The sequence below is a fragment of the Arthrobacter sp. NPDC080086 genome (genome assembly GCF_040702285.1).
This window is the reverse complement of sequence record NZ_JBFBKP010000016.1, coordinates 1-44,891: the sequence shown is the minus strand read 5'-3', so window position 1 is coordinate 44,891 and position 44,891 is coordinate 1. Positions and strand designations below refer to the sequence as shown.

Annotated in this window: 41 protein-coding genes, 1 tRNA gene, 1 pseudogene and 1 riboswitch; of the genes and pseudogenes, 23 read left to right on the top strand and 20 right to left on the bottom strand. The window is 69.8% G+C overall.

Features of this window, described 5'->3' with window-relative positions:
- Nucleotides 1-582: TetR/AcrR family transcriptional regulator (locus tag AB0305_RS08170; protein ID WP_366172359.1), on the bottom strand; the 582-nt coding region annotated here is incomplete at its 3' end.
- A gap of 123 nt (nt 583-705) precedes the next feature.
- Here AB0305_RS08170 and AB0305_RS08165 point away from each other — a divergent pair.
- From AB0305_RS08165 to AB0305_RS08150, 4 genes are all read left to right on the top strand, one after another.
- The gene (locus AB0305_RS08165; RefSeq protein WP_364136500.1) at nt 706-1,386 is read left to right on the top strand and encodes an NAD(P)-binding domain-containing protein; all 681 of its coding nucleotides are present in this window, start codon (nt 706-708) and stop codon (nt 1,384-1,386) included.
- Between the two features lie 180 nt (nt 1,387-1,566).
- Nucleotides 1,567-2,421: a Rieske (2Fe-2S) protein gene (locus tag AB0305_RS08160; protein ID WP_364136502.1), complete on the top strand. Its 855-nt coding sequence runs from the start codon at nt 1,567-1,569 to the stop codon at nt 2,419-2,421.
- A 128-nt stretch (nt 2,422-2,549) separates the two neighbouring features.
- Nucleotides 2,550-5,387 (top strand): phosphoenolpyruvate carboxylase, encoded by a 2,838-nt coding sequence (gene ppc / locus AB0305_RS08155; RefSeq protein WP_290256687.1) that lies wholly within the window; start codon nt 2,550-2,552, stop codon nt 5,385-5,387.
- 299 nt (nt 5,388-5,686) lie between these two features.
- Nucleotides 5,687-5,992 carry a hypothetical protein gene (locus tag AB0305_RS08150; protein ID WP_290256686.1) on the top strand — a complete coding sequence of 102 codons (306 nt, stop codon included), beginning with the start codon at nt 5,687-5,689 and terminating at the stop codon, nt 5,990-5,992.
- Nucleotides 5,993-5,994: 2 nt separating this feature from the next.
- Here AB0305_RS08150 and AB0305_RS08145 read toward each other — a convergent pair whose 3' ends face one another.
- Nucleotides 5,995-6,678 carry a VTT domain-containing protein gene (locus tag AB0305_RS08145; protein ID WP_364136504.1) on the bottom strand — a complete coding sequence of 228 codons (684 nt, stop codon included), beginning with the start codon at nt 6,676-6,678 and terminating at the stop codon, nt 5,995-5,997.
- 9 nt (nt 6,679-6,687) lie between these two features.
- Nucleotides 6,688-7,677: an RluA family pseudouridine synthase gene (locus tag AB0305_RS08140; protein WP_364136691.1), complete on the bottom strand. Its 990-nt coding sequence runs from the start codon at nt 7,675-7,677 to the stop codon at nt 6,688-6,690.
- 192 nt (nt 7,678-7,869) lie between these two features.
- Here AB0305_RS08140 and AB0305_RS08135 point away from each other — a divergent pair, with 192 nt between their 5' ends.
- Complete coding sequence (locus AB0305_RS08135) at nt 7,870-8,499, top strand: helix-turn-helix domain-containing protein (RefSeq protein ID WP_364136506.1); 630 nt, start codon at nt 7,870-7,872, stop codon at nt 8,497-8,499.
- 4 nt (nt 8,500-8,503) lie between these two features.
- Nucleotides 8,504-9,196, top strand: coding sequence for an SRPBCC domain-containing protein (locus AB0305_RS08130; RefSeq protein WP_364136508.1), 693 nt, complete (start codon nt 8,504-8,506; stop codon nt 9,194-9,196).
- Nucleotides 9,197-9,324: 128 nt separating this feature from the next.
- Here AB0305_RS08130 and AB0305_RS08125 read toward each other — a convergent pair whose 3' ends face one another.
- Nucleotides 9,325-10,875 (bottom strand): PLP-dependent aminotransferase family protein, encoded by a 1,551-nt coding sequence (locus AB0305_RS08125; RefSeq protein WP_364136510.1) that lies wholly within the window; start codon nt 10,873-10,875, stop codon nt 9,325-9,327.
- 60 nt (nt 10,876-10,935) lie between these two features.
- Here AB0305_RS08125 and AB0305_RS08120 point away from each other — a divergent pair, with 60 nt between their 5' ends.
- A complete protein-coding gene (locus AB0305_RS08120) occupies nt 10,936-11,601 on the top strand; it encodes a hypothetical protein (protein WP_364136512.1) in 666 nt (221 codons plus the stop codon).
- A 25-nt stretch (nt 11,602-11,626) separates the two neighbouring features.
- On the opposite strand, the gene AB0305_RS08115 is transcribed toward AB0305_RS08120, so the two are convergent.
- The 6 genes from AB0305_RS08115 to AB0305_RS08090 all read right to left on the bottom strand — a co-directional run bounded on the left by AB0305_RS08115 (nt 11,627) and on the right by AB0305_RS08090 (nt 20,333).
- Entirely contained in the window at nt 11,627-12,466 is an 840-nt protein-coding gene (locus tag AB0305_RS08115; RefSeq protein WP_364136514.1) for a DNA-formamidopyrimidine glycosylase family protein, read from the bottom strand.
- Complete coding sequence (locus tag AB0305_RS08110) at nt 12,459-17,573, bottom strand: DEAD/DEAH box helicase (protein WP_364136518.1); 5,115 nt, start codon at nt 17,571-17,573, stop codon at nt 12,459-12,461. Before AB0305_RS08110 ends, AB0305_RS08115 begins: the two co-directional genes overlap by 8 nt.
- Before the next feature lie 54 nt (nt 17,574-17,627).
- A complete protein-coding gene (locus AB0305_RS08105) occupies nt 17,628-18,266 on the bottom strand; it encodes a DUF4232 domain-containing protein (protein ID WP_366172353.1) in 639 nt (212 codons plus the stop codon).
- Nucleotides 18,267-18,399: 133 nt separating this feature from the next.
- A complete protein-coding gene (locus tag AB0305_RS08100; RefSeq protein ID WP_364136522.1) occupies nt 18,400-19,170 on the bottom strand; it encodes a YcnI family protein in 771 nt (256 codons plus the stop codon).
- A 130-nt stretch (nt 19,171-19,300) separates the two neighbouring features.
- Nucleotides 19,301-19,921 (bottom strand): hypothetical protein, encoded by a 621-nt coding sequence (locus AB0305_RS08095; RefSeq protein WP_364136524.1) that lies wholly within the window; start codon nt 19,919-19,921, stop codon nt 19,301-19,303.
- Between the two features lie 91 nt (nt 19,922-20,012).
- A complete protein-coding gene (locus AB0305_RS08090; RefSeq protein WP_364136693.1) occupies nt 20,013-20,333 on the bottom strand; it encodes a DUF1905 domain-containing protein in 321 nt (106 codons plus the stop codon).
- 158 nt (nt 20,334-20,491) lie between these two features.
- Here AB0305_RS08090 and AB0305_RS08085 point away from each other — a divergent pair, with 158 nt between their 5' ends.
- Nucleotides 20,492-20,950, top strand: coding sequence for a hypothetical protein (locus tag AB0305_RS08085; RefSeq protein WP_290256674.1), 459 nt, complete (start codon nt 20,492-20,494; stop codon nt 20,948-20,950).
- 17 nt (nt 20,951-20,967) lie between these two features.
- On the opposite strand, the gene AB0305_RS08080 is transcribed toward AB0305_RS08085, so the two are convergent.
- Nucleotides 20,968-21,723, bottom strand: a complete 756-nt coding sequence (locus AB0305_RS08080) for a GAF and ANTAR domain-containing protein (RefSeq protein ID WP_364136528.1) — start codon at nt 21,721-21,723, stop codon at nt 20,968-20,970.
- 876 nt (nt 21,724-22,599) lie between these two features.
- Between AB0305_RS08080 and AB0305_RS08075 the strand changes: the two genes are divergently transcribed.
- Nucleotides 22,600-23,268 (top strand): PAS and ANTAR domain-containing protein, encoded by a 669-nt coding sequence (locus tag AB0305_RS08075; RefSeq protein WP_366172350.1) that lies wholly within the window; start codon nt 22,600-22,602, stop codon nt 23,266-23,268.
- A 17-nt stretch (nt 23,269-23,285) separates the two neighbouring features.
- On the opposite strand, the gene AB0305_RS08070 is transcribed toward AB0305_RS08075, so the two are convergent.
- Both AB0305_RS08070 and AB0305_RS08065 read right to left on the bottom strand, forming a co-directional pair.
- On the bottom strand, nt 23,286-23,711 hold the full coding sequence (locus AB0305_RS08070) for a low affinity iron permease family protein (RefSeq protein WP_290256671.1): 426 nt from the start codon (nt 23,709-23,711) through the stop codon (nt 23,286-23,288).
- 154 nt (nt 23,712-23,865) lie between these two features.
- Complete coding sequence (locus AB0305_RS08065; protein ID WP_364136532.1) at nt 23,866-25,215, bottom strand: sugar ABC transporter substrate-binding protein; 1,350 nt, start codon at nt 25,213-25,215, stop codon at nt 23,866-23,868.
- A gap of 218 nt (nt 25,216-25,433) precedes the next feature.
- On the opposite strand from AB0305_RS08065, the gene AB0305_RS08060 reads away from it, so the two are divergent.
- From AB0305_RS08060 to AB0305_RS08045, 4 genes are all read left to right on the top strand, one after another.
- A complete protein-coding gene (locus AB0305_RS08060) occupies nt 25,434-26,402 on the top strand; it encodes a sugar ABC transporter permease (RefSeq protein ID WP_364136534.1) in 969 nt (322 codons plus the stop codon).
- Nucleotides 26,402-27,361: a carbohydrate ABC transporter permease gene (locus tag AB0305_RS08055; protein WP_364136536.1), complete on the top strand. Its 960-nt coding sequence runs from the start codon at nt 26,402-26,404 to the stop codon at nt 27,359-27,361. The genes AB0305_RS08060 and AB0305_RS08055 overlap by 1 nt, the downstream gene beginning before the upstream one ends.
- A 165-nt stretch (nt 27,362-27,526) precedes the next feature.
- Nucleotides 27,527-27,727 carry a hypothetical protein gene (locus AB0305_RS08050; protein ID WP_366172346.1) on the top strand — a complete coding sequence of 67 codons (201 nt, stop codon included), beginning with the start codon at nt 27,527-27,529 and terminating at the stop codon, nt 27,725-27,727.
- A 26-nt stretch (nt 27,728-27,753) separates the two neighbouring features.
- The gene (locus AB0305_RS08045; protein WP_366172344.1) at nt 27,754-28,134 is read left to right on the top strand and encodes a rhodanese-like domain-containing protein; all 381 of its coding nucleotides are present in this window, start codon (nt 27,754-27,756) and stop codon (nt 28,132-28,134) included.
- 106 nt (nt 28,135-28,240) lie between these two features.
- On the opposite strand, the gene AB0305_RS08040 is transcribed toward AB0305_RS08045, so the two are convergent.
- Together AB0305_RS08040 and AB0305_RS08035 are read right to left on the bottom strand one after the other, a co-directional pair.
- Nucleotides 28,241-28,468 (bottom strand): DUF2188 domain-containing protein, encoded by a 228-nt coding sequence (locus tag AB0305_RS08040; RefSeq protein WP_364136538.1) that lies wholly within the window; start codon nt 28,466-28,468, stop codon nt 28,241-28,243.
- 213 nt (nt 28,469-28,681) lie between these two features.
- Nucleotides 28,682-29,623: an SRPBCC family protein gene (locus AB0305_RS08035; protein ID WP_364136540.1), complete on the bottom strand. Its 942-nt coding sequence runs from the start codon at nt 29,621-29,623 to the stop codon at nt 28,682-28,684.
- A 211-nt stretch (nt 29,624-29,834) separates the two neighbouring features.
- Between AB0305_RS08035 and AB0305_RS08030 the strand changes: the two genes are divergently transcribed.
- The 4 genes from AB0305_RS08030 (at nt 29,835) to AB0305_RS08015 (ending at nt 34,553) form a co-directional block, all read left to right on the top strand.
- Nucleotides 29,835-30,599 carry a histidine phosphatase family protein gene (locus AB0305_RS08030; protein WP_364136542.1) on the top strand — a complete coding sequence of 255 codons (765 nt, stop codon included), beginning with the start codon at nt 29,835-29,837 and terminating at the stop codon, nt 30,597-30,599.
- On the top strand, nt 30,583-31,470 hold the full coding sequence (locus tag AB0305_RS08025; RefSeq protein ID WP_364136544.1) for an NAD(P)H-hydrate dehydratase: 888 nt from the start codon (nt 30,583-30,585) through the stop codon (nt 31,468-31,470). Before AB0305_RS08030 ends, AB0305_RS08025 begins: the two co-directional genes overlap by 17 nt.
- A gap of 120 nt (nt 31,471-31,590) precedes the next feature.
- A complete protein-coding gene (locus tag AB0305_RS08020) occupies nt 31,591-34,095 on the top strand; it encodes a molybdopterin-dependent oxidoreductase (protein ID WP_364136546.1) in 2,505 nt (834 codons plus the stop codon).
- The gene (locus AB0305_RS08015; RefSeq protein WP_290256657.1) at nt 34,092-34,553 is read left to right on the top strand and encodes a hypothetical protein; all 462 of its coding nucleotides are present in this window, start codon (nt 34,092-34,094) and stop codon (nt 34,551-34,553) included. The genes AB0305_RS08020 and AB0305_RS08015 overlap by 4 nt, the downstream gene beginning before the upstream one ends.
- 175 nt (nt 34,554-34,728) lie before the next feature.
- Here AB0305_RS08015 and AB0305_RS08010 read toward each other — a convergent pair.
- Nucleotides 34,729-34,818: transfer RNA gene (locus tag AB0305_RS08010), tRNA-Ser, on the bottom strand.
- A gap of 127 nt (nt 34,819-34,945) precedes the next feature.
- Between AB0305_RS08010 and AB0305_RS08005 the strand changes: the two genes are divergently transcribed.
- The 4 genes from AB0305_RS08005 (at nt 34,946) to AB0305_RS07990 (ending at nt 38,832) form a co-directional block, all read left to right on the top strand.
- The gene (locus AB0305_RS08005; RefSeq protein WP_364136548.1) at nt 34,946-35,971 is read left to right on the top strand and encodes a dehydrogenase; all 1,026 of its coding nucleotides are present in this window, start codon (nt 34,946-34,948) and stop codon (nt 35,969-35,971) included.
- A gap of 3 nt (nt 35,972-35,974) precedes the next feature.
- Nucleotides 35,975-36,373 (top strand): 6-carboxytetrahydropterin synthase, encoded by a 399-nt coding sequence (locus AB0305_RS08000; protein WP_290256553.1) that lies wholly within the window; start codon nt 35,975-35,977, stop codon nt 36,371-36,373.
- Between the two features lie 7 nt (nt 36,374-36,380).
- Nucleotides 36,381-37,502 (top strand): glycosyltransferase, encoded by a 1,122-nt coding sequence (locus AB0305_RS07995; RefSeq protein ID WP_364136550.1) that lies wholly within the window; start codon nt 36,381-36,383, stop codon nt 37,500-37,502.
- A gap of 79 nt (nt 37,503-37,581) precedes the next feature.
- Nucleotides 37,582-38,832, top strand: a complete 1,251-nt coding sequence (locus tag AB0305_RS07990; protein WP_364136552.1) for a crosslink repair DNA glycosylase YcaQ family protein — start codon at nt 37,582-37,584, stop codon at nt 38,830-38,832.
- Between the two features lie 36 nt (nt 38,833-38,868).
- On the opposite strand, the gene AB0305_RS07985 is transcribed toward AB0305_RS07990, so the two are convergent.
- Nucleotides 38,869-39,372 (bottom strand): nucleoside deaminase, encoded by a 504-nt coding sequence (locus AB0305_RS07985; RefSeq protein WP_364136554.1) that lies wholly within the window; start codon nt 39,370-39,372, stop codon nt 38,869-38,871.
- A 95-nt stretch (nt 39,373-39,467) separates the two neighbouring features.
- Here AB0305_RS07985 and AB0305_RS07980 point away from each other — a divergent pair, with 95 nt between their 5' ends.
- Complete coding sequence (locus tag AB0305_RS07980) at nt 39,468-40,304, top strand: phosphatase PAP2 family protein (RefSeq protein ID WP_364136697.1); 837 nt, start codon at nt 39,468-39,470, stop codon at nt 40,302-40,304.
- 12 nt (nt 40,305-40,316) lie between these two features.
- On the top strand, nt 40,317-40,952 hold the full coding sequence (gene upp / locus AB0305_RS07975) for a uracil phosphoribosyltransferase (RefSeq protein ID WP_043478170.1): 636 nt from the start codon (nt 40,317-40,319) through the stop codon (nt 40,950-40,952).
- 119 nt (nt 40,953-41,071) lie between these two features.
- Here the strand turns inward: upp and AB0305_RS07970 are convergent, their stop codons facing one another.
- The 3 genes and pseudogenes from AB0305_RS07970 to AB0305_RS07960 all read right to left on the bottom strand — a co-directional run.
- A complete protein-coding gene (locus AB0305_RS07970; RefSeq protein ID WP_364136556.1) occupies nt 41,072-41,818 on the bottom strand; it encodes a hypothetical protein in 747 nt (248 codons plus the stop codon).
- Nucleotides 41,817-42,004, bottom strand: a riboswitch (cyclic di-AMP (ydaO/yuaA leader). It overlaps the preceding gene by 2 nt.
- 210 nt (nt 42,005-42,214) lie before the next feature.
- Nucleotides 42,215-44,221, bottom strand: coding sequence for a glycosyltransferase family 39 protein (locus AB0305_RS07965; RefSeq protein ID WP_364136558.1), 2,007 nt, complete (start codon nt 44,219-44,221; stop codon nt 42,215-42,217).
- A gap of 204 nt (nt 44,222-44,425) precedes the next feature.
- Nucleotides 44,426-44,891, bottom strand: a pseudogene (locus tag AB0305_RS07960) (glycosyl transferase); the annotation flags it as partial.

Below are 44,891 nucleotides of genomic sequence, written 5' to 3'. Positions count from 1 at the left end.
CGCGGTGGCCTTGGCGGCGGCCGCGGCGGCGGGGTCGGCGTCGAGCACCCCGCTGGCCAGGCCGCCGTCGAGGATCAGGGTCAGGCTGCGGGCGAGGGCCTCCGGATTCCCGGCGCCGGCCCGTTCGGCCAGCTGGGTGATCCAGGCAAGGATGGACTGCTTGTGTGCGACTGTCCGCTCGTGCACGCGGGTGCCGGAGGGGGACTCGGCGGCGGCGTTGATGAAGGCGCAGCCGCGGTAGCCATCGCGGCGGCAGGCCGTGGTGAGCGCGTCGAACAGTCCCACCAGCTCGCGGGCCGGCTCCGGTCCGGCGGCCTCGGCGGCGGCGTGCAGCTGCCCGGACCAGACCCCGTCCACGTGCTCCAGGTAGGCCAGGATCAGGTCGTCCTTGGCAGGAAAGTACTTGTAGAACGTGGCCTTGGCGACGCCGGATTCGGCGATGATCGTATCGATCCCCGCGGCCCGCAGGCCGTGGGCGTAGAACAACCGGAAGGCCGTGGCCAGGATCTTCTCCCGCGCCTGGCCGGCGGGCGTGCGGACCGCCTGCGGGGCGGCCGGTGCGGGTGCTGCTGCTGGACTCATACCTCCATGCTACAGACCGGTCTGTCTGCGCGCCCTTGTGCATAGACAGATCTGTCTGATAGCGTCCCGGAAAGAGGTAGACAAACCTGTCTGCCAAGAATTCCCGTCTCCAGTGAGGTCACCATGAATATCGCAGTCTTCGGCACCGGAACCGTCGGCCCCGCCGTCGCCGCCGCCCTCGTCGCGCTCGGCCACGACGTCGTCATCGGCACCCGCGACCCGGAAGCCACCCTGGCCCGTACCGAGGCCGGCCCCATGGGCGGCGTCCCCTTCGCCCAGTGGCACGCCGAGCACCCCGGCATCCGGCTGACCACCTTCGCCGACGCCGCCGCCGGGGCGGACCTGATCGTCAACGCCACCAACGGCTCCGGTTCCCTTCCCGCCCTCACCGCGGCCGGCGAGGAGAATCTGGCCGGCAAGGTCATCATGGACATCGCCAACCCGCTGGACTTCTCCCAGGGGTTCCCGCCGTCGCTGAACCCGGTGAACACGGACAGCCTCGGCGAGCAGCTGCAGCGCGCCTTCCCGGCGGCCCGGGTGGTCAAGACGCTGAACACCATGAACGCCTCCGTGATGGTGAACCCCGCCAGCGTGGCAGGCGGCGACCACTCCGTGTTCGTCTCAGGCAACGACGCCGAGGCCAAGGCCCAGGTGTCCGGCCTGCTCGCCGAGCTGGGCCACCGCGACATCATCGACCTCGGCGACATCACCACCGCCCGCGGCACCGAGATGCTGCTGCCGGTCTGGCTGCGGCTCTGGGGAGCGCTGGGCAACGCGGACTTCAACTTCAAGATCGCGCGCTAGGGTTCGGCCGGGGACCAGGGAGGTCCCCGCAGCGAGGCCCGGGGCCAAAGGTCCCGGGCCTTGAAGCGGCCCGGGTGGAACACTGGGTCCATCCGGCGGCCCGGCAGCGCCGGGCCGCCTCAGGCGACCGGCAGCCTCCCGTGCTGTGCGGTCGTTCCGCCCGCCACCCGAGGAGCCGTTATGAACCCGATGGATTCCGTCGTCGCCGCCATCGAACGCCTCGACGGGCTGGACGGTCCGGCGTCCGCCCTCGCCGGCCTGGTCGGCAAGGCTGTGCAGCCCCGCGCCGTCCGCAACCTGCTCAGCGGCACCGTCCTGGGCCACCCGCTGCACCCCCTGCTCACGGATATCCCGATCGGCGCGTGGACCATGGCCTCCCTCCTGGACGCCGTGGGTGGCAGGGAGATGGAACCGGCTGCGGACCTGCTGGTGACCGTGGGGATCGCCGCAGCCGTTCCGACGGCGGCGGCCGGCCTCAACGACTGGTCGGACACGGCCGGAAAACCGCGACGGGTTGGGCTGGTCCATGCCGCGGTGAACACCGTGGCCCTGGGTCTCTACGCCTGCTCCAGCGCCGCCCGCTTCCGGGGCAACCGCGGCGCGGGGACGGCCCTGGGCCTGGCGGGACTGGGCGTCCTGACCTTTGGCGGGTTCCTCGGCGGCCACCTGAGCTTCGCCAACGCGGTCAACGTCAACAGGACCGCGGACCGGAACGGCCCCTCGAAGTGGACGCCGGTGCTCGACGACGCCGAACTCCCCGAGGGCGGGTCGCGCAAGGTCGAGGCGGGCAAGGTCACCGTCCTCCTGTACCGGACCGGCATGGCGATACTCGCCGTCGACAGTGTGTGCAGCCACGCCGGCGGGCCGCTGGAGAAGGGCACGGTCGACAACGGTTGCGTGGTCTGCCCCTGGCACGGCAGCACATTCCGGCTGGCCGATGGAGAAGTGGTCCGGGGCCCGGCCACCCGGCCCCAGCCGGCCTATGACACCAGGATCACCGAGGGGCGGATCGAAATCAGGCGCCGGACGGCCTGATACCCCCGGCCCAATAGACGGAACCGATTCCCCACGCGGCGCGTGAGGCGGGTAACATCCCAGAGGTAACCCGGCTCACAGTATCCAGCGCAGTGTACGAGCCACCTCGAACCTCGAAAGATGCTTCCATGGCTGACACTGCACTGACCTCCGGCCTCGAGCTGGCCGACGACCTCGCCGCCGAACTGCGCGCCGACGTCCGCCGGGTGTCCACGCTCCTGGGCGAATCCCTGGTCCGCCAGCACGGCCCCGAGCTCCTCGACCTCGTGGAGCAGGTGCGGCTGCTGACCAAGGAATCGAAGGAAGCCGCCCGGGGCGGCGCGGACGCCACCGGCCCCTGGAGCTCGTACGACGTCGTCGCCCAGGTCCGCGAACTCCTCGGCTCCCTGCCGCTGGACCAGGCCACCGACCTGGTGCGCGCCTTCGCCTTCTATTTCCACCTGGTCAACGCCGCCGAGCAGGTCCACCGGGTCCGCGGGCTGCGCAACCGCCAGGAAAAGGACGGCTGGCTGGCCAAGACGATCGCCGAGATCGCCGAGAAGGCCGGCACCGGCGTGCTGCAGGACGTGGTCAACGCCCTCGACCTCCGGCCGATCTTCACCGCCCACCCCACCGAGGCCTCCCGCCGCTCGGTGCTGGACAAGGTCCGGCGGCTCTCGGACATCCTGGCCCAGCCCACCGCCGAGGGAACCCCCGCCCGCCGCCGCCAGGACCGGCAGCTGGCCGAGGTGATCGACCAGATGTGGCAGACCGACGAGCTCCGCCAGGTCCGGCCCACCCCGGTGGACGAGGCACGGAACGCGATCTACTACCTGACCGGGATCCTGACGGATGCGATGCCGGAACTGATGTCCGACTTCGCGGACCTGCTGGCCGAGCACGGCGTGACCCTGCCGGTGGGCACGGCGCCGGTCCGCTTCGGCTCCTGGATCGGCGGGGACCGGGACGGCAACCCCAATGTCACCGCCGCCGTCACCCGCGAGATCCTGCAGATCCAGAACCAGCACGCCGTCCGGATCTGCATCGAGCTGATCGACGGGCTGATCTCGATGCTCTCGAACTCCACCGCCCTGGCCGGCGCCGACCAGGCGCTGCTGGACTCGATCGACGTCGACCTCAAGAACCTGCCCGGCCTGGACCGCCGCGTGCTGGAGCTGAACGCCCAGGAGCCCTACCGGCTCAAGCTCACCTGCATCAAGGCCAAGCTGCTGAACACCCGCCGCCGCGTGGCCGCCGGGTCCACGCACGAACCCGGCCGCGACTACGCCGCCACCGCCGAACTGCTGGCCGAGCTCGAGCTGCTGGACACCTCGCTGCGCAACCACCAGGGCGCGCTGGCCGCCGACGGCGCCCTGGCCCGGGTCCGGCGCGCCGCGGCCTCCTTCGGCCTGCACCTGGCCACCCTCGACATCCGCGAACACGCCGACCACCACCACGACGCCGTCGGCCAGCTGATGGACCGGCTGGGTGGACCGGGCGTGCGCTACGCCGAGCTGAGCCGGGCCCAGCGGCTGGAGGTGCTCGGCGCCGAGCTGGCCTCCCGCCGGCCGCTCTCCGGCCACCCGATCAAGCTCGACGGCGCCGCGGACGGCACCTATGACGTCTTCCGCGAAATCCGCCGCGGGCTGCGCACCTTCGGCCCCGACGTCGTCGAAACCTACATCATCTCCATGACCCGCGGCGCCGACGACGTCCTCGCCGCGGCCGTCCTGGCCCGCGAGGCCGGCCTGGTGAGCCTCTTCGGCGAGGCGCCGTACGCCAAGCTGGGCTTCGCGCCGCTGTTGGAAACCGTCGAGGAACTCCGCGCCTCCGCCGAGATCGTGGACGCGCTGCTCTCCAACTCCTCCTACCGCGAGCTGGTCCGGCTCCGCGGCGACGTGCAGGAAATCATGCTCGGCTACTCGGACTCCAACAAGGAATCCGGCGTCATCACCAGCCAGTGGGAAATCCACAAGACCCAGAGCAAACTGCGCGACGTCGCCGCCAAGCACGGTGTCCGGGTGCGGCTCTTCCACGGCCGCGGCGGGTCCGTGGGCCGCGGCGGCGGTCCCACCTACGACGCGATCCTGGCGCAGCCGAACGGCGTGCTCGACGGCGAGATCAAGTTCACCGAGCAGGGTGAAGTCATCGCGGACAAGTACTCGCTGCCCGAGCTGGCCCGGGAGAACCTCGAACTCTCCCTCGCCGCCGTCCTGCAGGGGTCCGCGCTGCACCGGGCGCCGCGCACCACCAAGGACCAGCGCGAGCGCTACGGCCACGTCATGGACACCGTCTCCGACGCCGCGTTCGCCCGCTACCGCAGCCTGATCGACGACCCGGACCTGCCGGCCTACTTCGTGGCCTCCACCCCGGTGGAGCAGCTCGGCTCGCTGAACATCGGCTCGCGGCCGTCCAAGCGCCCCGATTCCGGCGCCGGGCTGGAGGGGCTTCGGGCCATCCCGTGGGTCTTCGGCTGGACCCAGTCGCGGCAGATCGTGCCCGGCTGGTTCGGCGTCGGCTCCGGTCTGAAGGCCGCCCGCGAGGCCGGCCACACCGAGCAGCTGGCCGTGATGATGGAACACTGGCATTTCTTCCGCTCCGTGCTCTCCAACGTGGAGATGACGCTGGCCAAGACGGACATGGACATCGCCGGCTACTACGTCTCCACCCTGGTCCCGGAGAAACTGCACCGGATCTTCCACGCCATCCGCGCCGAGTTCGACCTCACCGTGGCCGAGGTCCGGGCCCTCACCGGGGAGAACCTGCTGCTGGACGCCCAGCCAGGGCTCAAGCGCTCCCTGGAAATCCGGGACCAGTACCTGGACCCGATCAGCTACCTGCAGGTGGAGCTGCTGCGCCGCATCCGGGCGGCGGGCACCGGGTCCTCCGACGCCGAGATGACCGGCGGGGAGATCGACGAGCGGCTGCAGCGGGCCATGCTGATCACCGTCAACGGCGTCGCGGCGGGCCTGCGCAACACGGGATAGTCAAGGGCCTCTGCGGTGACGCTCCCTCAGGGGTGGCGGGTTTTTTGGGTGATGCTCCCTCAGGGGTGGCGGGTTTTTGGTGACGCTCCCTCAGGTGTGGCGGGTTTTTTGGTGACGCTCCCTCAGGTGTGGCGGGTTTTTTGGTGACGCTCCCTCAGGTGTGGCGGAAATTCACCGTCGGAAGTGCTGGATGTGATGGAGCGTCGTCCTGAGGGCGGCTGGATGTGAGGGAGCGTCGCCGCGGCGGCCGCTGGATGTGAGGGAGCGTCGGGGGCCGGTGGGGTGGTTAGGCTGGATCCATGCCCTCCTTCCAGACCAGACTGAAGATCACCGGACTTCGGCCGGGGAATCCGCCGGAGGCCGTCATGGACGCGGCGGTGGAGGCGTTGGGCACGCGCCACCACGTGGAGGCCCACCAGTTGGAGCTGGCCGGCGGCGTCCCGCAGCTGAACCTGCGTTTCCTGGTGGAGGCCACCGCCTACGCGGCGGAGAACAGCCAGGCGCTGGAGGCTGCCGCCATGATGCGCGACGCCGTCGAACGCGTGGCGCTCACCGGAAACCTCACGGTTTTGCGGCGCAACCGCGGCCGCTGGGCGCCGGTGTAGGCCTAGAAGTCCAGTTCGGCGTCGGGGTCCGTCTGCGCGTCCCCGTTGTTGCCCGAGCCGGCGCCGCGTTCCACCACGGGGGAGCGGCTGCCGCGGCGGCGCGTCACCACCAGCCCGACGACGGCGCCGATCACGATCCCCAGCGCCACGCCGATCAGTGAACTCGCCCAGAACGGCAGCCTGGTGGCCGAGCCGGTGGCGTAACCCAGGCCCACCGACCAGACCGCCCACAGCGTCCCGCCCAGGGCCGCGCAGAGGCTGAACCCGCGGGTAGAGACGTTCGCGATTCCCGCCGCGGCTGTGGTGGCGAGCCGGCCACCGGGGATGAAACGGAGGCCGATGATCCCGCCGTAGGTGGATGAGCGGCCAGCCTTGGCGATTGCCTGGTGGATGCCGCTGTGGAACGTCCGGCCCCAGCTCCAGCGGTCCAGGACGTGGCTGAGCCGGCGCTTGAAGAGCTGGAACACCAGCAGGTCGCCCAGCCAGGAGGCGGCCGCGGCCAGCAGGATGATCAAGAAAATGTTGGCCCGGCCGTCGGCGCAGAGGGCGCCGCCGGTGATGATCAGCATCTCGGAGGGGACCGGCGGGAAGATGGCGTCGCCGACCACCATGGGGACGATCCAGAAGTAGATCGCCGAACCCCAGGTATCAGCATTGGCCAGGTCCATGGCCACAACGTACCGCATCCGTGGCGGTTAGTTGGTGCGGGCCTCGGAGAGAGTCAGCCGGCTGCGGTATTCGACGGGTTTTCCGGAGACGGGGTCCACGAAGCGGATGCCGCGGGCCAGCAGCTGCAGCGGCTTGGAGTAGTCGTCCGGGGCCTTGTCCAGCAGGTCGGGGTAGAAGGCGTCGTTGACGATCCCGAGTCCCAGGGAGGCCATGTGCACGCGCAACTGATGGGTCTTGCCGGAGTGTGGCTCGAGCCGGTAGAGGGCACGGCGGGGGCTCGCGTCCCTCCCTGCACCAACGTCGTCGGTGCCCCCGTTGGAGTCGCCGACGTCGTGCGCCGCCGCGAAGGTGCGGATCCGCTCGATGCGGGTCTCCGTGTTCGGCTCACCCTCGATCACCTCGGCCAGCAGGTAGCTGCGCGACTTGGTCATCCGGTTGCGCACCACCACGGGGAAGTCGACGGCGGGGTGGCCGGGGGCGGGCTCCGCGGCGGAGACGCACTCGTATTCCTTCTGGACCTGGCGCTTCTCGAACAGGACCTGGTACTTCCCTCGGGTTTCCGGGTTGGTCGAGAGCAGCAGGATTCCGGCGGTCATCCGGTCCAGCCGGTGCATCGGGATCAGGTCCGGCAGCCGCAGCTGGTTCCGCAGCCGGACCAGGGCAGACTCCTGGATGTAGGTCCCGCCGGGGGTGGTGGGCAGGAAGTGCGGCTTATCCACCACCAGCAGGTGCTCGTCCTGGTGCAGGATGTTCAGCTCCACCGGCATCCGGGTCTCCGGCGGCAGGGTGCGGTAGTACCAGATGAACGTGTGGTGCCGCAGCGGGGTGGTGCGGTCCAGCGGGATCCCGCCCTCGCCGACGATCTCGCCGGCGTCGAACCGGTCCGCGATGCCCTGCGGGTCGATGTGGCCCCAGCGGTGCATCATGTAGTCCATCGCGGTTTCCCACGGACCTTCCTCCGGCAGTCGCAGGCGGGTCGCATTCACGCCGTCGCGCACGGGGAGGGGGGATTGCATCACCGGTCCATTCTACGCGGCGGGGTTTCGCGGGCCTCCGGCGTCGCCCGCCCCTCCCCGGCGTCTCGGCCACTTCGACGGTTCCCTGCCGGTTAGACGTTCTTGAGCGTCTTTTTGACAGGGAACTGTCGAGGCGGACCGACGGAAAAATATTCCTTGACAAATAAATCTGTCGGTGATGAGACTTGGAGCATGCAAGCCATTGAGGTGATCGAGGATCCGGCGGCCGCGGAAGCCACCCTGGATCCGATCCGTACCCGGATCCTGCGCGAGCTGACGGACCCGGGCTCCGCGACCCAGCTCGCCGCCCGGTTGGGGCTGCCCCGCCAGAAGGTGAACTACCACCTGCGGACCTTGGAGCAGCACGGCCTGGTGGAACTGGTGGAGGAGCGGCGGCGCGGTAACGTCACCGAGCGCATCCTGCGGGCGACGGCGTCGTCGTACCTGATCTCACCGGCCGCCCTGGCCTCCGTGGCCCCGGACCCGCGCCTGTTCTCGGACCGGTTTTCGGCCTTCTGGCTGCTGGCACTGGCCGGCCGTATGGTCCAGGAAGTGGGCCGGCTGATCGCCGGGGCAGCCGCCGCCCGGCAGGAACTGGCCACCTTCGCGATCGACGGCGAGATCACCTTTCGTTCCGCGGCGGACCGGGCAGCCTTCGCCGGGGAACTCGGCGAGGCGGTGACCCGGCTGGTCGACAAGTACCACGACGGCGGCACCGGGCACCCGGCGGGCTCCCGGCCCGCGGGGCGGAAGCACCGGCTCGTCGTCGCGCTCCACCCTGCACTGAAGAACCCATCCCCAACCCCCACAGCCAAGGACTAGGACCATGACCGACAACCGCGAATTCGAGATCGTCTACGACACCGACCTGCCGGGCACGCCCGAACGCGTCTGGGAGGCCGTCACCGCCGGCACGCCCGCCTGGATGTTCCCCACGGACCAGTGGCCGGCCGTGAAGACGGTGGAGGAGTATCCCTCGCATTTGGTGTCCCGCATGGAGGGCCCGGACGGCTGGTTCAACCAGCTGGAGCACGTGCTGGAGCCGCTCGAGGGCGGCCGCGCCCGGCTGCACTACGTCCACAGCGGGATCTTCGCGGACAACTGGGACCAGCAGTACGACGGAGCGAGCAAGCACACGGCGTTCTACCTCCACACCCTCGGCCAGTACCTGAAGCACTTCGACGGCAGGCCCGTCGTCTTCACGGACATCCAGGCGCCGGCAACCTCGCAGGCCCCGGACGGCTTCGACCGGCTCAAGGAAGCGCTCGGTGTCGCCGGCTCAACCGCGGGCGAACCGGTGGAGCGTGAGCTTGACGGCGTGGGGCGCCTCGCGGGCGAGGTGGACTTTGTGAACGAGAACTTCCTCGGGCTGCGCACCGCGGACGCGATGTACCGGTTCTTCGGCCGCAACGCCTTCGGCGCACCGGTCGGCATGACCGTGCACGACTTCAGCGGCCACGGCAATTCCGAGGAAACGGCCCGGGTCTGGGGCAGCTTCTTCGCGAAGGTCTACGCCTAGGAATCACCACGGGCCGCCACATCGAAGGTTCCCCGCCGGATAGACGTTGCTGAGCGTCGAATCCGCAGGGAACCGTCGAAACGGGCGGGGCGGACCTCGAAACGGGCGCGGACGTCGGAACGCGCGCGTCAGGCGATGGCGGCGGAGGGCCCGGGGGCCAGCGGCCGGCGCAGCTGCGGGGACCGGTCCAGCCGGTCCTGGGCTTCGCGCAGGGAGAGGACCGCGGTCTCCAGCTGCTCCGGCGGCAGGGTGAAGGGCAGGCGGAGGAACTGGTCGAAGGCCCCGCCGACGCCGAAGCGCGGCCCGGCGGCCAGGCGGAGGCCGACGTCGGGCGCCACGACGGCGAGGCCCGTGCTGACCGGGGCCGGCAACCGGCACCAGACGGACAGTCCACCGTCGGGCCGTTCCGCCCGCCAGCCGGGGAGGTGCCGGGCGATGAGGTCCAGCAGGATGTCCCGGTTGGTGCGCAACGAGGCCAGGCGCGCGGGGAGCGGCTCGTTCAGGTTGCGGACCAGGTGCGCGGCGGCGAGCTGCTCCACCACCGGGCCGCCCAGGTCCAGCGTGGTCCGGGCCGCGGCGAACCGCTGGATCAGCGGCTCCGAGGCGCGGATCCAGCCCACCCGGAGGCCCGCCCAGTGCGACTTGCTGAGCGAGCCGATAGTCACCACGGAGGGGCCGAACGCCGCCATTGGGGTTGAGGGCAGGCCGTCGAGGTTCAGTTCCCGGAGCGTCTCGTCGGCCACCAGCACCGTCCCGGCGGCTGCGGCGGCCGCGGCGAGCCGGCGCCGTTGCGCATCCGGCATCAGGCGGCCGGTCGGGTTGTGGAAATCGGGAACGACGTACGCCATCGCGGGGCGCTGCTGGAGTAACGCCGCCTCCATCGCCTCCAGGTCCCAGCCTGCGTTGCCCGGTGTGGCATCAGGTCCGCTGGCACCCCGGGAATTGCCCTGGCCGCCCGATTTTCCAGACCCGGCCGCGTCACCGACGGCGAGGGGCATCGCCACCGGAACCGCCCGGCACCCGGCGGCGCGGATGGCATCGAGGGCATTCGGGTAACTGGGGTGCTCCACCAGCACCTTCCCGGACCGGCCGGCGAGGGTGCGCAGCACAATGGTCAGCGCATGCTGCGCGCCCGACGTCACCAGTACCTGGTCCGCCGTCGTCGGCACCCCGGCCGCTGTGTAGCGGTCCGCGATAGCCTCGCGCAGCGGCGTCACGCCTAGCGCGTCGTAGCCGAAGCCGGGCAGCAGGGCCGGCAGTTCGGTGAGCGCGGCGGCGAAGGCGCGGTGCACCACCTCGCCGCTGGCCGGAAGCGAGGCGTATGCGAGGTCCAGGACACCCTCCGGCGCGGCGAGTCCGGGCGCGCCGCTGAGCCTCCGGCCGGTCTCCACCGGGTGCGCGCCCCGGGCGGGAATCCGGCTCCGGCTGCGGCTGCCCTGGCCCCCGCTGAGGTAGCCCTGCTCGCGGAGCAGCGCATACGCGGCGGTCACGGTGGTGCGGCTGATGCCGAGGTTCCCGGCCAGGGACCGCTCGCTGGGCAGTGCGACGTCCAGGCCGATGCGCCCGTCGAGGATGAGCAAACGGACGACGTCGGCCAGCTCGCGGTAGGCGGGGGAGGCCCCGGGGTTCCAGCTTCCGAGAAGCCGGCCGAGGGATGCGGGCGTCAGCGATCCTGTCATAGGGCCAGTATTTCAAACTGGATATGGAATTCAATGCCAGTTCTGAGACAGGATGGGTGCATGATGACGCGCAGACTCGCCCAGCTCCTGATTGGCCTCGTTCTCTATGGCATCTCCCTCGCCATGGTGATCCGCGCCAGCCTGGGTACTGCGCCGTGGGACGTGCTCCATCAGGGCCTGGCCGGGAAGACGGGGCTGGGCCTGGGAACGACGGTCATTATCGTCAGTTTCCTGGTGCTCCTGATCTGGATTCCCTTGCGGCAGTGGCCCGGGATCGGCACGCTGGGAAACGCCGTGCTGGTGGGTGTCTTCGCCGACATCGGCCTGGCCGTCATCCCGAAGTTCTCGCACCTGGGTGGCCAGGCGGCTCTCCTGGTCGCGGCCGTGCTGCTGAACGGGCTGGCCTCGGCCTTGTACATTGGGGCCGGGCTGGGCCCGGGCGCGCGGGACGGCCTGATGACCGGGCTCGCAAGGCGCACCGGCTGGCCCGTCCGCAGGACCCGTACCGGCATCGAGGTGGTGGTCCTCGGCGCGGGCTGGCTGCTGGGCGGTTCGGTGGGTCTGGGAACGGTGCTCTACGCGCTGGCCATCGGCCCGCTGGTGCAGCTGATGCTGCCCCGCTTCACCATCGCCGACCCTCAGAAGGGCACGGCCGAGGGCGCAGCGGACCTCGCCCGGACCGACCCGGAGGAAGCCGTCGCCGGCACCACCGCGCCGGCGTCCTAACCGGCCTAAGCTCTGTCCGCCCGGTTCAGGTGCCCTCGGGTGGCGGCTGGCAGGTCGGGCAGAAGTAGATGTCCCGCTCCTCGGTCCCGGTGGCCTTGGCCAGTACGCCCCGGCGGATCGGGGTCCGGCATTTCAGGCAGGGCTGCCGTTCGCGGCCGTAGACCCAGTAGGGTGGCCGGCCTTCGCTGCGGCCCACGGGCACGCCGCGGGCGTTCAGGATGGTGACCCGCCGGCCGGGGCCGAGGTTGGCGCCCAGCATGAGCTTCGCGTCCATGATCATGGCCGCCAGGTCCGGGACTGCGGAGACCGGGGCGGCGGGGTGCACCTTGGACAGGAAGCACGCCTCGCACCGGTAGATGTTGCCGATCCCCGCCAGGTTGCGCTGGTCCAGGAGGGCGACGCCGATCGGCACGTCGGGGGCCGCGAGAAGCCGTTTCTCGGCCTCCGCCAGGTCCCAGTCGGGGCCGAGCAGGTCCGGGCCGAGGTGCCCGACGACGCTGGCTTCCTCCGCGGTGGGCACCACCTCCAGAACGCCGAGGGAGAATCCGACCGCATCGGCGGTGGCGGTGCGGAGCACGCAGCGGGCGGTGAATCCGGGTTTCCGCCAGCGTCCGCCCGGCGGGTAGACCTGCCAGGTGCCCTCCATCTTCAGATGCGAATGGATGGTCAGCCGGTCCTGGGGGCGCGGCCCGGCCACCCGCATCAACAGGTGCTTGCCGCGCGGGACCACCTCCTCCACGGTCCAGCCGCCGAGCTTGAGGGTGGCGAAGCGGGGCACACGGAAGTCGGTGGCCAGCAGTTCCTTGCCGGCCAGGGCGGCGTGCAGCTGCGCGGCGGCACGGAAAACGGAGTCTCCCTCAGGCACGGATTCTCAGTCCCTTCGGGGTGGAATAGGCGCCGGCCTGCGCCAGGGCGGCCGCCACCGGGGTGTCCAGGATGCCGTGGCCGTTGACCTTTTCCATGATGAGTTTGTCGACGGCGCCGCGCTTCACCACTCCCACCAGGGCAGCGCCGGCGGCGGCCAGCACCGCGGGGTCGGCGCTGAAGGCCAGCAGCGTCTTGCCGCCGCGTTCGACGTAGAGCACCAGGGCGCCGTCGACCAGGACTACCAGCGCGCCGGCCTTCCGTCCGGGCCGGTGCCCGGTGCCGGCTTCGAGGTCCTGCGCCGGCCACGCCAGGGCGGCGCCGTAGGGGTTGGCCGGGTCCGTCGCGGCGAGGGCCAGGGCCACCGGCTCGGCCTTGTGCACCTCGGCGTCCTCGACGTAGGAACGCAGCCGGTCTACGGTGGCCGGGACGGCGAACTGGGCGGCGCCGAGCTGTTCGATGAAGTAGCCGCGGCGGCAGCGGCCCGCTTCCTCGAGCCGGGCCAGCACCTTGTACATCAGGCCGAAGCCGCCCAGGATGTTCTCGGCCATGACCGAGCCGCGGGTGACCACGCCGTAGCGGTCCAGCAGGAGCTCTGCGGTGGCCCGGGCATGGATCGTGGCGTCCAGTTCGGGTTCCGGCAGCGCCGACCAGCGGCCGGCGGCCAGCGGCGGCGTCGGGGTCGCCGCCGAGGCGGACCCGTACCTGCCGCCCGTCAGGCCCGGGGAGCCGAGCAGACCGGAGCCGTGCGAGCGGCCCAGCCGGTTGAGCCGCGGGGCGCGGGCCCGGGGCGCACGGCTGACCTGCCGGTGCGCGGTATGGCCGCCGGCGATCAGGGCCCGGACCGGGGCGAAGGTGTCGCCGGTGATCCTGCCCGCCCAGGCCAGGTCCCAGAGGGCGGAGACCACGTCCTTGTCGCTGAGGACGCTGTCCATCCCGCCGGCGATCTCGGTCAGCTGCCGGAAGAAGTAGCCGCCGCCGTTGGTCCGCAGATGGTCCAGCAGCCGCTGCTGGGCGTCCCCGGGTTCGAAATCGGGTGCCGGGTTGAGGGTCAGCTCGGCGGAGTCGGCCAGGTGCAGGCTGACCCAGCCGTCGTTGCCGGGCAGCGACCCGGCGCCGGACCAGAGCACCTCGCCGGCGGCCATGAGCTCGTCCAGCATGGCGGGCTGGTAGTTCGAGACCCGGCTGGCCAGGACCAGAGGCTCCCAGGCTGAGGCGGGAATCGGCACACCGGAGAGTTGGTCGATGGCGGTGATGATGCCGTCCAGGCCGCGCAGCGCCGACTGGCCGCGGCTGCCGGGGACGCGGACGTTCTGCCAGGCGGGGAGGAACCGGCCGTAGGCGGACGGGTCCACGGGTTCCACCTCGGCGCGCAGCGCGGCGAGCGACCGCCGGCGGAGTTTCCGCAGCACCTCGGCGTCGCACCATTCACTGGTTCCCGCCAGGGACACTGTCTCCGCCGTCTGGCCGGCGTCGTCGGAGGAGGCAGCGGGCGGGGCGTCGGGGGCGGTGACGTGCGGCCGGAATTCGCCCTCGACCACGCGGCCGTCGGCTCCCAGCCGTTTCAGCGCGGTGCCGACGACGGCGACGCCGAGCCCCAGCCGGGCGGCGGCCTCCGCTGCGGTGAAGGGACCGTGGGTGCGGGCGTAGCGGGAGACCAGGTCACCCAGCGGGTCCGCGACGGGTTCGATGAAGGCCAGCGGCACGCCCATGGGCAGCGGCACCCCGAGGGCGTCGCGGAGCCGGGCGGCGTCTTCGACGGCGGCGAACTTCTCCGTGCCGCCGATATTGACCTTGATGGCGCGGTTAGCCCGCTGCAGCGCGGCGAGGTGCGTCGTAGCCTCGGCGGTGGTGGCACTGGCGGCCTCCGCGGATGCCGCCGCCTCCCCGGCCTCGGCCCCGCCGTCGTCCGGAGTCCCGCTCACCCCGGACCCGGCCCCGCCGCCGTCCGCGGGAGCTGCCGCGGCCGCGGAAACGTCGGTAGAGGCTTGGCCTGCCTCGGCAGTCTCCAGCCGGGCGGCCACCTCCTGCGGAGTGAGCGGGCCCAGCAGCCGGAGCAGGTCGGCCACGCCCTCAACGCCGCGCATCCGCCGACCGGGAGCGAGGCGCTGCAGTTCGCGTTCAGTTTCGTCGATAACCTTGGCGTCGAGGAGTTCGCGCAGCTCCACCCGGCCCAGCAGCTCGTTGAGCAGTGTCGAATCGAGGGCCAGGGCGGCCGCGCGGCGCTCGGCCAGCGGCGAATCGCCCTCGTAGAGGAACTGGGCGACGTAGCCGAAGAGCAGGGACTTCGCGAACGGCGAGGGCTGCTGCGTGGTGGTTTGCAGGATCCGGAGCTCGCGCCGCTCGATCGCGGTGGCGATGTCCTTGAGGGCGGGCAGGTCGTAGACATCCTGCAGGCATTCGCGGACCGTTTCCAGCACAATCGGGAAGGTCGCGTACTTGCGGGCCACGTCCAGGAGCTGGGCCGAGCGCTGCCGCTGCTGCCAGAGCGGCTGCCTCTTTCCGGGCGTCTGCCGCGGCAACAGCAGGGCGCGGGCCGCGCACTCGCGGAACCGGGAGGCGAACAGGGCGCTCCCGCCCACCTCCGCGGTGACGATCTGTTCCAGTTCCTCCGGGTCGAAGAGGAACAGGTCCGCGCCGGGCGGCTCGTCGTCCATCATCGGCACGCGCAGCACGATGCCGTCGTCGGCGGCCATCGCGGAGCCGTCCATGCCGTAGCGCTGGTGCAGCCGCTGCCCGACGGCGAGGGCCCACGGCGCGTGTACCGGCATACCGAACGGGCTGTGCAGCACCACCCGCCAGTCGCCGAGTTCGTCGTGGAAGCGTTCCACCACCAGCGTGGTGTCGCTGGGGACCACCTCGGTGGCGGCCTTCTGCTCGGCCAGGTACTGGATCAGGTTGTTCGCGGCGAAGTCGTCCAGGCCGCTGGCCTTGCAGCGTTCAGTGGCGGGGCCGACGTCGGACGCGGAGAGCTCCCGGATGAACGCGCCCAGGGCGCGGCCCAGGTCCACCGGCCGGCCAAGGGAGTCGCCGCGCCAAAACGGCAGTTTTCCGGGCTGGCCGAACGCGGGGGAGACCAGGACCCGGTCGTGGGTGATGTCCTCGATCTTCCAGCTGGTGGCGCCGAGGGCGAAGACGTCGCCGACCCGGGATTCGTAGACCATCTCCTCATCCAGCTCACCCACCCGGCGGCCGCCCTTGGCCGTGGACTTGGCACCGGATGCGCCCTCGCCGGAACCGCCGGAGGAGCCGGTGCCTTCGACCTCGGTGCCGATGATGTAGACGCCGAACATGCCGCGGTCCGGGATGGTGCCGCCGGAGGTGACGGCCAGCCGCTGAGCCCCGGGCCGGCCCTCGATGGTGCCGTTGTTGCGGTCCCAGACGATCCTGGGCCGGAGTTCGGCGAACTCGTCCGAGGGGTAGCGCCCGGCGAGCAGGTCCAGGGTCGCCTCGTACGCGGAGCGGGGGAGGGACGCGAACGGCGCGGACCGGCGTACCGTGGCGAACCATTCCTCCACGTCAATCGCGCCCAGGGCAGTCGCCGCGACGGTCTGCTGGGCGAGGATGTCCAGCGGGTTGGCCGGCACGTACAGTCGTTCGATCTTGCCGTCCAGCATGCGTTCGACCGTGATGGCGGTGTGCACCAGGTCAGCTCGGTGCTTGGGGAAGAGGACGCCCTGGGAGATCTCGCCCACCTGGTGCCCGGCGCGGCCCACGCGCTGCAGGCCGCTGGCCACCGACGGCGGTGATTCCACCTGGACCACCAGGTCCACGGCGCCCATGTCGATGCCCAGCTCCAGCGAGGAGGTGGCCACCACGCAGCGCAGCCGGCCGGACTTCAGGTCGTCCTCGATCATGGCCCGCTGGTCCTTGGACACGGACCCGTGGTGCGCCCGGGCCAGAACCGGATCCGCCCCGGCGGTGCTGCCGGCCTGGGCCATCATCTGCGCCGGGGTGCCGCCAGGTCCGGACGGCGCCTGGGTGCCCCGGCCGCCCGCAGCGGCGCCTCCACCCGCGCCACCGCCAGCGGCGCCCGAAGAATCGGAGCCAGCTCCGCCGTCGTCCCAGCCGCCACCCTCGGCCATCAGTTGCCGCTCCGCGTAGATCTCGTTCAGCCGGGCGGTGAGGCGTTCGGCGAGCCGGCGGGAGTTGGCGAAGACGATGGTGGACTGGTTGGCCAGTACCAGGTCCACGATCTTTTCCTCCACGTGGGGCCAGATCGAGGCGTGCGGCTGCAGCCCGGACGCCGGACCGGAGTCGAACGCCCCGGCCGCGCCCTGCAGGTCCGACATGTCCTCCACCGGGACGGAGACGGTCAGGTCCCAGGTCTTCTTCGACGGCGGCGCCACGATCTCCACCGGCGCGGACCCGGCGAGGAACTGGGCCACCAGCTCCTTCGGCTCCACGGTGGCGGAGAGGCCGATCCGCTGCGCCGGCTTGGGCAGCAGGGCGTCCAGCCGCTCCAGCGAGACGGCCAGGTGTGCGCCGCGCTTGGTTCCGGCGACGGCGTGCACCTCATCCACGATGATGGTGTCCACCTCGTCCAGGGTTTCGCGCGCCTTGGACGTCAGCATGAGGAAGAGCGATTCCGGGGTGGTGATCAGGATGTCCGGCGGGGTGCTGAGCAGCGCCCGCCGGTCGGCCGCGGGGGTGTCGCCGGAGCGGACGCCAACGGTGGTCAGCGGCGCGGGCAGGCCGAGCCGCTTGGCCGTCTGGGTGATGCCGATCAGCGGTGCGCGGAGGTTCCGTTCGACGTCGACACCCAGGGCCTTGAGCGGGGAGATGTAGAGGACGCGGGTCTTGCGTTTGGGCGTCTTGCGGCGGCCCTTCTTCGCGGGTTCGACGGCGTCGGCAGGCTCTGCATCGGTAGCGCCGGCCGGTGCGGCAACGAGCAGCCGGTCCAGCGCCCAGAGGAAGGCGGCCAGGGTCTTGCCCGACCCGGTGGGGGCCACCACCAGGGCGTGCGAGCCGGAGGAAATGGCGGTCCAGGCGCCGTTCTGCGCCGGGGTGGGCGCGGAAAAGGCCCCGAGGAACCACTCCCGGGTCGGCCGGCTGAACCGGTCCATTGCGTCGGCCGCGAGTGTGGTCGCGAGCTCCTGCCCCTTCATTCCTCCATCATGCCTTACGGCACCGACAGTATTGGGCGGGCCCCTAAGCCGCGGTTACATCGCGGTGAAGGCGCCGATGGTCAGCAGGTTGATGCCGGCGTTGCTGCAGGCATCCTTGGGCGCGGCGAGGAACAGGGAGGCCGTGTCCTCGGGCGGGTAGACGCGGAAACCGGCGGCGGGGGTGCGGGTGCAGTCGGGGTAGTTGCCGGCCTGGGTGTACCGGAGGGTGGCGCTGCCGGCCTGGCCCGGGGCGAGGAGCACGTCGGCGGCCGGGGTGGAGTCGTCGCGGGTGGCCGCGGCGCCGATGGGGTCGCCGTCGGCGCCGGCGGTGAGCGAGACGCCGGCGTAGCCCTTGAGGACGCACGGTTCGGCGCCGGTGTTGGTGAGGATGAGCTTGCTGTAGACGCTGCCGGCGGCCCCGCCGCCGGTGGAGTCGAGGGTGCCCTTGAGGTTGGCGGCCTTGCAGAGGCCGGGGCCCGCGGCGGCACCCGAGGCGGCCGGGGACGAGGAGGCAGGCGCGGACGACGCCGATGCGCTGGGCGCTGCCGAGGAGGTGGCCGGTGCCGCCGTCGTGGACTGAGCGGACGACGGCGGTGCGCTGGCGCTCTGGGTCTGGGCCTGTCCGCAGCCGCTGAGCAGCAGGACCGCCGCAGCGGCCGCCGTTACGGAAGTGATTGCTGCTTTGCGATTCATCTGCTGAGGCCTCATGGGACCACTGTTATGCGGTGTGGTTCCCCTCGTCAACGGTGCCACGACGCGGAAACCCGATTGATGCCCGGATTGTGATTTCCGGGCATCAACCGGGGGTCAGATCACGGGACGGGTGCTACTTGGCGGCGGGACGCCGGCCGCGCAGTAGCGCCACCCCGCCCAGCACCAGGCCGCCGATCCCGGCGGCGAGGCCGGCCCAGCTGCGGGCCTGCGCGCCGCCGTCGTCGTTGCTGTGAGTATCCGCCGACGTCGTTTCCGCCGTCTGTGCCATGCCGTTCCCGGACGCGGCCGCGCCGTGGCCCGCGTGCCCGTCACCGGACTTCGCCGCGGTGATGGTCACGGATGGGGCGGGGGTCTTGACGGAGTCCTCGTCCTGGCCGGCCTGCGGGATCTGCGACCAATCGGTCTGGCCCGTCTCGCAGCTCTGCAGGGTGGGGAAGTACAGGGTCTTCCCGGCCATGTCCGGCAGCTTTACAGAGAGCACCAGGGTGTCGCGGAGCTCGTGGCTCAGCGGCGCCTTGGCCGTGTAGACGATCTGGCTGGTCCGCTTGGTGATGGAGGTGCCGTCCGCCAGTTTCTTGGGCTGGGGGAGTTCCTCCGTGACCTTGGAGGCGGTCCAGTTGGGGTTGACCGTGGGCTGGGCGTCGTTGAGTTCCTGGGGCAGCGTGATGGTCATTTTGGTGGTGCCGGCCTGGTCGCAGCCGTGCGGGATGGCGAACGTGAGCAGCGAGTAGGAGTTGGCTGCGGTGTTGTTTGGCGTGGCCTCGACGTGGGCGGAGGCGGCGCTTACCCCGGTCAGCAGCAGCGCGGCGGTGCCGCCGGCCACGGCGGTGGCGGTGAACGTGCGGCGCAGGGCGGAGGGGGTGGAAAGGGTGCGGGTCATCATCGTGTGGGTGCCTTTCGGGCGTGCGCGCATGAGGGCGCGCGGACGTGGGTGGCGCGGCACGGGTGCGGGGTTGGGGCCCGGATGGCCCGGGGCAGGCCGGCAAATTTGGCCGCGGCCGAAGAAGGGTGGGTTAGACGACGACGGCGAGCGGCGGCCCGCGGCGGCAGTCCCGCCGGAGGTTGCGCCACGGCAGCGGCAGCGCGGGCTCGTCCCGGAAGGGCTGGACGGGGACGGCGGCGCGGGGTGCGGGTAGGGCTTCGGGCAGCCGGATCAGCGGACGCAACCAGGCGGCCAGCGCCCAGAGCGCGGCCTCACCGCGGGCCAGCAGCAGGGCGCAGATGAGGGTGGCCAAGGCGTGGCCAGCGATCATCCAGAGCGCCAGGCCGGAGTCCAGGTCGTGGTGCTCGAGCGTGCCCGCGGGGTGCGGGAGGAGCGTCGGGACCTGGTGGTGCGAGCGAACGGGAGCGCCGCCGTAGGCCGCTGCGGCGGGGCCGCTGAGCGCGGAAAACGCCTCGTGCAGCACCACCTGACCGGTTCCCAGCAGCCCGGTCATGGCGGCGGCGTTCAGCTTGAGCCGGGTGGCGGCGGTGGCCGCGAGGCCGGTTAGGGCAAGGACGGCGCCGAAGATCCCCGGGATGGGGAGGTCCCCGCCGGCGATCACGTGTGCCGCGGCAGCGAGACCCACCATGGTGATGGACATCAGGGCCGCGCGGAGCGCGTGGAAGGGCGCCCGGGCACGGGTGTGGCGCACGGTGACCTCCCTGGCGGCATCTGGCGGGCTGCGGACGGGGCCAATTCTACCGTTCGTCGAACTTGCTGCCGTGCAGCGGCGGCAAAGTCGGTCACATGGTGGGGCCGGTGCCGTTCGCCGCCCGGCCGTTGCGCGGAGCCACGGACAGGGACACCTCGACGTCGTCGCCTACTTCGAGCCGTTCGCCGAGCCGGACGTGCTTCCGCACGGGCAGCACGTAGCCGCCGTTGCGGGGCAGGAGCGAGGTCTCCCACTCGGTCCCGCCGATGCTGACAGCCACGGGGATGGCACCCCAGCCGTAGCTTGCCTCAGCGGCCTCGGCATGGATCTCGTCGGACGCGTCCGGCGGCAGGGCGAGCCAGTAGAAGGGCGCCGGCCCGCGCCACTCGAAAAGCTCCGCCCGGAAGGTCATGTCCACGGCTCAGCACCGTAGTGGCAAGGGCGGGAGCTGGCAATGGGTTCCTTCCCGCTCTCCGCGTATGCCGAGCCGCCGGATCACCGCTGGACATTCAAATAAAGCTAGATAGACTAGTGAAAATTGCAAGCAGGCTTACTAAAGGGGTGATTCGAATGACGGCAGTAGCCAACCGGAGAATGGCGGGACCCGCGCGCGGAACGCACGCGGAGTCGTTGCGGAGCTTCGACGAACCGGTCCGTCCGGCCGTCCCCTCGAGTCAGCCTGCGGTGGCTCCCTTCGATGCGGACGGGACGCCCGTGCACTGCGGTACCAAGATGACGTCCACGCCCAGCCCGACGACGGCGCTGCCGTGGGCGCAGTTCCACACCGGCGAGGGCGAGTGGGTTTGCACCTGTGGATTCCGCCGGCCGGCAGATTCCTCATCCGACCCTTTGGCCGCGGTTCGCGCAGCGGGGGCCCGGTTGGAGAGCCTGCAGTGGGAGATCGACGCCGCGGAGGCTTCCTTGGCTGCCGCTGTCCGGAGCGCCACAGAGGCCGGCGTCGAGGCGAAGGCGCTGATGTTGGAGACCGGGCTCACGTCGATCGAACTGCTGGAGCTGCAGCTGCGCTGAGGACGGCGCGGCGGGGCTCAGGCGAAATGGGTCGTGACCTTACCTCCCCCGGCAGACTCAACAATGGAGGCGGCGACGTCCCGAAGCTTGATGTTTCGGTGGTTCGAAGCTGCTTTGATCATGGCGAAGGCCTCGTCCTGCGTGCAGCGGTTTTGAGCGATAACGATGCCCACCGCCGTATCGATGACCGTCCGGGACGTCATGGCCAGCTTTAGATTTTCGGCAGTCCGGCTATGTTCGCTGAGGAGAAGTGCGAGCCTGAGGCCCTTGGCGGCCTGGGCGACGAAAGTCTGGGCCCGCTCCACGGCTCCGCCGTCCAGAGCGTGGGCGGTTTCGGAGTAAAGGTTAAGGCCGGCACGGGCGGAGTTCTCGGGGAGATGAAAAGGTACGGCGAGAACGGAGCGGACGCCGTGGGCCATCGCAATGTAGTTGTAGTCGGGGAACGTGGTGTCACTGGCGAGGTCCGGTATGTGAACCACCAGCTGCCTCCTGCTGGCCATCAGGCAGGGGCCCTCGTCCAGCTGATATTGAAGCTCATCCAGCATCAGCGCCTTCTCACCGCTGCTGGCCACGGTCCCCGCCTCCCCGTGGCGGAGCAGAGTGATGCCACAGAAGACTTCGCTTTTCCGCGAGGAAAGGGTGGCCGCGGCATAACAGGCGAGTTCGTCCAGGAAATCGGCGACGTCCTGGGTTTCCAGCAGCAGGTCCTGAAGATCAAGCGCTTTGGGCTCGGTGCTGCCGGTGCCCGGCTCGGAATCTCGAACGGAGGTCATATCTCATCGTTGCGCCGATACCCCGCCGGCGCTAGGGGCAGCCGGCAGGGAGTCGCTTCCAGGCCGGCGTTCCAAGCGGTCCGTCCGGCGGATCTCCATCGAGCGGGCTCGAACATCTCCGGGATAGGGCCGCCCCCCAATGAAGCGGCCCTATCCGGAGGTCGCGCCGATGGCGCAGGATCGCGGCTAGGGGCCCCGTCCGTTCGGTCGGGGAGCGCGCCGGGCCAGTTCCTCGTCGATATGGTCGAGAAGGTCCAGCCACAGGGCGGGTGCTTCGCTGCCACCGCCGTTCAGTGCCGCGCGGCGTAGTGCCCTGAGATCGGAGGAAGGCACATCGGACCAGCTTGGATGCCGAAAAAACATCCGTGCCGGCGGCCCGGGGTGGCCGCTCACGCCGCCTGCGCCTGTGTTCGCCGGCCTGCCGTCCGAGAGGCGTGCCGCGGTCCGCTCATCGTCGAGGTCCTAATCCCGATGTCTTTCAGCACGGCCGGGGCTTCGTCCCATGCATAGGCGAGGAAGCTGTCGTCCAGGAACAGATCGCATTGTGGGAGGGCCCTCTGTGCCCTGTTGCATACCGCTTGAAGTGCCCGAACGTTATGCCGAGTGAGTACGCCTACGGGGCGAATCATGACCGACGAGGCGTCAAGGTCAACCGAAACCGTGACGCCGATTTTTCCGGTGGTCATAGAAATAGATCTCTCTATGGAACACGAAGGGCCGCGTCTTGACCCACAAGCAGGGTACGGTGCTCCGCTATGAACGCGGAAGTAACTTAGCTCACTTTTTCGGAAGAAGGTCCCTGCGCCTACATCAAGCCTTTCGATCCTTGCCGGAGCGGGAAGGAGCCGCTACCGTCAACCCGCGAAGGGGGTTCTCATGGATTGGTTGACACGCCCGCTATTCGCGAGCCGGCCGGGTCCCGACGATCTGATCGCGGGCTCATTCCTCACCGACGGTAAGACCCACGACATGGAGTGGTCGGATGAGATGTACGCCATCCACGGCTACGCGCGCGGGGAAATTGTTCCGACCCGTGCGCTCACGCTTGCCCACAAGCATCCCGAGGATCTGCCCCGCATTTTGGAAGTCAACGAGGACCTCGTGCGGCGTGGAGGACATGTGGCCATTTATCACCGGGTCATCGACGCCGGCGGCCGGGAACACAAGGTTCTCACCGCGGGAGAGGCCTTCCCCGACGGGGCAGGTGGGCTGCGGACCATCGCGGGCGTCATGCTGGACCTCACGACGACCGTCCACGACGAAACGGCGACGGCGGCGCGCGACGCCATCCAGGGGGCGCTCGGGACCCGGTGCGTCATCACCAAGGCCCAGGGCATCCTCATGGGCCGCGCTTCCATGACATCGTCCGAGGCGTTCACCGTGCTGCGCGCCTACAGCAACCACGCCAACGTCAAGCTGGCGGAGGTCGCAGCGACGCTGGTGGGGCTGGCCGACCGCGACGGGGACAGGATGCCCTTCGAGTGCTTTCTGGACGCGCTCCTCCGCGGCTCCCCAGACCCCGCGAAAGGGTCCCTCCTGCAATAGGAGCGGCCGGAATGACCCTAGGCCAGGCCCGCGGCCGCAGGGGGACCCGACCGTTCGTCCCGGGCCGCCTGTCCGGCGGCGCCAGCGATCCGCTTCCGCTGGGCCTCGATCTCCTTCTCGCCCTCATGCTCGGCGTCGTAGAGCTTGGCATTGCCGACCTGGAGCTCGAGCATCAGGGCGTCAAGCTTCACGTGCAGGGCGGCCGTGTCACGGTTCTGGGTGTTCTGGATGATGAAGACCATGAGGAACGTGACAATCGTGGTGCCTGTATTGATCACCAGCTGCCAGGTGTCGGAGAAACCGAGGAGCGGACCGGTGAAGGCCCAGATGATCAGAACGACCACCGCACCGACGAAAACCCAGGCATGGCCGAGGACCGCCGCCGTCCGGGTTGTAAACCGGGTAAAGATATCCGGGCGTTCCCGCCCCGCCTGCTGAACCATTCCGTCACGCTTTCCCTTGCGGAGTGCCGGCCCGGCAGGAGTTGGACGGCCGGTTTTCCGGTTACTTTCAGTGTGGCACCAACGCCGGCGGATAGACCCCCACAGCCATTCCGCGCCGCAGTCCGGGTGACCCGCAGCGCGGAATGACAGCGGCTTAGGAACCTGACTGGTCGTAGGCGCGCTTGGCAGCGGCCTGGGCGTCAGCGAGCGCCTTTCCCGGGTCCTTGGTCCCCAGCAGGGCCGAGGCGATGGCGTTGTTCAGTTCCGTTTTGATGGTCTGACCCGCAGGGGAGGCGCCCAGCGTCTTACCGGCCGGGAGGACGTCGTAGTACGTCTTGATCGTTTCGTCGAAGCCGGCGTTGCCACTTGGCTTGACGAAGGTGTCCCTGATCAGCTTGTCGGCCGACGGGGAACCGGTGAACAGCCCGGTGTTGATGCCGCCCGGCGTCGATGCGATCTTCTGTGCCCGAGCCTCCCCGGCGGCCTTCCATGCGTCGTCGGTGACCAGGGAGGTCATCCACGCGCAGGCAGCGTTGGGATTCTTGGCGTTTGCGGGAATGACAAAGGACGTCCCCCCTGCCACGGTGAACGGCTTGCCGTCTTTGTCCTTGAAAGGAACGGCGGACAAGTCCAGGGATTGCGAGTAGGGGGCCAGGACGTTGACGTACCACTGGGCGTCAACCTGGGACCCCACCTGGTTTTTGACGAACTGGTTCTGCTTACCGAACGTGTCGAAGGAATCGGAGAAGCTCTTGGCCTTGGCATAGCCGCCCTGCGCGTCATAGATCTGCTTCAGGAAACTGATCGCGGCTGCGTTGGCCGGGTCGTCCAGGACGGGGGCTCCCTTGTCGTCCACCAACCGTCCGCCCTGGCCGAGGATCCACAGTTCGGCCTGCCCGGCGGCCACCGGGTCGAATCCGAGCGTTGAGGGGTTACCGCCGTCGGCCTTCGACGCTTTTCCGACGGCGTCCAGCAGCTTCGTCTTGTCTGAGGTGTCAATGTCCGCGGCCGCCACGCCGGCGCCCTGGAGAACCTTCTGGTTCAGGATGATGGCTGCCGGCTGATAGAACTGCGGCACTGCCCAGACCTTGTCCTGATAGGTCACCTGTTGGGTGACGGCAGGGTAGAACTGCTTTGCCGGGTCCATGCCGTGGGCCTTGAAGCAGCCGTCCAGTGGCTTGATCAGCCCCTGGGCGGCGTAGGTCGCGACGAACGCGCGGTCCATCTGGACGACGTCGGGTACCTCACCGCTGGCCGCGCGGGTCGTGAATTTCTGCGCATCGAACGGCGTCTGATCCATCGTGATCTTCACGTTCGAGAGCTGGGACGATGCGTAGCCCATGCGTGCCTTGCCGACGTCGTCGGCGTTATCGAAGGCCCATGCCGTGATCGTCCCCGAGGCGTCCTTGGAAAAGTCCGCGCTCGCCGCCGGGGCACTGGTGCCCCCGCCGCCGCAGGCAGTCAAAGCGGTCACCGCCAGGGCCAGCACTGCGGTGTTCGTCATCTTTCGAAAATGCATCTTTGCATCCTCCCCAATCGTCGATGGTGGTGGTCGCTGCCGCGAGACCCTCGGCTAAAAGCGATTCGGGTGCAACACTGTAAGCAAGCTTCCTATTTCGAAAGCTAGCCCACGCCGCGGTGTGACGCAAGGGACCGGCCCCGATGCCGGTGCGCGGCGGGGCAGAGACCGCCGTGGAACCACGGGAGAAAGGGTGATGCCACATGACAGCCGAATCAGCCGCGCGAATCCGGCGCCCCGGGGGCAATCCCCGGAAGGCCCGGGCACACCGGGTGAAGTACAACCGCAGGGAGGCCCTGGCTGGCTATCTGTTCATCTCCCCGTGGATCGTGGGCTTCCTCGTTTTCATGCTCGGTGCGATGGTCTACAGCCTGGTCATCTCCTTCAGCCGCTACAACCTGGCGACTAACGTGGCCAAGCCCGCTGGCGTGACCAACTACCAGCTCCTGTTTCAGGATCCGAAGGTCGCCTCCTCACTGGCCAACACGCTCTTCTACGCGGTCATGGCCGTTCCCCTGGAGATCTGTGTCGCCCTGGGGCTGGCCCTGCTCCTGAACCGCGTGGGCCGAGGCGCCGGGATTTTTCGGACCATCTACTACCTGCCCAAGATGACGCCGTCGGTGGCGACCGCGGCGGTTTTTCTGCTGCTGCTCAACGGCAACACGGGGGCCATCAACCAGGCGTTGGCGTTCTTCGGCATCTCGGGACCGCAATGGTTGATCGACCCGGCGTGGGTCAAACCCTCGATCGTGCTGATGACGCTGTGGGGGGTCAGCGGCACCATGGTGATCTTCCTGGCCGCACTCAAGAACGTGCCGCGGGAACTCTACGAGGTCGCGGCCCTGGACGGTGCCGGGCCGGTGCGGAAATTCTTCTCCATCACCGTCCCGATGATCTCGGGGGCCATCTTCTTCAACGTGATCGTCCTGACGATCGCCGCACTGCAGGTTTTCGATCAGGCGTACCTGCTCTTCTGGCGGGACCAAACCAGCGCGTCGCCGGAGGCCTCGCTGTTCTACGGCATCTACCTGTTCCAGCAGGCCTTCCGGGAATTCAATTTCGGGTTCGCCTCTGCCATGGCCTGGGTGCTGTTCGTGCTGATCCTGTTGATCAGCCTGATCCAGGTCCGGTTGGGAAACCGGTTCGTCTACTACGAGGGGGAGAAACGCTGATGGCCACCACCAATACCGAAACCGGCGCGACGCCGGAGGCCGGCCCGCTGCTGGCGGAAGCTGGCCGTTCCGCCACTGCCACGCCTGCCCCGGCCCCGCGCCGTCGTGTCCGGCGTCCCCGCACCACGGCCGGCAAGGTGGTGCTTGGCGTCGTCCTGACGGTGATCAGTGCCGTGTTCCTGTATCCCCTCGTGTGGCTCATTGCCGCCAGCCTCAAGCCCCGCGGGGAGGTTTTCGACAACGCACTGATCCCCGCGACGTTTTCCCCGCAGAACTACGTCGAAGTCTGGGATCAGCTCCCGCTGGTGAACTGGGTGACCAACAGCTTCCTCATTGCGGTGCTGGCCGCCACCCTAGTGACGCTCTCCAGTTCCCTGGTCGCCTTCGGGTTTGCCTACTTCCGTTTCCCGGGCCGGAACATCCTCTTCGGTCTTGTGCTGGCGACGATGATGTTGCCGGGCGCCGTGACCATGGTGCCGCAGTACCTCATCTGGAAAAACCTGGGCGTGCTGGGCACTTGGATACCGCTCTTCGGGATGAATCTCTTTGGCTCGGCGTTCTATATCTTCCTGCAGAGGCAATTCTTCCTGGGACTGCCACGGGAGCTCTTCGAGGCCGCGCGAATCGACGGAGCCAGCTACTTCGGCTTGTTCCGCAGGATAGCCCTGCCGCTATCCGTACCGTCGCTCGTGGTGATCTTCATCTTCGAGTTCCAGGCAAGCTGGAACAACCTGCAGTCGGCGCTCATATACCTCAACGCCGGGTCCGTCGAGGGATTTACGGCACCGCTGGGAATCGCCTACGCCATGACCAAATACAGCCCCACCAACGGCGGCCAGGGCGACTATCAGTACGTCATGGTCGCAACACTCCTGATCACGCTCCCCATGCTCATCCTCTTCGCTTTCGGGCAGCGTCACTTCATCGAGGGCGTCGCCACAGAAGGCAGGAAGGGGTAACCGGACCGGCCGTAAAAGTCCGGGGGACCAACCGCCTACATATTGACCTCCACATAACGGGGGAACACGATGGAGCGATCGGGCCGGCGCCCGGTCACCTCACCGTCTCGCGCCGTCCCAGCAACCAAACCGGGAAGCCTTAGAAGCCTTAGGAAAGGACGCATCGTGAGTGAAACTCCGGAGTCCGGCGGCCGCCTCCACAGCGAAGACCCGGCCGAGGGTGTGGACCGAGACGGCGCGGGGACACCCGCAGGTGGGCCGGACCAGGGAAGCCGGCGCCACGCCGAAGAGCCATCAGAAGGGCCCGATGGCGGGGACGACGACGTCCGGCCCATAGCGCCTGACGAGGGCCGCGGGGAAGGCTAGTATCTCAGGGCGGAGAAACCGTGGGGGTGTGTGCCCTGACGATAGACGAGCTGCTGCTCGCGAGTCGCGCCAACCTGAAGCGCGTGTCTGCGTCAGAGCTCGACGGGGAAGTCGCGGCAGGTGCCCTCGTCGTCGACACGCGGCCGGTGGACCAGCGGGAGAGGGACGGCGCCCTTCCGGGTGCGGTCGTCATCGACCGAAATGTCCTTGAGTGGCGGCTCGATCCTTCCAGCGCCCACCGGCTCCCGATGGCACGCGATTACGATCGGCGGATTGTGGTCGTTTGCAATGAGGGCTACAGCTCCAGCCTGGCAGCAGACACCCTGCAGCGACTGGGCCTTTTACGGGCGACCGACCTTATTGGAGGTTTCCAGGCCTGGGCTGCGTGGCGACAGGAAGCCGGCTAGCCCGCTGCGCTGTTTTCCGAGGCTCGCCAGCGCACTACGTTCGGCGCGGTTGGCTCCGGCCGGAGCGCCACTTCGCTCACCAGACTTCCCTCACCTCGTGCATGCCTTAGCCCGGGACGTTTCGTGGATCGTTGCCGTAGCTGTTCTTTTCGGAGATCACACCGTCCTGGTTCTTGATGATGTGCTCGACCTTGTCGCCCCGGGCGGCCTCCCGTCCTGCAACGACCGCGTCCTGTTTGGAGCTGTAGCCGGCGCCGAAAGCCCGCTGGGCACCATCGCGCTTGTTCTTCCACTGTCCGTCTTCGTAGTACGTCTCAATATCTCCCTGAGGCATTACACGCTCCTTCTGCCGTTCGGTTCAGCTGCCTGACGTTGGGTAGCGAAAAGCCCCGCGGCACTGGGGGACCACGGGGCATTTCCAAGGCATCCTCCGCCGCATGGGGGGGCGGGCGGAGAAGCTGACACCAACCTAATAGAAAGTAGGCTTATGGTTCAAGCCTCAGCGCCTTTCCGGCGCGGCGGAGGGTCGGGCGAATGGCGGTCGCTTTCAGTGCTGGCCCAGGCTGCCGGCGGCCGGGGGTAGAGTCCCCTCGACGCCATTGCGTCGCTCGTCACGTTCGGCCTGGCTGGCGGTGTCGGCGGCGGCCGTGCCGTCCGAGTCGCCGTCGTCGTCGATCAGTCCGTTGGTCTGGTCGAAGGGCTTGGCGACAGACCGTTCCGCAGGCCGCTCCATGGCTGAGGCGCTGCCGCTTCCGGCAGGATTCGTGTCGGTGCCTGCGGGGAAGACGCTCCCGGTGGTGCCCGTGGGTGGAACGGCGTCGGTTGCCCGTGCCGTCCCGGCATCCGCCGTAGTCGCAGGGCCGGCGCCGGGATTGTCGTGGTGTGGGGAGTCTCCGCGTCCCACGGCCGCGGCCACCCCTGCCGCAGCTGCGGCCAGCCCGACGCCGGCTATTACCTTTCCGGATACCCCCGCCGTGCCGCTGTCGCCCCGGGAGGCGGCGGCGTCTTCGATCCCCGGGGTGCCGGAGGAGCCGTGGCCTTGGACGGTACCGCGCCAAGCGCCCGTGGCGTAACCCTCGTCCTCGATGAAGGCCTTGAACCGGTCCAGGTCGTTTTCGGCCTGCCTGGCGACGACGTTGAGCTTGTCGCCCACCGTTTCAACCATGCCCTCTGGTTCGTATTCGAGGGAGAGCTCCACGGACGTCTGACCGCCGCCCAGGTCTTCAAAGGTCACCGCGCCGGCGTTGGTCGCTCCCTCCGTGGCAGCCCACGCTACTTTTTGATCAGGGATCTGCTCTAGGATTCTTGCCTGCCACTGGCGGCGCACCCCGGCAATCTCCGCCGTCCATTCCAGGCGGTCGTCGCTGAGCTGCTGCACGCTCTTCACCCCGGACATGAAGTGCGGAAATTCCTCGAACTGAGTCCATTGGTTGTAGGCCACGCTCACGGGAACGTTCACCAGGATGCGTTTCTCGACTTTCGTGCTCACGGTGTCTCCTTCGACTCTGTAGGAACAAACCAGTGATCAACTGATCATCAGTATGCTTACTTTATCGAGGATTCCGCCTTGCGGCCAGGGCAGAGGTGACTCTCTGCGGCTAACCCGGTCGCGGCGCGGGAGCCAAGCCCGGGTCGTTTTTCACGGGACATCGCTGGGCCGCTGCAGTATGGTGGGCACCTTCCGACGCAAGGAGGAGCACGTGAACAGTCATCGAAGCAACGTCGCCGGGGAGGCCGGTATCACCGCGCTGGTGCTGATCCGGCACGGAGAAAGCGAGGGGAATGTTGCGGCGACGCGGGCCAGGGAGGCGGGCGCGCAGGTGATAGAAGTCCCGGCCCGTGACGCCGACGTCGATCTTTCCGAGACCGGGAGGGAGCAGGCGCTGGCCCTGGGCCGCCTGCTGGCAGGCGTCTCCGAGCAGTTCCCGGTGTGGTCCTCCCCCTACGCCAGGGCCCGGGAGACTGCCGAACTGGCGCTGGACGTCGCAGGGTGGGACCGATTGCCCCGCCTGGACGAACGGCTCCGGGACCGCGAGTTGGGAATCCTGGATCGGCTGACCTCTGCCGGCGTGGAGGCCAGGTTCCCTGAGGAAGGAGAACGCCGGCGCTGGCTCGGGAAGTTTTACTACCGGCCACCAGGCGGCGAGTCCTGGGCCGATGTGGTGCTTCGGCTGCGGTCGCTGCTTGCAGACCTGGACAGGGAGCACCCCGGCCAGGAGGTGCTGCTGGTCTGCCATGACGCCCTCATCCTGCTCTTCCGGTACGTTTTGCTGGGGCTCACCGAGGCGGACCTGCTGGACCTGGCCGCACGCACCACCATTCTCAACGCATCCGTCAGCCGGTTCGTCCGGGAGGGCGGCACCGGCCCATGGGAACTGGCCGGGTTCAATGAGGCTGACCATCTGCGGTCCTATGGCGCCCCCGTCACTGAGCACGCGGGAGAGTCCAATGTCCACCCGCGCTAAGCCGCCGATCCCGCTGACGCCCACGTTGCTGCGCGGCTGGCCGCTGCCCGGCGGGGGCTCCGGGAAGGCGGACCGCGGCTCGGTGCTGGTCATCGGGGGCGCGCGCAAGACCCCGGGGGCCGCGCTCCTGGCCGGTGTCGCGGCACTTCGCTCCGGCGCCGGTCGGCTGACGCTGGCGGTGGCCGAATCGACCGCCGTCCACGTGGCGGTGGCGCTGCCAGAGAGCGGCGTCCTGGGCCTGCCGGAAAGCGCCAGGGGCTCAGTGAAGGGTTCGTCCGCTTCGCTGCTCGTCGACGAATTCGCCGCGGCCGACGCCGTTCTGATCGGCCCCGGCCTGGACGACAAAGACGAGGCCCTGGCGCTTCTTCGCGGACTGCTCGTGCCGGCGCGGACGCCCCAGGGTAGCGGCCCCGCCGTCGTTCTGGATGCGTTCGCCCTCGGCTGTTTGCCCGAACTGGGTGCCGACCTGGGCCCGTGGGCGGGTCGGCTGATCTTGACCCCTAACCCCACCGAGGCGGCCATCCTCTTGCAACGCGAGATCGGCGACCTTGGCCGCGATATCCGGACTATCGCGAGCCGGTTCCAGGCCGTGGTCAGCTGCCAGGGGTTGATTGCGGAACCCGACGGCGAGTCCTGGGAGGTCAGCACCGGGCACAGTGGGCTGGGGACCTCGGGCAGCGGCGACGTGTTGGCCGGTGCGATCACGGGGCTGCGGGCCCGCGGTACGACGGGACCCCAGGCCGCCTGTTGGGGCTCTCACCTGCATGCCACCGCAGGGGACAGGTTGGCCAGCAGACTGGGCGGGCTGGGTTACCTTGCCCGGGAACTCTGCGATGAGTTGCCGCCGCTGATGGTGGAACTCAGCAGCTGATCAGCCGCCCGGTTGGGCTGGCTGCCCAAGCGGCCGGAAAGATCGATTCCGTAGCGCGGGAAGAGCCACAGCGCCTAGTATCCGTGGGAGAACCGGCTGTGGACTAACGGAAGGAAGACCATGGTGGACCGCATTGGCAACATTTGGGGAAGCCGCACCCCCTATCCCCGGGACGGTCTCTGGCCGGTACGGGTGGATCAGGCGCTCGCGGAGGGCGTTGCTGAAGACGACGTCGATCGCTGGGTCCAGTCCGCCTGCGTGCTCTGCAGCAACGGCTGCGCCTGCGACATTGCGGTCAAGGACGGTGCCATGGTGGGGATCCGTGGCCGGGCCGGGGACCTGGTCAATCACGGCCGGCTTGGCCCCAAGGGCCTCTTCGCCAGCTGGCAGGGCGTTTCCCACCGGGACCGGCTCACCAGCCCGCTGATCCGTGAGAACGGGCGCCTGGTCGAATGCGACTGGGACACCGCCATGAACCGCATCGTCGAACGCAGCCAACAGCTTTTGCGGGAGCGCGGTCCGCTGAGTCACGGCTTCTACACCAGCGGACAGCTTTTTCTTGAGGAGTACTACGCCCTCGCCATCATCGGGAAGGCGGGGATCGGGACTCCGCATATGGACGGCAACACCCGGCTCTGCACGGCCACCGCGGCGGCGTCGCTGAAGGAGACGTTCGGGGCGGACGGTCAGCCCGGGTCCTACACCGACATCGACAGCTGTGATGCGATATTCCTCTACGGCCACAACATGGCCGAGACCCAGACCGTCCTGTGGTCCCGGGTGCTGGACCGCATCGCCGGCCCGAACCCGCCCAAAGTCGTCTGCATTGATCCCCGCGAGACAGAGGTGGCCCGCCACGCCGACGTGCACCTCGCTGTGCGGCCGGGTACCAACCTCGCGCTGATGAACGCCCTGGTCCACGAGGTGCTGGCCCACGGCTGGGTGGACGAGGACTACGTCAAGGCGCACACCGTGGACCTCGATGAGCTGAAGGCCACTGTGGCGCCCTGGACGCCCGAGGCTGCTGCCGCCGTCTGCGACGTCCCGGCGGCGGACATCCGGGAGGCTGCGCGGATTTTCGGTGCCTCGGAGCGGGTCCTGTCCACCGTGTTGCAGGGCTTCTACCAGTCGGCGCAGGCGACAGCCTCGTCCTGCCAGGTTAACAACCTGCACCTTCTGCGGGGACTGTTGGGGAAGCCCGGCTGCGGAATCCTGCAGATGAACGGCCAGCCGACCGCGCAGAACAACCGGGAATGCGGTGCCGACGGTGACCTGCCGGGTTTCCGCAACTGGGAAAACCCGGCCCACATCGCCGAGCTCGCCGATCTCTGGGACGTCGACCCGCTGACCATCCCGCACTGGGCGCCGCCGACGCATGCGATGCAGATCTTCCGCTACGCCGAGCAGGGGTCCATCGAGTTCCTGTGGATCTCCGCCACCAACCCCGCCGTCTCCATGCCCGACCTCGCCCGGATCCGGAAGATCCTGGCCAAACCTGACCTCTTTGTGGTGGTGCAGGACCTGTACCTGACCGAAACGGCGCAGGCTGCCGACGTCGTCCTGCCGGCGGCCGCCTGGGGCGAGAAGACCGGGACCTTCACCAACGTCAACCGCACGGTCCACCTCTCGGATAAGGCTGTGGACCCGCCTGGATCCGCCCGCAGCGACCTCGACATCTTCCTGGATTACGCGCGGCGGATGGATTTCCGCACGCTTCAGGGCGGGCCGTTGCTGCCATGGGACGGTCCCGAGGACGGCTTCAACGCCTGGCGGGAGTGTTCGCGGGGCCGTCCCTGCGACTACAGCGGGATGAGCTACGGCCGGCTCCGCGGCGGCAGCGGCATCCCTTGGCCCTGCAACGAGGAAAACCCCGATGGCCGCGACCGGCTCTACGCGGACGGGGTTTTCCCCACCGACGCGGACTACTGCGAAAGTTACGGCCATGACCTCTTAACCGGCGCCACCGTGGGGTCAGGGATGTTCCGTGCCACGGTACCCGGCGGCAAGGCGGTGCTGAAGACGGCCGACTACCTGCCCCCGCACGAAGAGCCCGACGGCCGGTTCCCTATGCGCTACACGACCGGACGCACTGCCTACCATTTCCACACCAGGACCAAGACCGGCAGGTCCCGGCCCCTGAACCGCGCCGCACCCTCCGCCTGGATCGAGCTTTCCCCGGAAGACGCCCAACGGTACGGCATCAGTGAGGGAGACCTCACCCGCGTCACGTCCCGCCGGGGCCGAATCGAGGTACCGGCCCGGATCAGCGACATCCGCCCGGGAACGGTTTTCGCCCCGTTCCACTACGGCTACTGGGACGACGGCGGCTCGCCCGGCGAGCACCCGAGCGCGGCCAACGAACTCACCATCACCGAGTGGGACCCGGTGTCCAAGCAGCCAGTGTTCAAGAACGCGGCGGTCAACGTCCAAAAGATCGCCGACGGCGCGGTGCCGGCCCCCGCCCCGACAACCACCGCGTCTCGGCCGGCCAGCGGCAGCCCGGCGGTTCCCGCGACCACCGGCGTGGGTGGCGAGGCGAGCGAGTCCGTGGGTGCGGCGCCGCCGCGGTTCCCCCAGGCGATCAAGGGAGCCCCGGCGCCAGCCGGAAAGGACGGCACGCGATGAACATGTCCCTGTACCTGGGCATGCTGCACCGGGCCGAGGCCACCCTGGCGGAGTCCTTTCGGCAAGTCGCCGACGGCCACGGCGCCGAACCGGACGTCCATTTCCTGTGCCACTCCCTGGCCAACCAGTGCGATGAGCACAGCCGGCTGTTGCATCCGCTGGTGGAGCGCTACGGTGAGGACCTCTCCGACACGGAGCCGGAGCGGTTGCACGCCGAGGGGCTCTCTGGCACCCGCAGTGGGCCGGTGGGCCTGCTCCGGGACCTTCAGGATCTCTATCTCCTGGCCAGCTTCGTCGATGTGACCTGGACCATGATCCAGCAGGCCGGGTCGGCGCTCCGGGACCGGGACATGCTGGAGGTGGTCTCACACTGTGAGGGAGAAACCGCGGTGCAGCTGCGCTGGCTGCAGACCAGGATGAAGCAGGCGGCGCCCCAGGCTCTCGTGGCCGCCAAATAGGGCGACGGCAGCTGCCGGAGCTTCCCCGCGTCGTCTATCTCGACCGTTGACGTGGAAAAGTCGCGGCGGTCAGGCTTGGGCGATCAGTTGCCAATGCGCTGCCGGGGGACAGTCCCGGGCAAAGCAAAGGCCCCTGCTTCCCTCGTAAACAAAGGGAAGCAGGGGCCTCGCTGTGTGGCGGTGACGGTGGGATTTGAACCCACGTTGGCTTTTACACCAAACAACATTTCGAGTGTTGCACCTTCGGCCGCTCGGACACGTCACCAACCTGACTAGGGTACCGGAGCGCGGGGCCGAACCCCAAAACGGGCCCGGTCAACCAGAGCCGCCGCGCCCGGGCCGGCCCGGGGAGCTTCCGGCGGCGCCCGCACGGCACTAGATTCGACAGCACAATGACTATTTCGAATGCGCCCTCCACCCGGGATACCGGCACCGCCACCGCTTACTGGACCGTCGGCCCGGAACAGGGTGAACTCCGCACCGAGGACCTGCCGGCGCCAGGCCCCGGCGAGGCCCTGGTCCGGTCCCTCTACTCTGGCATCAGCAAGGGCACCGAGATGGTGGTGCACCACGCCCGTGTCCCCGACTGTGTGGCCGACGCCATGGCCGCCCCGCACCAGGAGGGCAGCTTCCCGGGCCCGGTGAAGTTCGGCTACCTCTCCGTGGGCGTCGTCGAGGCCGGGCCGGACGGCTGGCAGGGCAAAACCGTCTTCTGCCTGCACCCGCACCAGGACCGCTACGTCGTCCCCGTCACCTCCCTCACCGAGGTTCCCGACGGCGTCCCGGCCCGCCGCGCCGTCCTCACCGGCACCGTGGAAACCGCCGTCAACGCCCTCTGGGAAGCGGGCCCGCGGCTGGGGGACCGGGTGGCCGTGATCGGCGCAGGACTGGTCGGCGGGATGGTGGCCAAACTCCTCGCCGGCTTCCCGCTGGAACGGCTGCAGCTGATTGACATCGACCCGGCCAAGCGCGCCTTCGCGGACGCCCTGGGCGTCGAGTTCAGCCACCCGGACGACGCCGCCGGCGACTGCGACATCGTCATCCACTGCTCCGCCTCCCAGGCCGGCCTGGAACGGGCCCTGCAGCTCGTGGGCGACGAGGGCGAGATCATCGAAATGTCCTGGTACGCGGACCGCAGCGTCAGCCTGCCCCTCGGCGAGGACTTCCACGCCCGGCGCCTCTCCATCCGGGCCAGCCAGGTGGGCGTCGTCGCGCGCGCCCGCCGTCACCGCCGCACCACCGCCGACCGGCTGAACCTCGCCGTGTCCCTGCTTCGCGACCCCGTTTTCGAGGCCTTCCTCACCGGCACCTCGCGCTTCGAGGAGCTGCCCGACGTCGTCCAGCGACTCTCCGACGGCACCCTCGACGCCCTCTGCCACGTCATCGAATACCCGCACACCACAGAAACCACGAGGTAATCCGTGTTCAGCCTGACCGTCCGCAGCAACTTCATGATCGCCCACAGCCTGCCCCGCCCGGCGTTCGGCCCCGCGCAGGGCATGCACGGTGCCACCTTCGTCACCGAGGTGACCTTCCGCCGCCGGAGCCTGAACCAGGATGCGATCGTCCTGGACATCGGCGAGGCGGGCGAGGTGCTGGGCGCCGTCCTGTCCGGCCTGAACTACAAGAACCTGGACGAGCACCCCGATTTCGCCGGCAAGCTGAGCACCACCGAGGCGCTGGCGCAGTACATCGCGGACGCCGTCGCCGCGCAGATCCGCGAGGGCGACGACGGGCGCGCGCTCGCGGGCATCGACGTCACCCTGCGCGAGACCCCGGACGCGTGGGCCAGCTACTCCCTCGAGTTCGACGCCGACTAGCCTCCCCGTGCAGCCCTCCGCCGTCCGCCTGGTCCTGCCCGGCAACGTCCGCCACAACTCCGGCGGCAACGCCTACAACGCGGCCCTGGTCCGCGCCCTCGACGCGCTCGGGGTGCCCGCCACGACCCGGACCGCCGACGGCGACTGGCCGGTGGGCGGCCCCGCGGACCGGTCGGCGCTGGGGAACCTGCTGGCGGAACCGGCCGGCCCCGGGACAGTCACCCTGGTGGACGGGCTCGTGGCCTGCGGTGCCCCGGAGCAGCTGGAGGCCGCCGCCCGCGCCGGGACGCCGGTGTGGATCCTGCTCCACATGCCGCTCGACGGGTATGCCGACCTGGAAGGACGCGCGGTTGCCGCCGCGGCCGGGGTGATCTGCAGCAGCAGTTCCGCCGCGGCGGAACTGCGCGCCCGGCACGGCCTCGACGGCGCTGCAACCGGCGCTGATACCACCGTCGCCGTCGCGCTGCCCGGCACCGACCGCGCCGGGACGGCGGCCGGGTCCACCCCGCCGCACCTGGCGATGGTGGCCGCGCTGCTGCCGAACAAGAGCCAGCTGCTGTTCCTCCAGGCGCTCACAGCCCTGACCGACCTGGACTGGACCGCCGCCCTCGTCGGGGCGGACACCGCGGACCCGGAGTACGCCGCCCTGCTCCGCGCCGAAACGGAACGGCTGGGGCTCGGTGCCCGCGTCCGGATCCCGGGCGAGCTCCGGTGGGACGCCCTGGACGCCGAATGGGCCCGGACCGATCTCACGCTGCTGATCTCGCGCGCGGAAACCTTCGGCATGGCCGTCACCGAGTCCCTCGCCCGCGGCATCCCCGCGATCATCCGGCGCGGGACCGGGGCGCTGGAGGCCCTCACGGCCGGAACTCCGCAGGCCGGAACTCCGCCTGCAGGACCCGGCGCGGCCGGGGCTAGGGGCGAAGAACCCGAAGAGGACGACGCCGGGCTGCCGGGCGCCGCCGTCGCGCTCGCCGAGGATCCCGCACCCCTGGCGGAGCTGTTGCGCCGCTGGCTCACGGAGCCGGAGCTCCGGGCACGGTGGCACGCCACCGCGCTGGACGCCCGGCAGCACCTGCCCGGGTGGGACGCGACGGCCCGCACGGTGTTGGAGATCCTGGGCCGGTAACCGCCGTCCCACGCCGCCGCCGCAGTCGTCGCGGGGCAGCCCCGTATCGCCGTCCGCGGCATGGATGGACAATGGGCGCATGAGCACCGAGCCAGCCACGGTCAGCCTTCCGCCCCAGAGCCTCACCGCCGCAAACCTCCGCGCCTGGTCCTGGCACCGGCAGGGCCTGGACGGGTCGCTGGCCGGCTGCACCGCCGGGCAGGTGCTCGCACGGGCGGGCTGGGCTAGGTCCGTCGGCGGCGCCAACCCCTACCTCTCCCTGTTCGCCCGTGCCGGCCTCCGCCGCGGCGAGGTGGATGCCGACGTCGAGGCCCAGCGGATCCTGGAACTGCCGACGGCGCGCGGCTGCACCTACGTCCTGGGCAGCGACGACTTTGCCTGGGCGCTGCGCCTGGGCCGCCCCGCCGCGGAGGCCGCCGTCTCGGTGCTGACTCGGCTCGGCGTGGACCGCGGCGAAATCACCCTGCTCGAGGAACAGGTCCGGCACGTCCTGGCCGAGGCCGGTACCCCGCTGGACCCGCGGCAGCTCAAGGAGGAACTCGGCGACGCGGTCCAGAGCCTGGGGGAGGAGGGGAAGAAGAAGGGCGCCGCCACCACGCTGCCCGCGGCGCTGGGCATCCTGCAGGCGGAGGGCCGCATCCGCAGGGTGCCTGCCGACGGCCGCCTGGACCGGCAGCGCTACGCCTACGAGGCCTGGGACCTGCCCACCAGCGATCTCACCGACGAGGAGGTCCGCGCCCTGCTGATGCGCCGTTACCTCGGCTGGACCGGCGGCGCCACTGCTAAACAGTCCCAGTGGTTCACGGGCTTCACCGTGGCGCAGACCCGCGCGGCACTGGCGGCCGCCGGTGCCGTCGACGTCCCGCTCCCCGGGGACGCGGGCAAGGACAGTGCCGTGCTGTGGATGCTGCCCGACGACGTCGACCGCCTCGCCGCCTTCACCGCCCCCGCGGAGGAACAGATCCAGCTGCTCGCCGGGACAGATTCGCTGGTGCTGCTGCGGCGGAACGCGGCCGAGCTGCTGGACGAGGCGGACCACCGCAAGGCGGGGCTCAGCTCGCTGGCGCTGCAGGCAGACCTGCCGGACCACCCGATCCTGGACCGTGGCCGGATCATCGGACTCTGGCAGTACGACCCGGAGACCGGGAAGATCGCCGCCTGGGTGTTCGGCGACCTGACGCCCGCGGTCAGCCGGCGGATCGCGGAGGTGGAGGCCTGGATCCGGGAGGACCTGGGCGACTTCCGCGCCTTCAGCCTCGATTCCCCCGCCTCCCGCCGGAAGCGCATCGACGCGCTGCGAGCGTCGACGACGGCCACCGCCGAACGGTAAGCAGGATCAGGGGACGCCGGGACGAAGAACGGGGAATCAGGCGCCGCGGTGCTCGGCGAAGAAGTCCCGCAGCAAGTCCCCGCACTCCTGCTCCCGCACGCCGCCGTAGACCTCCACCCAGTGGTTTAGCCGGCGCTCGCGGAGAATGTCGAAGACGGACCCCGCGGCGCCCGCCTTCTCGTCCCAGGCGCCGAACACCACGCGGGGAATCCTGGCCAGCACCACCGCGCCGGCGCACATCGCACACGGCTCCAGCGTCACCACCAGGGTGCAGTCCGCCAGCCGCCAGCCGTCGTCGCGCGCCCCCTCGTCGGCACGGCGCTCGCGAAGCCGCGCGGCCGCTTCCCGGATGGCGACCATCTCGGCGTGCGCCGTCGGGTCCCCGAGGGCCTCCCGCTCGTTCCGGCCGGCGCCCAGCACCGTCCCGTCCGGGCCGATCACCACGGCCCCGATCGGCACGTCCGCGGTGGCGAGGGCCTGCCGGGCCTCGCTCAGGGCGAGGCCCATCCACTCGGCATGGCGGGGCTCGGGCGATGTCATGGCTCAATGGTAGTTTCGATCCTAAGCAAGCTGTGCACCGTGGGTGCACCGGACGTCGGGAGAACGCAGTGAGCACCAGGACTGAGAGCTGGTTGATGCGGCGCTGGGGCAAATGGGTGGTGCCCTACGCCGCGCTCTGGATCACCATGCTGCTGGGCGGCATCGCGGTGGTGGCGCTGGCCCTGACCAGCGCCGAGGTCTACGACAACGTGGTGGACGACGCCGGCCTGGCCAACCTGGACAAGCCCATGCTCGCCGCCATGGAACGGCTCCGCAGCCCCGGCCTGGATGCGTTCGTCACCGGGTTCACCAACATCGGCGGCGGCATCGGCATGCCGATCCTGGCCAGCATCCTCACCGCGCTGTTGATCTGGCGGACCCGGACCTGGCGCCCGCTCATCCTCATCGGCGGGGCGGCCGCCGTCTCCGTCACCGCTACCTCCCTGGGCAAGAAGCTCATCGGACGCACCCGCCCCGACCACGCCGATGCCGTCCCGCCCTACGAAAACTCGCCGTCGTTCCCCAGCGGCCACACCCTGAACACCACCGTGGTGATCTCACTCGTGGTGTACCTCACCTGCCTGCAGGTCCAGCGCACCATCGCCCGGGTGGGATTGATCACGGCCGGGGCGCTCTTCATCATCGCGATGGGCATGAGCCGGGTGTTCCTAGGCCATCACTGGATGACCGACGTGATCTTCGGCTGGGCGCTCGGCCTGGGCTGGGTGGGCATCGTGATCCTGGCGCATCGGCTGTTCCACGTGATCAGGCACCGGGAACGGACCGGCCCGGCGCCCACCTTCGACAACGGCCAGCGCCTGCGCGAGAAGGCGCCGGACGGGCACCACGACGCCGAAACGGCGCATCGTCGCGGGGCGGCGGACGAGGCCGGGACACCCGGCGGGCGGGGGCGGTCCGAAGCGTCCGGATGATAGTTTTGACCCATGCGCACTCTCGTTGTCGACCACCCGCTGGTGGCCCATAAGCTCACCGTTCTGCGGGACAAGAACACCCCGTCACCCGTCTTCCGCCAGCTCACCGAAGAGCTGGTCACGCTGCTGGCGTACGAGGCAACCCGCGACGTCCGCACCGAACCGGTCACCATCGAGACCCCGGTCAGCACCACCATCGGCACGGCCTTCACCAAGCCCACCCCGCTGGTGGTCCCGATCCTCCGCGCCGGCCTCGGCATGCTCGAGGGCATGACCAAGCTGGTCCCCACCGCGGAGGTCGGCTTCCTGGGCATGGCCCGCGACGAGGAAACCCTGGACATCATCACCTACGCCGAGCGGCTCCCCGAGGACCTGACCGACCGTCAGATCTTCGTCCTGGACCCCATGCTGGCCACCGGCGGCACCCTGCGCGAGGCGATCAAGTTCCTCTTCAAGCGCGGCGCCTCCGACGTCACCTGCATCTGCCTGCTGGCCGCCCCCGAGGGCCTGGCCAAGCTGGAGGAAGAGCTCTCCGACGCCAACGTCACGATCGTGTTGGCCTCCATCGACGAGAAGCTGAACGAGAAGTCCTACATCGTCCCCGGCCTGGGCGACGCTGGCGACCGGCTCTACGGCATCGCCGGGTAGCGCGTCCGCTTTCCCTCGGGCCGCTGAACGGGCCGCCCGGGGATACAGCAAAGGCACCGGATCTGACGAGATCCGGTGCCTTTGCTGTATCTGCGCGGGGTGGCGTCAGCCTTGGCGGCTTAGTACCAGTTGTTCGCGTAGTGGAAGTTCAGGGCGCCGCAGGGGGAGCCGTACCGTTCCTGCACGTACTGCAGGCCCCAGTTGATCTGGGTGCGGTAGTTGGTCATGTAGTCCGCGCCGGCGCTGGCCATCTTCTCGGCCGGGAGGGACTGGACCACGCCGTAGGCACCGCTGGACGGGTTGGTGGCCGTGGTCTTCCAGTCCGATTCGCGGGTCCAGAGCTTCATCAGGCACTGCATCTCGCTCGGGGCCCAGCCGTGGGCCGGCAGCTGCGAGGCGGCGTAGGCCTGTGCGCCGGCGGGATCGTCGACGGCCACTGGCTGCGGGGCCGGGGCGGGTGCCGCGGCGGGAGCCGGAGCAGCCGGTGCGGGGGCCGGCGTGGACGGAGCGGGGGTGGACGGAGCCGGGGTCTCGGGGGTGACCTTGGAGGCCTGGGCTTCGACGCTGGCCGGTGCCGTGGCCGGGGTGTAGCTGCCGAGCCGTTCCAGGTCGGAGAGCTGCAGGGCCGGGGCCTGGGTGGCGGTCGCGACCGGGGCGGTGGTGCCGGTGGCCTGGCCTGCGGCGCCGGCGCCCAGCAGCACGGCGGCCGCGGTCAGCGCGACGGCGGTGAGCTTGCCCTTGGAGCCAAAGCTGGCGCGGCCTCGGGTGGCCGAGCCCTGGGCCGGGTCGGCGCGGTGGCGCGCGACGTCGGCCGAGGAGGTGCGTTTAGCGCCTTTTAGGCGCACGGGTGCCTTGTGTTCAGTCATGTTCGCCTCTCAACGCCTACGGAGTTAGCTGTCGGGTTCGGAAGAGAAATCCGGCCGCTCGGATGATCAACGAGTCGGCTTAACCCCAAGGGGTGCATGGATGCAGGTGCCCGGGAACTCTGGGTTCCCCGTCTCTGCCTCAATCCATGGAATCCGGGAAGCGGCAGAGTTTGGCGTCAGACCCGGATATGCGGCCAGATCGATGGCCGCACCATAAAAACGGTACCGGACTTTCTCCCTCATGTCACATTTAGGTAACGCCGCGGTGTGGCTGGTTGCCGATTTGCAGTGGGCGGGTCCTGTGTTTCGGGCCGTTTCGACGGTTCCCTGCATGCCCGACGCTTGGAGACGTCTACGCGGCAGGGAACCGTCGAAACGGCGGACCGTCCGGGGCGGCTACTTCGCCAGCAGGTACACCGTGGTGCCGCCGACGCTCTGGGCGGGGTAGGTGGCCGTCACCCAGTCGGCGATCCTGGCGGCGTCGTCGGATCCGCTTTCGCCCTGCATGGTGCGGCCGGCGATGAAGTAGTGGATCCGGCCTTCGGCGACGTACTGCTGGAACTGCTCGAGAGTGGGTGCGGGGTCGGTGCCGTTGAACCCGCCCACGGCCATCACGGGCAGCTGCGTGGCGAGCTGGTAACCGGCGGCGTTGTTGGACCCGACGACGGCGGCCGCCCAGGTGTAACGGCCGGCGTCCGTTTCGAGGGCATCCACCAAGGCAGACGACGGGGTGGTCGCGCCGAGGAGCCCGCCCATTCCGCCGCCCATGCCCCCGCCCTGGCCGCGGACGGTGCCGTTTGCCCCGTTGCCGTTTGCCCCGTTGCTGTTGGCCCCGGTGCCGTTGGTCGGGCCGAAGGGATTGCCCTGCGCGTTGCCCATGGCTCCGCCCGTGCCGCCGAACATGGCCGGCAGGCCCGCCCGGCCACCCACCGCAGGCCCCGCGCTGACGATCGAGCCGGAGTGCGCGGTGGCGGCGGTGGACAGCGAGTACGCCAGGGGACCGGCGAGGGCCGCGACGACGGCGAGTCCCGCCGTCGTACGTCCCAAGAGCGCCGCTGTCGGGCCGCCAGGGGACAGCGGGCCAGTGGTCCCGGCGGCGGACGCGCCGGCGACCCGGGCCCGGACGGCCGGAACCATCACCCCGACGGCCGCTGCCAGCGCCACGGCCAGCACCAGCCAGCGCAGCCACGGAACGAACGCGGGCGTGCGGCCCAGCAGCTCGAAAGCCATGAAACCGGCCGCGGCCACCGCGGCGGCGAGCGTCCCGGCGGCACCGGGTTGATCCCGCCGCTGCCACAGCAGCACCGACCCCAGACCGGCCAACCCGGCGACCCCCGGGGCCAGCGCCACCATGTAATACGGGTGGATGATGCCGGCCATCAGGCTGAACGTCAGCCCGGTGACTAGCACCCAGCCGCCCCAGACCACCACGGAGGCGCGGACGGCGTCGGTCCGTGGCGCCCGCCGGCCCAGCCACAGCAGCCCAGCCGCCAGCAGCAGCACCGACGGCAGCAGCCAGGCGATCTGCCCGCCGAACTCGCTGTTGAAAAGCCGGAGCAGGCCGGGGGTGCCCCAGCCGTTGCCGCCGCCGACGCTCCCCGTCTCGTCCCCGCTGAGCCGGCCCAGGCCGTTGTAGCCCAGGGTCAGTTCCAGGATGGAGTTGCCCTGCGAGCCGCCGATGTAGGGCCGGTCAGCCGCCGGGGTGAGCTCGACGGCGGCCAGCCACCAGCCGGCCGCCACCACCATCGCCGCTCCCGTGGCGAGCAGGTGCAGCAGCCGCCGGCCCAGGCCGGCGCGTGCGGCGAGCAGGTAGGCCGCGGTGAAGCCCGGGACCACCAGCAGCACCTGCAGCTGCTTGGTCAGGAACCCGAAGCCCAGCAGCACCCCGGCCAGGAGCAGCCAGCGCAGCCGGGCGTCCTGGATGGCGCGCAGCACCGCGTAGGCTGCGGCCGTCATCAGCAGGACCAGCAGGGCATCCGGGTTGTTGAAGCGGAACATCAGCACGGCCACGGGGGTCAGGGCCATCACGGCCCCGGCGATCAGTCCGGCGCGGTGGGCCAGCCGGGCGTCCGCCGTCGCGGGTGCGGCGGCCCGGCGGACGGCCAGGTAGACCAGCCACACCGTCGCGACACCCATCAGAGCCTCGGGCGCCAGGACGCTCCAGGAGCTCAGCCCGAAAAGCCGCACGGACAGGCCCATCACCCAGAGCGACGCCGGCGGCTTGTCCACCGTGATGGCGTTTGCCGCGTCCGAGGAGCCAAAGAACCAGGCCGTCCAGTCCTGCGAGCCGGCCTGCGCCGCCGCGGAGTAGAAGGCGTTCGCCCAGCCGGAGGCGCCGAGGTTCCAGAGGTAGAGCACCGCGGTTCCGGCAAGCAGGGCGGCCAGTTCCGCCCGCTGTGCCATGACCTGGCGCCGGGATAGGGGCGGCAAGGGGTGCTGCCGAGTGGACGCCTGCGGCCGGAGGTTCCGGCGGCGGCGACCGCGCCACCGCGGGTGGCGCAGCCCGGAGCCGGCAGCCTCAGTCGCCGGGCTTGCTCCGGGCCCGGGCCCGGCGGGGGAAGTGACGGCGGAGCCGGTGCTTGTGAGGTCGGTGCAAGCGGTCATGGCCTAGCCCGCCAGCTTGTAGACGGTGGTGGAGCCGACGGTCTGTGCCTGGTAGTTGGCGGCAACCCAGGCCGCGACCTCGGAGTTTCCGCCCCGGCCGCCGCCCATACCGCCCATGCCGCCGCCGGCGATGAAGTAGCCGATCTCGCCGCGGTCCACCATGGCTTGGAACTGGGCCAGGGTGGGATAGGGGTCGCCGCCGTTCCAGCCGCCGAGGGCAATCACGTTGGTGCCGGTGGCGAGCTCCAGGTCCGCGGCGGAGGTGGCGCCGGAGACGATTCCCGACCATTTCGCCGTCGAGGTTTTCAACAGTGCGGCGAGCTCAGTTGAGGCGGTTGCGCCTCCCGGGCCCCCAGCGCCTCCCGCGGTGGGGCCAGCCGCGTTCGGTGCCGCCGTGTCCTGGCCGCCGGGGAAGCCGGTGCCGTCGGTGCTTCCCGTCCCGGTGCCGCGCCTTCGAGCCACGCCCGCA

Excerpts from the sequence above, each read along its gene's own strand:
- AB0305_RS08165 (WP_364136500.1), top strand. The coding sequence starts at position 706 with ATGAATATCGCAGTCTTCGGCACCGGAACCGTCGGCCCCGCCGTCGCC.
- AB0305_RS08160 (WP_364136502.1), top strand. The coding sequence starts at position 1,567 with ATGAACCCGATGGATTCCGTCGTCGCCGCCATCGAACGCCTCGACGGG.
- ppc (WP_290256687.1), top strand. The coding sequence starts at position 2,550 with ATGGCTGACACTGCACTGACCTCCGGCCTCGAGCTGGCCGACGACCTC.
- AB0305_RS08150 (WP_290256686.1), top strand. The coding sequence starts at position 5,687 with ATGCCCTCCTTCCAGACCAGACTGAAGATCACCGGACTTCGGCCGGGG.
- AB0305_RS08145 (WP_364136504.1), bottom strand. The coding sequence starts at position 6,678 with ATGCGGTACGTTGTGGCCATGGACCTGGCCAATGCTGATACCTGGGGT.
- AB0305_RS08140 (WP_364136691.1), bottom strand. The coding sequence starts at position 7,677 with ATGCAATCCCCCCTCCCCGTGCGCGACGGCGTGAATGCGACCCGCCTG.
- AB0305_RS08135 (WP_364136506.1), top strand. The coding sequence starts at position 7,870 with ATGCAAGCCATTGAGGTGATCGAGGATCCGGCGGCCGCGGAAGCCACC.
- AB0305_RS08130 (WP_364136508.1), top strand. The coding sequence starts at position 8,504 with ATGACCGACAACCGCGAATTCGAGATCGTCTACGACACCGACCTGCCG.
- AB0305_RS08125 (WP_364136510.1), bottom strand. The coding sequence starts at position 10,875 with ATGACAGGATCGCTGACGCCCGCATCCCTCGGCCGGCTTCTCGGAAGC.
- AB0305_RS08120 (WP_364136512.1), top strand. The coding sequence starts at position 10,936 with ATGATGACGCGCAGACTCGCCCAGCTCCTGATTGGCCTCGTTCTCTAT.
- AB0305_RS08110 (WP_364136518.1), bottom strand. The coding sequence starts at position 17,573 with ATGAAGGGGCAGGAGCTCGCGACCACACTCGCGGCCGACGCAATGGAC.
- AB0305_RS08105 (WP_366172353.1), bottom strand. The coding sequence starts at position 18,266 with ATGAATCGCAAAGCAGCAATCACTTCCGTAACGGCGGCCGCTGCGGCG.
- AB0305_RS08100 (WP_364136522.1), bottom strand. The coding sequence starts at position 19,170 with ATGATGACCCGCACCCTTTCCACCCCCTCCGCCCTGCGCCGCACGTTC.
- AB0305_RS08090 (WP_364136693.1), bottom strand. The coding sequence starts at position 20,333 with ATGACCTTCCGGGCGGAGCTTTTCGAGTGGCGCGGGCCGGCGCCCTTC.
- AB0305_RS08085 (WP_290256674.1), top strand. The coding sequence starts at position 20,492 with ATGACGGCAGTAGCCAACCGGAGAATGGCGGGACCCGCGCGCGGAACG.
- AB0305_RS08080 (WP_364136528.1), bottom strand. The coding sequence starts at position 21,723 with ATGACCTCCGTTCGAGATTCCGAGCCGGGCACCGGCAGCACCGAGCCC.
- AB0305_RS08075 (WP_366172350.1), top strand. The coding sequence starts at position 22,600 with ATGGATTGGTTGACACGCCCGCTATTCGCGAGCCGGCCGGGTCCCGAC.
- AB0305_RS08070 (WP_290256671.1), bottom strand. The coding sequence starts at position 23,711 with ATGGTTCAGCAGGCGGGGCGGGAACGCCCGGATATCTTTACCCGGTTT.
- AB0305_RS08065 (WP_364136532.1), bottom strand. The coding sequence starts at position 25,215 with ATGACGAACACCGCAGTGCTGGCCCTGGCGGTGACCGCTTTGACTGCC.
- AB0305_RS08060 (WP_364136534.1), top strand. The coding sequence starts at position 25,434 with ATGACAGCCGAATCAGCCGCGCGAATCCGGCGCCCCGGGGGCAATCCC.
- AB0305_RS08055 (WP_364136536.1), top strand. The coding sequence starts at position 26,402 with ATGGCCACCACCAATACCGAAACCGGCGCGACGCCGGAGGCCGGCCCG.
- AB0305_RS08040 (WP_364136538.1), bottom strand. The coding sequence starts at position 28,468 with ATGCCTCAGGGAGATATTGAGACGTACTACGAAGACGGACAGTGGAAG.
- AB0305_RS08025 (WP_364136544.1), top strand. The coding sequence starts at position 30,583 with ATGTCCACCCGCGCTAAGCCGCCGATCCCGCTGACGCCCACGTTGCTG.
- AB0305_RS08020 (WP_364136546.1), top strand. The coding sequence starts at position 31,591 with ATGGTGGACCGCATTGGCAACATTTGGGGAAGCCGCACCCCCTATCCC.
- AB0305_RS08015 (WP_290256657.1), top strand. The coding sequence starts at position 34,092 with ATGAACATGTCCCTGTACCTGGGCATGCTGCACCGGGCCGAGGCCACC.
- AB0305_RS08005 (WP_364136548.1), top strand. The coding sequence starts at position 34,946 with ATGACTATTTCGAATGCGCCCTCCACCCGGGATACCGGCACCGCCACC.
- AB0305_RS07990 (WP_364136552.1), top strand. The coding sequence starts at position 37,582 with ATGAGCACCGAGCCAGCCACGGTCAGCCTTCCGCCCCAGAGCCTCACC.
- AB0305_RS07985 (WP_364136554.1), bottom strand. The coding sequence starts at position 39,372 with ATGACATCGCCCGAGCCCCGCCATGCCGAGTGGATGGGCCTCGCCCTG.
- AB0305_RS07980 (WP_364136697.1), top strand. The coding sequence starts at position 39,468 with ATGCGGCGCTGGGGCAAATGGGTGGTGCCCTACGCCGCGCTCTGGATC.
- upp (WP_043478170.1), top strand. The coding sequence starts at position 40,317 with ATGCGCACTCTCGTTGTCGACCACCCGCTGGTGGCCCATAAGCTCACC.
- AB0305_RS07970 (WP_364136556.1), bottom strand. The coding sequence starts at position 41,818 with ATGACTGAACACAAGGCACCCGTGCGCCTAAAAGGCGCTAAACGCACC.
- AB0305_RS07965 (WP_364136558.1), bottom strand. The coding sequence starts at position 44,221 with ATGGCACAGCGGGCGGAACTGGCCGCCCTGCTTGCCGGAACCGCGGTG.